We start from the raw sequence: 55,847 nt of genomic DNA, 5'->3' as shown, positions 1-55,847 counted from the left end.
TGTTTGTAGGTGAGCTCGCCTTTTTCAATCTGCTCGACCAGTGCCAGTTTAAAAGTCAGCGAGTAATCGCGCTGTGTCCGTTTCACACCTTGTCCCATCGGGTTCTCCATTTATTGGGGGGAAAGGTGTAAACCATATTCAGGACGGGACACACTCTGCAAAAAAGCCTTCACTCCCGTGAAGGCTTTTCGTTATGTCGTCTTCTGATAACAAAGGTGACAGTGAGAAGATCACCATACTCAAGACATGGATGACGACACGCTCTGCCGCCTTACCACATCATGGGGGCAATCAGTCCTTTTTCGCCTTGTTGGCGAAGAAGATATCGGCCTGAATATCCTGGGTGCGTACAGTGAAGATCTGGTTGGTGAGATCTTCGGTCAGCGTTTCCGCCTCCTTCATCACCCGCAGATTGAAGTCGTTGAGCATGCTGTTGGCGGCGGCCTTGTCGGTTTTGACCGTTTTCAGGTAGCTGGCTTCCATCTCTTTCTGCTCTTTGGCGATCTTCGCCTCCCAGCTCTGGTACGCCTGCTTCACTATGGGGGCCAATTTGGGGTAATCGGTCATCACCAGGGTCTGCAGTTTGCGATATTTCCAGTAGATGGAGTCGCTGTCGGCCTTGTCACTGCCCATGGCATAGTGCGCCGGATAGGCTTCCAGACCGCTGTAGTAGGGAACGAAGGCGGTCAAGTCCGCCATGCCGAGGCCCACATAGGTCACCTCCCCCACCTCACGCGGCATCCAGGGGCGTACCTGCATCACGTGGGACTCGTAGGTGCGGAACACACTGACAGGGCGCCACGGCTCCTGACCGTTCAACCCCTTGCTGTAGGGATCGTGCTCGGTGCCGTCATAGTGATTGCGCAGCACCGCCTTGACCTCCTCCAGCGTCATCTTCTTCTCGGGGGCGAGGGTGACCGGGAACTGACGACCGGCATCCACCGCCTGCTTGAGCGAGGGGTTGAACATCTGCTGGATGGTCCAGACCCGCGGATCGTTATAGGTGCGGTCCCGCTCGTCATCACGGGTATAGGCTTTCGAGAAGTTGAACGCCCCATCCTTTTGCGGATGGTAGAGCCCCTTCTCGGTGGCAAATTCGATCAGATTTTTCGATCCCATCATATCGGCACTGGCGGGATCGTACTGCTGCAGGCGGCCCTGATTGCCGGTGGCAAAGTAGTGATTTTTCGGCAGACGCTGCGCCATCCAGTGATGGCCGGTGGCAGTCTCCAGATACCAGAGCTCGTTATCATCCACCACGGCGACACCAAATCCCTCTCCCGCGCCTATGGTCTCGATGATGTTGCCAAGCAACGAGATCGCCTCGCGGGCCGATGTGGACCGGGAGAGCAACACATCGGGAATGTCATCCTCGGTGATCCCCTTATCTTCCACATAGGGGTCAAAGGCGAGCGCTTCGGGTGAGGCAAAAATGGACTCGGTGCCGCTCACCCCGACTCCCTTCTCGTTGAACCCGGTGGCGCCATGCAGCTGGGTCTTCCAGTTCGGTACCGTGGTATAGCGCAGGGAGTTTTTCGGCAAGGGGTAGCTGAAATCATTGGCGCCATTGTGAGCCTTGGAGCTGTGCATACCGCTCTGCCCCTGCTTGGCCGGATGGATCACGAAATGCTGGGCTTTCAGGGCATCGCTGTCGGCGCTGCGGGCCACCATCATGGAGCCATCGGCGCTGGCTTCACTACCGACCAGCAAGGTGGTACAGGCGAACGCCGACGAGAAGAGAGCAAGGTTGATGGAGAGTGCGACGACGCACTTTTTGAAGGAATGCATGAGATCTCCTTGTTGCACAGAGTGGTTGCAAATAAGCGGTGGCGCGCCAGTCAACCTGCCGCTGTCACAAGGGATCTGCGCGGTGACACGGGCCGGACAGTGCGGGCCATCAAACCGTAAACACGAAAAAGAGCAGTGCGAATAAACCGTGGAAACCAGGGAGGTAGCCAAGGCCCCCTGATAGGCGATCTGTGCGCATTTCTGCTTTCCACTGTTCCGCTGGCGTGGCGATACTAGGCCCAATCAACTGACTTGAGTGTGACTAACAGCCCAAAACACCAACAAAAAAGACTCAATCGATGCAAAATGTTGATAAGTGTGACAAGTACAGGATCCTTGGCGACATTCAGCCGTCAACACGAGGCACGCAAGGCGCATACAGAAGGGAAATAAAGAGATGAGGAGATATAACGCGCGGGATGGCGTGCTGACGCCATCCCGCGATTCAAGTCAGTAGGTCACTGCGCGTCCGGCTGGTTGGCTGGTGCCGCCTTGATAAAGGCTTGCAACTGTTCGCAGTTGGCGACGATGCGGCGGATAGTGGGGTAATCGTCCAGGGTCATGTCGTAGCGGCGGGCGTTGTAGACCTGGGGCACCAGCATGCAGTCGGCCAGGGTCACTTCGTTGCCGACGCAGTAGACACCGGCGGTGGTCATCAACAGCTGTTCGAGGGCGGTGAAGGTCTCGTCAATCCAGTGGCGATACCAGCGGGCCTCCTGCTCGTTGTTGGCCCTGAAGTGCTCTTCCAGATAATTGAGCACCCGCAGATTGTTGAGCGGGTGAATATCACAGGCGATCATGTTGACGATCTGGCGCACTCGGGCCCGCGCGTCGGGGGAAGAGGGCATCAGTGAGTAGGCGGGATAGGTCTCGTCGAGGTACTCCATGATGGCGACCGACTGACCGATCTGCACATCGCCATCCACCAGAAACGGCACCAGCCCTTGCGGATTGATCCGGCGATAGGCCTTCTCGCTCTGCTCGCCTTGCCGCAAATTGATGGGGTGCTGCTCATAGGCGAGCCCCTTGAGCTGCAACACGATCCGCACCCGAAAACTTGCCGACGAACGCCAATAGCCAAACAACTGCAACATAATCTGTCCCTGCATCTTATCTGGGCCCGAAGCCCGGCAGGTGCTCGCCACCTGCCTCCTTGTATATCCGGCACCGGTTGAGGCTCGTCGTGATCCGGACATATCCCGAATATCCTTGCCGCCAACCGGCGCTGGCCATCAACCTCCCTGACCGCTCGCTGGCACCACCTGTTGAGAGATAGTGCCAAACAGGTTTTGGCCAGAGCGATCCTCCATCGCGATCGACACTCTATCACCAAACTGCAAATAGGGGGTTATAGCTTGATCACAATCAAGAATTTCCAGCATGCGGCGCTCGGCGATGCAGGATGAGCCGGCGCTGCGATCGTAGTTGGAGACGGTGCCGGAGCCGATGATGCAGCCTGCCCCGAGCGGTCTGGTCTTGGCGGCGTGGGCAATCAGCTCGAAGAAGCTGAAGGTCATGTCCACCCCGGCTTCGGGCGCACCAAACAGGGCACCGTTGAGGTGGGTCAGAAGCGGCAGATGCACTTTGCCATCACGCCAGTCATCGCCCAGCTCGTCCGGGGTGATGGCCACCGGCGAGAAGGCGCTGGACGGTTTGGACTGGAAGAAGCCAAAGCCCTTGGCAAGCTCGCCCGGAATGAGGTTACGCAGGCTCACATCGTTGACCAGCATCAGCAGCTTGACGTGGCTAACGGCCCCCTGCGGGCTCACCCCCATCGGCACGTCGTCGGTGATGATGGCTACCTCCGACTCGAAATCGATCCCCCACTCCTCCGATCCCATCACGATGGGGCCACGGGGTGCCAAAAAGCTGTCGGAGCCTCCCTGATACATCAACGGATCGTGCCAGAAGCTTTCCGGCATCTCGGCGCCACGTGCCTTGCGCACCAGCTCCACATGGTTGACGTAGGCGCTGCCATCGGCCCACTGGTAGGCGCGCGGCAGCGGAGAGAGGCAAGACGCTTCATCAAAGGGGAACGCCTCTACCGCACGGCCCTCGTTAAGCAGCTGATAGACAACCTCCAGCCTGGGGGCAACCTCGGCCCACTCATCGAGGGCGGCCTGCAAAGTCGGGGCAATCTCGCTCACCCGTACTGCCCGGGCCAGATCCCGGCTCACTATCAGCAAAGCGCCATCGCGCTTGCCATTGTTCAATGTTGCCAATTTCATAAGCGATTCCTTATTTGCCGGCAGCAGCGTCCGGGCGCTGCCAGCTGGAGACATACCGGGTGTTCTCGATTCCTTCGCACAGACTGCCGACGTTCAGCGCATCGCGGGTATCGAGCATCACCGCCACCTCGTCGGTGAACTTCTTGGCATAGGCCTGCCCCGCCGCAAACGCCTTGGGATGGGGGCCGTGGGTGAAACCGGCGGGATGGAAGGTGACCATGCCCCGCTCGATATTGTCCCGGCTAAAGAAGTCCCCGGCGTGGTAAAAGAGCACCTCGTCATAATCGTCATTGCTGTGATAGAAGGGCACCTTGAGGGCGCCGGGATCGCTCTCGATGGGGCGCGGCACGAAGGTACAAATCACGAAGCGGCTCGCCACAAAGGTCGAATGAGCTGACGGCGGCAGATGGTAGCGGTGGCTCATCAGCGGGCGGATATCCCGCCAGTTGAGGCGCACCACGCACAAATCCCCGTGCCACCCTTGCGCATCCAGCGGGTTGAAGGGCCAGGTGATGACCGACACCTGATCGTGGCGCTTCACCTGCAGCGACCAGGGATTCTCATCCTGCTGGGCCAAAAAGCGTTCGTTGATGGCAGGCACATCCAGCGCCGCCGGGTCGAAGATGGCGTGATTGCCCACCAGCCCCTTGTCCGGCAGCTGGTAGCTGTCGTTGGTCGCCTCGATCATCAGGATGAACAGGGGCGCCGTCGGCTCAATGCGCCACATGGTGCCGCGGGGGATCACCACGTAGTCGCCGTCCCGCAGAGTCAGGTGGCCGTAGTCGCAGAAGAACTCACCGCCCCCCTCGTGGATAAAGAGCAGCTCGTCGCCGTCAGCGTTGCGCACCAGAAACGGCATCGCCTCGGAGAGCCGCCAGATGCGATAGCGGCAATGGGGGTTGCTAAGAATGTCGGGGGCCACCCAAGGGGAGAGCGAGCTTACCTCCTCCTGGAGGGCATTCAAGTCAAACAGCCGTGGCCGCAGCGGCCCCTCCCAACTGCTCCAGTCGGTGGGGGCATGCTTGTGGTGCATGTGGGTGGCGGGGCCGAAAAAGCCGCTGCGCCCCAGTTCGCGCTCATAGATGGCCTGTTCCGGCAGGTCGGCATGGGCCTGCCGGGAGTGGGTCCCCTCCCGATGGGGGAAGTTAATCCAGTTTCGCATCGCTCGCTCCCTCTTTGCGGGCACCCTTCTCATCCTCGCCGCCATCCAGCACGCCACGGCGGATCTGGTCCAGCTCGATCGATTCAAACAGCGCCTTGAAATTGCCCTCGCCAAACCCTTCGTTACCCTTGCGCTGGATGATCTCGAAAAAGACCGGGCCAATCACGGTGTCGGTGAAGATCTGCAGCAGGATGCCATCCTTGGTAGGGGAGCCGTCGATGAGGATGCGCAGCTCTTTGAGGGCCGCCAGATCCTCCTGATGCCCCTCGACCCGGCTGTTCACCTTCTCGTAGTAGGTATCCGGGGTCGGCATAAAGCCGGTACCGCGGCTGCGCAGGGTGCGGATGGTGTGGTAGATATCGCTGGAGGCCATAGCGATGTGCTGGATCCCCTCCCCCTTGTACTGGCGCAAGTACTCCTCAATCTGGGACTTGTCATCCGCCGACTCGTTGATGGGGATGCGGATCTTGCCGCAGGGGGCGGTCATGGCGCGTGAATGCAGCCCGGTCAGCTTGCCCTCGATATCGAAGTAGCGAATTTCGCGGAAGTTGCCGATCCGCTCATAGAAGTTGGACCAGACATCCATATTGCCGCGATGCACGTTGTGGGTCAGGTGATCGATCTCCATAAGACCGGCATCTACCTCTGCCATCCGGGACTGCCAGTCGGGGTAGAAGACAAAATCCACGTCATAGATGGAGCCCTTGTCGCCATAACGGTCGACAAAGGAGAGGGTGCTCTCGCCGATACCGTAGATGGCGGGAATATTGAGCTCCATCGGGCCAATCTTGCCGACAAAGGGCTTGGCCCCCTTGGCGATGGCGTACTGCTGGGCTTTGCCCGCATCGCTCACCCGAAATGCCATGCCGCAAACGCTCGGCCCGTGCAGGCTGGCAAACTGCTCCGCCTGGGAGTGAGGCTCGGCATTGACCACAAAATTGATATCCCCCTGCCGGTAGAGCCAGCACTGCTTGTGTTTGTGCTTGGCGACCTCGGCAAACCCGAGCGAAACAAACAGGCTCTTGAGGGCGGCAATCCCCTTGGCATCGGGGGCTGTGTATTCGACAAACTCGAAACCGTCTGTGCCTAACGGATTGATGGTATGGGTGGCGGAAGAGGTGGCATTCATCGGGCGCTCCTTGCTCTTGATTCGGTTAAAACGGATTGCGGCACCCAGCGGCGCGGCAAGTGTTAACAACTTGTTTCATTAGAAGCAGGGCGTAGCAGGAAGAGAAGAGGCGGGTTGCAGATAGTTTTTCGCAGCTGACAGCAAAGAATGTAAATGGATTGTGACATTCAAGCCGCAGCCTTGCGGATCAAACGGTAACGACCCGCAGGACTGTCAGCTTTGCCTTACAGTTGCCAGTTTTTGACCATCAGATGGGGCAAGCAGGCCCGGGCCTTTTGCAGTCGCACAGGCGTCGGATTGATCAACCACGCCTCTTTCCCCAACCCCAGCAGCGGCAGATCGTGCAGGCTGTCGCTCAAGGCCAGCTCGGCCTCGAGGGCGCAAATCTCCGGCAGCAGCTTGTGCTGACCGTGGCAATAGAAGCGCGGCATCAGGCCGCCAAAACGGTAGTGCATCTGCGAGCCAATGATCCGGTGGGGCAACTGGCCGGGCAGTTGCTGATAGAGCTGGGCTCGCACCAGCGCGCAGGGACTGGCGGAGATCACCCAGCAGCGCGCCCCCTCGCTTTGCAGCAATTCGCGAGCCTGACGATACAGCCCCGGCCTGGTGCGGCAATAGGCGCGCACCAGCTTGCGCCAGTCCAAAGGGGAAAGCCCCAACGTGATGGCCCACCAGATAAGGGAGATTCCGCGCCGCCGCTGGCTGGGTAGCAGCTGACTTGGTAACAAATAGACCAACCCACCCAGCGCAATCACTGGCAACAGCAACAGCGGCCAGATCCGGCGGCGCAGGATATAGCGCAGCAGACCGGCGTGGCTGTCGCCGGGGGCCAGGGTGTCGTCAAAGTCGGCCAGGATCCAGCGCGGTGCACGTCCGTCAGGATCACACTCTTTCGCTGAATGGATCATGGTGTCAGACGCTGGGCGCATAAGCATCAGGGCGCAAGGGCTGCGATGGCTGCCGTGAGCTCGGAGGTGACAAATTCACTCCCCACATCGGGCGGGCAGACAAAATCGAACGGCTCGCCCGCCAGCTTAAAACTCAGTCGCCAGGCGTGCAGATAGCCGCGCTCGGCTGGCGTGCCGCCATAGCGCTCATCCCCGAGAATGGGGGCGCCGATACTTTTGAGGGCAACCCGGATCTGGTGGGTTTTGCCGGTCTGGGGCTTGATGCGATAGAGCCGCAGCCCCTCGCGCACCGATAGCGAATCGAACCAGCTGATGGCGGGGTTTTCCAGCGTGCGCGCCAGCATCCAGCTGCCGCCGCGCCCCTTTTGCATATCCCCTTTCACCCAGCCCTGCTTCTTCTTGGGTTTGCGATCGGAGAGCGCCAGATACTGTTTGCTCACCTCACGGGCCGCAAAAGCCATGCTCAGCTCACGGTTCGCCTCCGTGGTGCGGGCCAGCAGCACCAGCCCGGAGGTCATCTTGTCGAGCCGGTGCACCGGATAGAGAGTCAGACCCGTATCGGCCTTCACGCGATTGACCAGGCCCGGATTGACCGCCTCCCCGTCGCCCTTCTCGTCATGCATGCCGATGCCGGGCTGCTTGTCGATAACCAGGAAAGCGGGATGCTCAAACAATATCCGGTACATAAAACCTCGGGAACTGGGGAATAAGGTATGCAGCCAACGACTGGCGGCGCTCGGGAGTGCTGCATTCTCCCTGCTCATCCGCCATTTGGCAAACCGGGCGGGCAGAGGATGAAGATAAAAAATGGCCCCGCCTGCAACAGGCGGAGCCATTTTCGCTCATCTTGGCAGCTCAACCCTTACACATTGCGCGGGCGCAGGTGAGCGTGCCAGCGCGCTTCCCACTTCTTGAACAGCCAGACGATGACAAAGGTGAGCAGCATATAGAGCAGCCCTGCGGTCAAAAACGCCTCGAACGGACTGTAGTAGCGGGAGTTGATGATCCGCGCCGCGCCGGTCAGATCGACGATGGTGATGATGCCCGCCACCGCTGAGCCTTGCAGCATGAAAATCACCTCGTTGCTGTAAGCCGGCAGTGCCCGACGAAACGAGTTGGGCAAAATGATCCGGGTCAGGGTCTGCCAGCGGGTCATGCCAAAGGCGTTGGCGGCCTCAATCTGGCCGCGCGGCATATTGTGTACCGCCCCGCGCACGATCTCGGCGGTATAGGCGGCGGTATTGAGGGTGAAGGCCAGCAGGGCGCAGAACCAGGCTTCGGAGAAGAGCGACCAGGCGGCACTGTTCTTCAGCCACTCCCACTGGGCGGCGCCATAGTAGATGATAAAGAGCTGTACCAGCAGCGGGGTGCCGCGAAAGAAGTAGATATAGGCCCAGATCGGCCCCTTGATCAGCCAGTTGCGGCTGTTGCGCAGAATGCCCATGGGCACCGCCAGCATCAACCCAAGGATCAGAGAGAGGGCCACCAGCCAGACGGTGGTATAGAGCCCCTCCCAGTAGGTGGGCCACTCTTTGAGAATGATTGAGAAATCCATGGCTTACCTCGTCTTCATCGTGATGTAGTGACGCTCGGCACTGGCACCGCGACGCTCACAGTAAACGGATGACTGCATTGAGTACGACATGGCTTACCTCGTCTTGATGGCATAGTGACGCTCGGCCCACTTGAGCGCCGAGGTGGAGACTGCAGTGAAGATCAGGAAGATCAGCGCCACCGCCATGTAGAAGGTGAAGGGTTGCTGGGTCGAGCCCGCCGCCAGCGAGGCTTTGCGCACCATGTCATCAAGGCCGATGATGGAGACCAGCGCGGTGGTTTTCAGCAGCACCAGCCAGTTGTTGCCAAACCCGGGCAGCGCGTGGCGCATCATCTGGGGGAAGAGGATCCGCACAAACACCTGGGTTGCCCGCATGCCAAAGGCCCGTGCTGCCTCCAGTTCGCCTTTGTCCACTGCCAGAATGGCGCCGCGAAAGGTCTCGGTCATGTAGGCGCCGAAGATAAAGCCGATGGTCGCGACACCGGCCACAAAGGGGCTGATGTCGATATAGTCCGGCAGCAGGGAGACCCACTCCTGATTGGGATTACTCTCCAGTAACCAGCTGTTGTAAGTCTCGTTGACCCAGGTGCAGATACCGTTGATCAGCACCTGGCCGCCAAAGAAGAGCAGCATCATCAGTACCAGATCGGGGATGCCGCGAATGATGGTGGTGTAGCCGGTGGCGATGGCCCGGGCCCACTTGTAGGGAGAGAGTTTGGCCAGCGCCCCCAGCATCCCCAGCAGCAACGCCAGCAGCAGGGAGGCCAGCGCCACTTCCAGGGTGACCCAGGCGCCCTCCAGCAGCGAGGCTTCGTATCCTTTCAAATCAAACATATGCAGCTCCATCGCCACTGAATCTTCACGCACCTGCTAACCAGAAGGCTCCATAGCAGTCCGAATGAAATATGTGCAGCTCCATTGCAATCAATGCGGGCCCGTAAACTCCCTCAGGGAGGTGACGGGCCCGATGACTACTGACGGGATCAACCTGTCGTTACTTGCCGTAGACGTCTTTGGACTTACTCGCCGTAAACGTCTCTTTGTTTTACTCTCCGTAAACGTCGAACTCGAAGTACTTGTCGTTGATTTCCTTGTACTTGCCGTTGGCACGCAGCGCCAGAATGGCGGCGTTGAATTTCTCTTTCAGATCCTTGTCAGCCTTGCGCACCGCAATACCGGCACCCTCGCCAAACCACTTGGGATCGGTCAGTTTCGGGCCGACGAATTCGAAGGCATCACCGCCCTCTTTCTTCAGCAGACCGTCGGTGATGGCGGCAGAGTCGGCCAGCACATAGTCCACACGACCGGATTTCAGATCGAGATAGGCTTCATCGGCGGTGCCGTAACGCTTGATGGTGGCGTTGGGGAAGTTGTCGGTAATAAAGGTATCCATGGAGGTCGCACGCTGCACCGCGACGGACTTGCCTTCCATAAAGGCTTTGTCGAGCTGCACGTCAGTGCCCTTCTTGGCGGCGAAGCGGGCCGGAATGTGCTGGTACTTCTGGGTGAAGTCCACCTTCTTCTTGCGCTCTTCTGTGATGTCCATGGTGGCGATGATGGCGTCAAACTTGCGTGACAGCAGCGCCGGAATGATGCCGTCCCAGTCCTGCTTGACCAGGGTGCACTTCACTTTCATCTCTTCGCACAGGGCGTTGGCGATGTCGATATCAAAGCCTTTCACCTCGCCACTGGGCTCGGTCCAGGAGAAGGGGGGATAGGCACCCTCAACCCCGATCCGGACCTCTTTCCACTCCTTGGCCATCAGGCTACCGGACGCGAGGGCAGTAACTACGGCTGTCGCCAGCATCAGCTTGTTCATGTATCTCTCCTTGATAAAACAGTTGATTGGGTAACCAGGCATCCCGCCATCAGTAGATGGAGGAGATGAATTGCTTGAACCGCTCGGATTTGGGATGGGCGAAAATCTCCTTGGGGTTGCCCTCCTCTTCCACCCGCCCCTGATGCAGAAACATCACCTTGTTCGATACATCCCGGGCAAACGACATCTCGTGGGTCACCACCAGCATGGTGCGCCCCTCTTCGGCCAGCTCGCGCATCAGGCCGAGCACCTCCCCCACCAGCTCGGGATCCAGCGCCGAGGTGGGTTCGTCAAACAGCATCACCTCGGGCTCTACCGCCAGCGCACGGGCAATGGCGGCCCGCTGCTGCTGACCACCGGAGAGGTGGCCGGGATAGTAGTCACGCCGCTCCCAGAGCCCAACCCGGTTGAGCAGTTGCTCTGCCTTGGCCAGTGCTTCGGCGCGAGGTACCTTGAGCACCTGGATTGGCACTTCGATGATGTTCTGCATGATGGTCATGTGTGACCAGAGATTGAAACTTTGAAACACCATGGCCAGTCGGCTGCGGATCCGCTCCACCTGACGCATATCCTCGGGCAACCGCTCGCCGGCGCGGCTGGTTTTCATCCGGATCAGCTCGCCATGGAGCGAGACGGTGCCGGATGAGGGGGTTTCGAGCAGATTGATACAGCGAAGAAAGGTCGACTTCCCCGAGCCGGAGGAGCCGATAAGGGAGATCACATCCCCCTTGTGGGCGGTCATGTCGATGCCCTTGAGCACTTCGTGGGTGCCAAAATATTTGTGCAGATCACGTACTTCCAGTGCGGCAACGTCGCTCATCCATTACAACCTTGTCTGTCCCTAGACGCCGCAGGGGGCGTGACTCAACCATCGTCCATTTAACAAAAAGTTAACCGATGGCAACCTTCAGCGAAAATATCACCCGGATAGTGAAAAAACAATACAGAACGAGGGTCTTCAGGGGATTCGCTCTATTTTTATTCGCTCTTTGCGTATTTTTCAGCACTTTGTTTGCATAAACAGCCGTTTCAATGGCTATTCCGATAACGCCTTTTTATACCCCAATCATATCAGTGGCAAGAGAAAAGCGTGATGTGTGCCAAACCGGCACCAAAATGGCTTTATGCACCCCCTTGCCGAGCGAAATATCGGCCCCCCGATCGGATCGACTTGATTTCATTGGTGCACTCGGGCTCGCACAGAACCTTATCAAATAGAGAGGTTGTGGCAAAAAAGTAACAACCCGCCCCCAAGAGGGCTGTTTTTGGCCATGAAAGCGAGAGATATGTGACACAGAGCCAATAAGTAATGATAAGGTGGTGTTTTTATCAGTTTTTGTGATCGAGGCCTCGATGCTGCTCAATGTGTTGCTGATCCTGTTGCCACTGGCAATCGGCTATCTGATTCCCCTCTCCTCTGCCCGGCTGATCAAGCTGGTCAACCAGAGTCTGGGCAAGATGGTCTACCTCATTCTGTTTCTGATGGGGCTCGGGCTTGCCTATGTGGAGAACCTGGGCAGCAATCTGGCGGTGATCTTCAAGGTCGCAGGGGTGATGCTGACCGCGATCACGCTCTGCAACCTGCTGGCCCTCTGGTGGCTCGACAAGCGCACACCGCCGACCCATGAGGCGAGCGATGCGAAGATGCCGGGCAAGCTGCACCTGTTGTGGGAATCCCTGCAGCTCTGCTTTGTGGTGCTCGGCGGTGTGCTGCTGGGTCTACTGGTGGATCTGCGCGCCCTGCCCATCGACAAGTGGAGCGAGTGGGCCCTGATGCTGCTGCTGTTTCTCATCGGGGTGCAGATGCGCAACTCCGGCATGCGGCTGCGCCAGATCCTGCTCAACCCCTGGGGGATGAAAATCGCCGCCACCGTCATCCTCAGCAGCTGGCTGGGCAGCCTGCTGGCGGCCCAATTGCTGGGGATGCCCTTTGCCCATGGTCTGGCGATGAGCTCGAGCTTCGGCTGGTATTCGCTCTCCGGCATTCTGGTGGCCGACAAACTGGGGCCGGTGCTCGGTTCTGCTGCCTTTATCAACGATCTTGGGCGCGAGCTTATCGCCATTCTGATCATCCCGGTCCTGATGCGACGCCACCCTTCGGCGGCCATCGGTTACGGCGGCGCCACGGCGCTGGACTTCACCCTGCCGGTTATCCAGAAATCAGGGGGCATTCAGGTGGTGCCGGTGGCCATTGTCTCCGGCTTTATCCTGAGCCTGCTCGGCCCCATCCTGATCCTCGGGTTTCTGGCGCTCTAAGCCTGATTCCCACATTGCAGATAAAAAAGCCCGACCTTGTTGTCGGGCTTTTGCTGTTTGGAGCAACCACGCACTCGCACTGGCTGCGATATTGCCCGCAGCCTTATTCGCGCCATTGGCCGCCACTCATCACCCGTTCGATAGCAAACGTCCGGTCGTGCACCAGCAGCAGATCCGCATCCTGCCCGACCCCGATAAGCCCCTTGCTGCCGAGCCCCAGCGCCTGTGCCGGATTGCTCGTCACCGCGGCCAATGCCTTCTCCAGCGAGACACCGAGCCGGGTCGCGCGCACGCACTGCTGCCACAGGCTGGCAATCTGGCCGCAGCGCATCTCGATTAGCCGCCCTTCGCCATCAAAGCGCGGCAGGCTGGCGTTGGCATCCGAGCTGAAGGTGATGCGCTCGGCAGGCACATTGGCGTCCAGCAGCTCGACGAGCGCATCGGCGGCAAGCCGCTCGCCATCCTCCAGCAGATCGGGAAAGCTCGAGGTGGTGAGGTCGACCCAACCTCCTGCCTTGCCCCACTCGATGGCCTCGGCAAAGAGCCAGGGGTTGCGGTTGCAGTGAGTAGGATAGAGCTGGCGCAGCGGAATATCGGTCTCATCGCGCAGGGCCCGCAGGGGCGCCAATGCCCCCTTGCCATCCCCGACATGGAAGAAGCTGACCCCGCTCTTGCCCGCAAGCAGCCCGGCCACTCGCGCCTCGCTGGCAAGCCTGGCCAGCTCATCGTGGGTCGGCGCACTGGATCTGTGGTCACTGATGGCCACCTCCCCCACCCCCAATACCTCGGGGATCAGGATGATGTCCGACTCCACCGTGCCGGTCAGGGTCTTGACCGGCAGATGGTAAGAGCCGGTATACATAAAGGCGCTCACCCCGGCGGCGCGAAACTCGCGCACCTTGCCGAGCACCTGCGCGGGAGTGCGGGTCAGGCTGTCAGTGCCAAGCGCCGCCACCAGGGTAGTGACACCGGCCTTGAGCGCCTCGCTCGCCGACAGTTCTGGAGTACGAAAAGCAAAGCCCCCCTCACCGCCGCCGCCGGTGATATGGGCCAGCGGATCCACCAGCCCGGGTACCAGATAGCGGCCACGACCATCGACCCGATGCAGCGGCCAGTTTGCAGGCACCGTCAACCCCTCGCCCATCCAGGCGATACGGCCATCAGCCACCAGCAGATCCTGCTGGCCAAGGTGGGAGGGGCTGAAGATCTCGGCTCCCTCGATCAGGGTCAACATGGCGATCCTCCTTGCACGATTGTCGCTTGCCCAATGAAAAGAGAGGGAGCAAGCTCCCTCCCCCCGTCAACCACCATATATATCGTACTTGAAGTACTTCTGGTTGATCTGCTGATAGGTGCCATTGGCACGCAGGGCCTTAATCGCCTCGTCCAGCTTGCCCTTGAGCTCCTTATCGCTCTTGCGCACGGCGATCCCCATACCATCACCAAACCACTGGCGATCGGTCAGGGCGGGTCCCACATAATCGAACTTGTCGCCCCCCTCTTTGCCAAGCAGCCCCTGCTCAATGGCAGAGGCATCGGCCAGCAGGGCCAGCACCCGACCCGCTTTCAGATCGAGATAGGCCTCATCGGCATTGCCGTAGCGGACTATGGTGACATTCGAGCCAAAATTGTCGGTCAGGTACTTGTCGTGGGTGGTGGCACGCTGCACCCCGATGCGCTTGCCCGCCATGCCTTCCGGGGTCAGCGTCAGCTCGGTCCCCTTGGCCGCCACAAAGCGATTGGGAATATGGGCATATTTCTCGGTGAAATCGACCTTCTGGCGCCGCTCGTCGGTGATCGACATGGCAGCGATGATGGCGTCGTATTTGCGCGACAGCAGGGCCGGGATCATGCCGTCCCAATCCTGCGCCACCAACTCGCACTTGACCGCCATCTGCTGACACAGGGCGTTGGCGAGATCGATATCAAACCCCTTGATCTCGCCCGACGCATCGGTCCAGGAGAAGGGCGGGTAGGCCCCCTCCACCCCGAAGCGCACGGTTTTCCACTCCTTGGCCATGGCGGGGGTGGCCAGCAGGCTGGCAACAAACAGGGCTGAGAGGGTCAGTCTGATCTTCATCATGTGTACTCCATTACATAAAAAGCGCACAAGCGCGGACAAGGCACCGCAGGCGAATGCATGCGATGACCAAAAGCGGCAAAATCTGGATGAGCGAGATCACGCCCAATCGGGCGTCAGTGAACTGCTCCAGGGGTTCGATCTATTCGTCGAACCACTCGGAGAGATAGAAAGGCTTGAAGTAGAAGGCCAGAAAAAAGCCTCTGGCTTTGCGCATCATGGTGGTTTGTCGCGTCCTGTGACAAAGATGGCAATCACCTTAGCACGCCCGAATTTTGCCCGGCAAGAGGCAGCCGCCGGGCAGTAGCAAAATCCCGATCATGGTCAAGGCGGGCGGGATCCGTTAGGCTCGAAGCACCTTGCCATCCCATAACAGACCCACAGCGACCGATGAATTTTCTGGCCCATCTCCATCTGGCTGCCCACACCCGAAGCTCCCTCACCGGCAACCTGCTCGGTGATTTTGTCAAAGGCACGCTGCCCACGGGGCTTGCCGCCCACTTCGATGAGGGGATCTGGCTGCACCGCAAAATTGACGCTTTCACCGACAGCCACCCCGAGCACAAGGCGACCGTCGCCAGTTTCGAGGCCCCCTGGCGCCGCTTTGGCGGCATAGTGGTGGATATGATCTACGACCATTGGCTGAGCCTGCACTGGGAGCTGTTCAGTACCGAGCCCCTACCCCGCTTCCTGCAACGCAGTTATGAGCAGCTATTGGCGGATCACCCACGCCTGCAGGATGGACTGCCGTTTCCCCTCAAGCGGATGGCCGAGCAGAACTGGATCGCCTCCTACCGCCACAGGGAGGGGCTGGGGCAAGCGCTGAATGGCATAGGTCGCCGACTGCGCCGCCCGGTACAACTGGGAGAGGCGCTACTGACCCTCGATGAGTCGCAGTGGCAAACATGCGAGGCGGGATTTCTGCGCTTCTATCCCGCGCTGATGGACTTTAGCCAGCTGCAGCTGGCCCAATATCGGGCAGCCCAAGGGCACACTGATCCCTCTGGATAGAGCTGCTTCCCCATAAAAAACGCCCCTTGCGGGGCGTTTGTCATCAGTTGGCTTCGTCTTTCTTTTTGCGAATGCTTAAGCCCAGCTCCCGACCACGCAGTCGGGCGTAATAGATGGTGCCGACAAAAGCGAGAGTGGTGAAGACCAGCTCCACCACCGCCAGCCACCGCTCCCCCTCATCCGTGGTGATCAGGGTGAGGGCGTGGAGGAAATAGGGCATCAACACGAAGTTGCCCCAGGCGTGGGTGTAGGGGTTGCCCTGCACTATCCCCTTGAGAGGGAAGAGCAGCGGCACCGTCCAGATCACCGGCAGCAGCCAGGGGTTGAGGTCCGGATGGGGTGATAGCCACAGATGCCAGAGGATGACCCAGCCCAGCAGACCGAAGAAGCCGACCAGAGTCAGCCAACGTGCGAAGCGGGTGCTCACTTGAGGATCTCCAGCACCTGCTCCGGCGGGCGACCAATGCGGGCCTGACCATTCTTGATGACAATTGGGCGCTCGATCAGCTTGGGATGCTGGTGCATGGCGCGAATAAGGGCGTCGCCGTTCACTTCGCTGAGGCCCAGCTCCTTGTAGAGATCCTCCTTGGTGCGCATCAGCTGGCGGGGATCGTTAAAGCCGAGCAGAGAGAGCAGGTTGCGGATCTCATCTTCGCTCGGGGCCTGCTCCAGATAGAGCACCACATCAGGGGCGATCCCGTGCTGTTCCAGCAGGGCCAGGGTTTCGCGACTCTTGGAGCAGCGCGGATTGTGGTAGATTTGGGTCTCGCTCATGGTAACTCCCTGATTAATCGCAAGATGGGATTAGAAACGGCGCTATTGTAGGGGAAAGTGATGGTCAGGGTAAGCGGCAGTGGAAAGGAATTGAAACGAATTTGTTGGCTGATTGTGGCTGGCCTGCTGGGCGCCTGCACGCCCGCCCCCGAATTTACCGATGCAACAGGGCAGTCGGTCAGCCTGCGCCACTTTGCCGGCAAGCCGCTGCTGGTCAACTACTTCGCCCCCTGGTGCGCCCCCTGCCTGCGGGAGATGCCGCGCCTCAACGCGCTGGCGGCAGAAGGCCAGATCACAGTGGTGGCCATCAACTACGACCCGACCACGCCAGCAGAGCTGGACAAGCTGGCTGCGCAGTATCACATCAAGGTGCCGCTCCTTATTGCCAATGAAGATGCCAGCCTCCCCTTCCCTCACCCAAGCGGCCTGCCCACCAGCTATCTGCTTGATAGCGAGGGCAAGCTCAAGAAGACGCTGGTCGGCGAGCTCGACCAGCAGCAGATCGAGATGCTCAAGGCGACCGCCAGCCGCATGCGTCACTAGCCCATCGCTGCAATCACCGTCATGTACATCACGCCACCGCCATAAACAACAAGGGCGCACCATAGTGCGCCCTTATTTGCTTGGCCAATGCCAGTTTCGTTAGCCCTTGAGGCTGTCGAGATCCTTCTTGGCCCGCTCCAGCTCGGTGATGCGCGCCTCCAGACGAGCCAGAGTCATCCGGTCGCTGGTGGTACCGCGCGCCACGATCAGTTCGTCGATGGCTGCCTGATAATCCCCGCGCAGCGAGAGCATCTCGGCCCGCGCCATATGCAGCTCGGTCATTCTGCCTGCCTTGCGATAGGCATCAGCCAGCAGGTTCCAGGCCAGATTGTTCTCCTCATGGGCACGGGCATAGGGGTCAAGGATAGCGATGGATTTCTTGTAGTTGCCGCTCTCGAGGTAGGCGTTGCCGAGATTGACCACCACCACTTCGTTGTCCGGCATCCGGCTGCGGAACTTCTCGAGGCGCGCAATGGCCTGGGCACTGCGCCCCTTGGCCAGATCGATGTCAGTCTGGGCATCGACGATAAAGAGATCTTCCGGATGACGGGCCGCCAGCTCCTGCATCAGGGTATCAGCCTCGTCGGTGCGCTTGAGCTGGATCAGCGCCAGCGCCTTGCCATAGATGGCGGCATCCTTGAGCGGGTAATCCCCCTTCTGGATCCGGGTATCGAAGTAGCTCAGCAGCCCCTGCGGGGTATCTGTACCAAAACGCACCTGAATCCGCACCTTGGCCAGCCAGAAGTCGAGGCTGGGCGGCAAGTCGCGGCGGCCATAGCTGCCCGCCCGAGCGCGGGCCTCGCTGATCCGGGTCTCCGGCAGCGGGTGAGTGAGCAGCATTTCAGGCGGCTTGCTGGCGTAACGGTATTCGGCAGCCAGTTTCTGGAAGAAGTTGGCCATCCCCATGGGGTCGAAACCGGCATCATAGAGGGTCTTCATGCCGATGCGATCCGCTTCATATTCGTTGTCGCGGGTGTAGTTGATGGCCGACTGCATGGAGAGGCCCAGCGTAGTCTGCAGCGCGGCGATACCGGCAGTCGGGTTGATCACCGCCAGCGCGATGGAGCCCACCAGACCGGCCAGGGTCACTGCAGAGCTGCTCGCCTGCGCCTCCATGTAACGGGCGATATGGCGCTGGGTCACATGGGTGATTTCGTGGGCCAGTACCGAGGCCAGCTCGCTCTCGCTGTCGGCGTAGAGGAAGAGGCCGGTGTGCACCTTGACTCGCCCGCCGAGGAAAGCGGCCGCGTTGATGCTGGGATCATTGATGAGGAAGAAGGTAAACGGGAAACGCACCCCATCGGCGTTGGTCAGCAGTCGCTGACCCAGATCGTCAATGTACTGGCTCAGCACCGGATCATCGATGATCGGCAAACCCGCACGAGCAAAGCGCATAAAAGCGTTGCCGTAACGCACTTCCTGCTCGATGGGCAGGGCCGCCACCCCGGCCGTGCCGATGTCGGGAAGCTGATTGTTGGCCTCGGCATGAAACGTGGCGCCCATCAGGGAAGCCAGCAGGGGAAGCGATGCCATCAGGGGGGAAAAGCGTGCCACGTTATCTCTATCTCCATCAGAAAGGGCCTCGGCAGAATACCCTTGCCCATCAAGGGCTACAAGCGTTGTTTCACGCTCTTATCACGGCCATAATAGTGGCCACCTGCCTGATGGAGCCCCCATGGAAGTTCTCGACCTGACCCCCTGGCGTTGCCCCGAGCCGCTGATCCGGCTCAAGCTCTGGTTAAGGGAGGCCAAAAGCGGTCAAACCGTCACCATCCGGCTGGCCGATGCGGGCTCCCGGCAGGATATTCCGGCCTATCTGCACCGTCAGGGCCACCATGTCGAGATGCAGCAAGAACCGGACAATACCCTCTCTTTGCAGTTGGTTGTCGGGGCGAAACAGTCATCTTGAGCCCCAGTGATGTAAGGATGCCGTCATGTTAGAAGTATTGAAGCACTGGTATCAGACCCGTTTTTCCGATCCCGATGCCGTTACCCTGTTCCTGTTGCTGGTGTTCTGCTTTGCCATCATCTGGCTGTTTGGCGATCTGCTGGCCCCCCTGCTGGTGGCACTGGTAATGGCCTACCTGCTGGAGTGGCCGGTCGCCCGGCTGCAAAAAGCGGGGCTGTCGCGCACCCTGGCCACCAGCATCATCCTGATCCTCTTTATTGCGGTGGCTGTGGCCTCCTTGCTGGGTCTTATCCCGACGCTGGTGAGTCAGGGGATCAATCTGGCCAAAGAGGCGCCCGCCATGCTGACCCACGCTCAGGATTATGTGCGCACCCTGCCCGACCGCTACCCCGAGCTCATCGACGTCAGTCTGGTGGAGACCGTCATCGATAATATTCGCCAGCGTATCCTCAGTGGCGGCGAGCATCTGGTGAGCGCCTCCCTCAGCTCGCTGGTCAACGTGGTTGCCATCATGATCTACCTCATTCTGGTACCGCTGATGGTCTTCTTTATGCTCAAAGACAAGCGGGTACTGATGGGCAGCCTGCGCCGCTTTCTGCCGCGCAACCGCACCCTGGTCAACCGGGTGTGGGTGGAGATGAACAACCAGATCATCAACTACATCCGCGGCAAGGTGATCGAGATCCTGATCGTCGGGATTGCCACTTATATCCCCTTTGCGCTGATGGGATTGCGCTACTCTGTGCTGCTGGCGGTCGCGGTCGGCTTCTCGGTACTGATCCCCTATATCGGCGCCGCCGTGGTGACTGTGCCGGTCGCCATGGTGGCCCTGTTCCAGTGGGGGCTCACCCCCGAGTTCGCCTGGCTGATGGTGGCCTATCTGGTCATTCAGGCCCTCGATGGCAACCTGCTGGTACCTGTGCTCTTCTCGGAAGCGGTCAACCTCCATCCGGTGGCCATCATCATCGCCGTACTGGTGTTTGGCGGCTTGTGGGGATTCTGGGGAGTCTTCTTCGCCATTCCCCTCGCCACCCTGGTCAAGGCGGTGCTCAATGCCTGGCCAAAACGCGAAGAGATGCCCAGTGCCGCAAAATAACCTGCTTCCCCTGCAATCGTGACAACGGAGTGTCCATGACCTTTTTTCGTCAAATCAGAGCGGCAGGGCTGACGGCCCTGCTCCTCGCTGCAGCCCTCCCAGCGCGTGCCGATATCGATCTTGGCGCCATGGATCTGCTCACCAGCGACAGCCCCACCAGCCCGGTGCCACAGGGCTTTGTCGCCGGAGCGGCGCTCATCGGGGGACAGGCCCGCTATGAGGCGCAGGATAATGCCACCTACGCCATCCCGGGCTTTATCTACTTCGGCAAGCAATTCATGTTTCTCGGCGATCGGGCGCGCTACTACTTCCACAAAGATGAGAACGTGGCCCTCTATGGCTATGGCCGGGTGCGGTTTGGCAATCTGGATCCCGAGGATGCTCCGGCCTTTACTGGCATGGAACAGCGCAAATGGCAGCTGGAAGGCGGGATAGGTGGCAACATCATCACTCCCTACGCCCTGCTGACCGTGCGGGCCAACAGCGATATCACCGGCCGCAGCAAGGGTCAGGAGCTGCTGCTGTGGGCCGACTTCCCCATCCAGCGCGACAACCTGCTCATCATGCCGGGGATGGGGGTGATGCTGCGCAGCGACAAGATGGCCAACTACTACTTCGGCGGCATCTCCGAGAGCGAGGCCACCGCCCAGCGGCCAGCCTGGGATACGGGGTCAACCCTCTCCCCGATGGCGGCCCTCATCACCAGCTACCGCTTCAGCCCCAACTGGATTGGCATGTTTGCCATGAACTACGAATGGTATGATCGGGACATCAAAAACAGCCCCATCGTCCAGCACGATGGCGAGCTCTATGCGGGTTTTGCGCTGGGCTATATCTGGTAACAGTTATGAGTCTTGAACCGTGAGACACGACCAAACAAAAGGGAGCCCTCGGCTCCCTTTTTCACGACCATCAGGCTGGTAGCACAGCCTGCTCAAGCTGCCTATTCAGGCTTACAGCGTCGCCAGAAAATCGGCCAGCTGCTGATTGACGAAGGACGGATTTTCCAGCGATGAGATGTGGCCAGCCATCGGGATCTCCCTGAACGGGCAACCCAGCACCTCGGCCATCAGATAGCCCTCCAGCACCGGACGGGCCTTGTCTTCGCAGCCGGTCATCACCAGTGCGGGAGTGGTGATCTCCTCCAGCCACTCGATACGATCTTCGCGGGTCACAAAGCTGCGGCCCACCGCCACCATGGCGGCAATCTTCTCGTTTGGCCAGGCGGCCAGACGCGCCTTGAAATCGGCCAGCAAGTCGGCATCGGGCTGGTTCGCAAAGAAGATAGGCGCCACCTGTTCGATGATGGGCGCCGGCACGGTGCCGAGCTGCTCGATCATCGCCAGCATGCCGAGGTAGCGCTCGCAGGTGATCTGCGGTTCCAGGCCGACAAAACTGTCCATCAGCACCAGACCCTTAAGGCGGTTTGGCACCATACGCGCCAGCTCAACACCCCACATGCCGCCGATGGAGAGGCCCACCAGTACGAACTCGTCAACCCCGAGGGCATCGAGCAGAGCCAGGTGATCCCGCGCCAGAGTCGCCAGGGTGCAGCCACCTTCGGGGAGCAGGTCGGAATCACCGTGGCCCCACAGCTCGGGGACGATGCAGCGATAGCTGCCCTTGAGCGCCTCGATTTGCGGCGCCCACATGGCGCTATCCCACAGATAGCTGTGACCAAACAGCAGTACCGGCCCTTGCCCTTCGTCCAGATAGGCCATCCGGCGGCCCGCTATCTCCATAAAATGCTTCATGTTATCTCCTGTTGCCAGCGATGGGCGGGCAGTGTATCACGTCCCCCTTGGCAGGTGACGCCTCCCTGGTGCAAGCTGACAGTGACTCAAAGACGTCACCCATGAAAGGATGCCAAAAGGAGAAGCCCATGGCGAAGGAGAAGAGCAAGAAGCGGCCACGTCTGGACAAGAAGTGCTACGAGCACCACCTTGCCCATCTGCAGGAGGAGCTGGTCAAGCTGCAGGAGTGGGTCAAGCAGGAGGGATTGAAGTTAGTGGTACTGTTCGAGGGACGGGACGCCGCCGGTAAAGGGGGCGTCATCAAGGCGATCACCGAACCGCTCAACCCCCGGGTCTGCCGGGTCACGGCGCTGCCCGCCCCCTCCGATCGGGAGCGCTCCCAGTGGTACTTTCAGCGTTATGTGGCCCACCTGCCCGCCGCTGGCGAAATGGTGCTGTTTGACCGCTCCTGGTACAACCGGGCCGGAGTCGAGCGGGTGATGGGATTTTGCAGCGATGCCGAGTATCGCGAGTTTCTGCGCGCCTGCCCCGAGTTTGAGCGGATGCTGATCCGCTCCGGCATCACCTTGATCAAATACTGGTTCTCGGTCAGCGATGAGGAGCAGGAGAAGCGCTTCAAGGAGCGGATCAACACCCCCATCAAGCGCTGGAAATTCAGCCCGATGGATTTGCAGTCCCGCTCGCGCTGGGTGGAGTACTCCCGCGCCAAGGATGACATGTTCACCTACACCGACACCGAGGATTGCCCCTGGTTCGTGGTGGAGGCAGATGACAAACGCCGTGCCCGCCTCAACTGCATCGCCCATCTGCTGAGCAAGGTGCCCTACGAGGCGATCCACTACGAGCCTATCAAGCTCCCCCCCATCAAGACCGAAGGGTATGAGCGCCCGCCGCTGGCCAGCCAGACCTTTGTGCCCGATATTACCGCCGAACTCGAGGCTTGAACCGGGTTACCTTGCCTACCTGCATGTTCAAATCGCAGGCAATAAAAAGCCGGTCTGACGACCGGCAAAAAGGCATTGATTATAAGAAAGGAAAACCAGCACAACAAAAAATCAGGTACGGATATATTTGGCGGTCCGTGGGAACGCCTGCTCCTTGGCATCGAACAGGTAGCAGGCTTCGGCCGGGATACCCACGCTGTAGGTCTGACCGGTCGCCACATCCACATCCGAGGTAGCCTTGACGGTAAAGTCGTGACCATCCACATCCATATAAACGAAGGACTCGGCGCCCAGGTGCTCGGCCACCTGCACGATCCCGCTCACCTTGCTGTGCGCATGGGGGTGATCCAGCGGCATCAGGTGCTCGGGGCGAATGCCCAGCTCCACCTTGTCACCCACAGCGCCACTGCGGGCATCGACCCGGGCACGCACGGTATCGCCAGAGGTCAACTTGACCAGGCACTCCTGCTCGCCAATCTCCAGCAACTCGCCCGCCAGGAAGTTCATCTTGGGAGAGCCGATAAAGCCCGCCACGAACTTGTTGTCCGGGTTGTGGTAGAGATCCAGCGGTGAACCGAACTGTTCCAGGTTGGTGGCAGCTTCGGCCTTGAGCGGGCTCAGCACCACAATCTTGTCGGCCAGAGTCATCGCTTCCACCTGATCGTGGGTCACGTAGATGATGGTGGAGTTAAGCTCTTTGTGCAGCTTGGCGATCTCGATCCGCATCTTGACCCGCAGCGCGGCATCCAGGTTGGAGAGCGGCTCGTCAAACAGGAACACCTGTGGCTGCTGCACGATGGAGCGACCGATGGCGACCCGCTGACGCTGACCACCGGAGAGCGCCTTGGGCTTTCTGTCCAGCAGCGGCTCGAGACCCAGGATCTCGGCGGCGCGCATCACCCGCTTGCGGATGTTCTCCTTGTCCATCTTCTTGAGCTTCAGACCAAAGGCCATGTTCTCGTAGATGTTCATGTGGGGATAGAGGGCGTAGGACTGGAACACCATGCCGACGTTGCGCTCTACCGGCGGCACGTCGTTCATGTAGCGACCGCCGATGGTCAGCTCACCGCTGGTGATGTCTTCCAGACCCGCGATCATCCGCAGCAGGGTGGATTTACCGCAGCCTGACGGGCCGACGAAGACAATGAACTCCCCTTCCTTGATGGAGAGGTTGATGTTGCGCAGGGTGTCCTTGTGAACAGCCGGATCGTAATTTTTGCGAACGTTGTTGAGTACTACTTCAGCCATGACGAGCTCCGCTCTTGAATCTTTGCAAATCGTGATAGCGGGGGGAGTGAGCTCCCCCGGCCATAAACTTAACCTTTCACACCACCAGCAGTCAGACCGCCAACCAACCAGCGCTGTGCCAACAGGAAGACCACTGTGATGGGGAAACCGGAGAGCACTGCGGCCGCCGCGAAATCACCCCACAGATAGTTCTGCGGATAGAGGTACTGCTGAGCCCCGACCGCCAGGGTCAGATTGTTCACATCCTGCAGCAGGATGGAGGCCATGGGCACCTCGGTAATGGAACCGATAAAGGCCAGAATAAACACTACCGCCAGGATGGGCACCGACAGAGGCAACAGGATCAGACGGAATGCCTGCCACGGGGTCGCCCCGTCGATGGCCGCCGCCTCCTCCAGAGAGGAGTCGATGGTCTCGAAGTAGCCCTTGATGGTCCAGACGTGCAGGGCGATACCACCCATGTACGCCAGGATCAGGCCACCGTGGGTGTTGAGACCGAGCCAGGGGATGTAGTCACCAATCTTGTTAAAGAGCGCGTAGATGGCTACCAGTGCCAGCACCGCCGGGAACATCTGGAAAATCAGCATGCCCTGCAGGATGGTGGACTTGCCACGAAAACGCAGGCGGGCAAAGGCGTAAGCACAGGTGGTGGAGAGCGTCACGATCATCAGGGCAGTGATGCCGGCGATCTTGATGGAGTTCCACAACCAGGTCAGCACCGGGAACGGCGGCGGAGTGATGCTGCCGTCGGCGTTGGTGATGGACATGCCCAGCGCCAGCTTCCAGTGATCCAGCGTCGGATTGGAGGGGATGATCTCCCCTACCGCGAAGTTACCGTTACGGAACGAGATGGCGATAACCATGATCAACGGGAAGATGATCAGCGCCAGGAAGCCCCACATGACCAGGTGGGTTGCCCACACCCGGTATTTGACTGATTTGGGTTGTACGATTGCCATGTTGAAGCCTCCTTACAGCTGCTTGTCGGCTTTGGACAATTTCAGGTTGAGCAGCGCCAGCGCACCCACGATGAGGAAGATAGCTGTGGCGATGGCACTGGCCAGACCGTAGTCCTGACCACCCGATCCCTGGAACGCAATCCGGTAGGTATAACTCACCAGCAAGTCGGTGGTACCGGCCGGGGTGCTGGCGCCGATGATGTCGGGCGCACCGTTGGTCAACAACTGGATAAGCACGAAGTTGTTGAAGTTGAAGGCGAACGAGGCAATCAACAGCGGTGTCAGCGGCTTCATCAGCAGCGGCACGGTGATCTTGAAGAAGTTCTGTACCGGGCCGGCACCGTCCATGGCGGACGCTTCATAGAGATCTTCCGGAATGGCTTTGAGCAGGCCCATGCAGAGGATCATCATGTAGGGGTAGCCGAGCCAGGTGTTGACAATCAGGATCATCACCTTGGCCAGGAAGGGGTTGGTATACCAGTCCGGCTTGATGCCAAACGCCGCTTCCAGGAACATGTTGATCTCACCGAAGTTCTGGTTGAACAACCCCTTGAACACCAGGATGGAGATAAACGCCGGAATCGCGTAGGGCAGGATCAACATGACCCGATAGAAACCGCGCCCCTTGAGCTCTTCCCACTGCACCAGACAGGCCAGCACCATGCCGATAGCCAAGGTGAAAGCGACGGAGCAGGTTGAGAAGATCACGGTCCAGATGAAGATCTGCAGGAAGGGTGACTGGATGCCCGGATCGGTGACGATGCGCGCGAAGTTCTTCCAACCGACGCTCACCACAAAGCCCGGAGCAATACCCTTGCCGACAAACTGACCCTGTTCGTCGATGTACTGATAGAAGCCGGTCTCGCCATTGGGCAGCATCAGCTCGCCATTCTGGGTATCACGCAGCAGGTTGCTGTCTTTGATCACCACGCCGGACTTGAGCACGGCACCATCCATCAGACGGGTGTAGTGCTGCTTCTGGGCGGCAAACTTGCGCAGACTGCTCAGGGTCAGGTGGGTACCGCCATCCGGCAGCACCAGGTCAAGGTCACTCAGGTGAGTACGATGCTCAACAATGGCGCGGATCGGTGCGGCCTTGCTGGCCGCTTCGCCAGTGAAGGGCTGCAGCTCGACCACTTGCTGGGTGTTCTGCACACGGCCCTCGCGGGACGCCAGCTCACGGGCCTTGTTGGTCATCAGGGAAACAGGTTGGCTGATAAAGGATTGATCATCCTGTGTCAGCAGCAGCTGGAACTGGCCGTTGTCGCCACCCAGCAGGGTAAAATCGAATTCACCGCCCGCCACCTTGTAGGTTTTCTTCAGGTGGTAGTCCCGCGCCTGCTCCACGGAGAGCAAGTTGGACCCCGAATAGTTGGTGAAGGCAATGCCAATGGTGTAGGCAAGAGGGAAGATGATAAACACAACCATGCCCGCAACACCCGGAAAGATGTAGCGATGGGCATAGGTCTTCTTGTTCATGAAGACATACAGACCGACGGAAACCACCACCAGATCCAGCAGCGCGAATACCCACTCGCCACTGGCGTACATCATCACGGCTGCGTAGCCGTTGAGGATGGCAACCAGGGCCGCTATGGTCCACTTAAGCCAGGTGTGCTTATCCTTCGGACCGGCATAGGACTCAACAGAAGGTACTACTTCCATGCCAATTAACCTTTATAACGCCAAGAGAGATTTGAGAGAGTGGGAGGCCATGACGGCCTCCCGGGTAGTGCGTGCTTACTGAACGATACGCTTGGCAGCGGTATCCAGTGCTTCGTCAACACCCTGACGACCGGAGGTCACGTTCTTGAGGGCAGTTTCGAAGGAAGACCAGAAACGGCTCATCTCGGGAACGGATGGCATCGGCTCGCCAGCCTGGGCGTTCAGCATGGTGGCCTTGATGTGCGGATCGGATTCCAGGGTCTTCTGGAAGGATTTCAGCGCAACGGCACCCAGCGGCTTGTCGGCGTTGACCGGCGCCAGACCGGCATCGGTCAGCAGGTAGTTTTCCAGGAACTCGATAGCCAGATCCTTGTTCGGGCTGGCGGCGTTGATGGTGGCACCCAGTACGCCAACGAAGGCTTTGGCCGGCTTGCCGTTCAGGGTCGGCAGCGGCGCTACGCCGTACTTGATGCCGCTCTTGTCCAGGTTGCTCCAGGCCCAGGGACCATTGATCATCATGGCCACTTCGCCCTTGTTGAACTTGGCGTCCATCACACCGTAGTCGATGCCTTTTTCCAGGTGACCGGACTTGATCATCTCGGAGATGTAGCCCACGCCCATCTTGGCACCTGCGTTGTTCACGCCGGTATCTTTGACGTCATAACCGGTAGCGGTTTTCTTGAAGGCGTAACCACCGTTGGCAGCCACCAGCGGATAGCTGAAATACGGGGTGTCATAAGCCCACATGATGGCGCGCTTGCCGTTTTTCTTCAGAGTCTCGTCAATCTTGGCGATCTCTTCGAAGGTTTTCGGCGGCTCGGGCAGCAGGTCCTTGTTATAAATCAGGCTGACTGCTTCCATGGCAACCGGGTAGCCATAGGTTTTGCCATCAACAGTCATGGCATCCCATGCCAGCTGTTCAAATTTGCCTTTGGTGGCAGCGTTCGGCGTTACCGGAACCAGCAAACCGGCTTTGACCCACTCACCGTAACGGTCGTGAGCCCAGAAGAAGATGTCCGGGCCGTTGCCAGTGGCGGCGGCTTGCTGGAATTTCACTTCAACCTGATCCGGGTGAGCCACAGTAACCTTGATGCCGGTTTCTGCTTCAAACTTCTTACCCACTTCAGCCAGACCGTTGTATCCCTTGTCACCGTTGATCCAGATGGTCAGCTGGCCTTCATCGATGGCAGCAGTAGCAGAGCAAGCGACGCCAAGAGTGGCCAGACCGATCAGGGATGACAGCAATTTCTTTTTCATGAGCCTTTCCTTGTATTAGTTCCGCGCTGTAAGAGCATTGTGTGCGAGATGAATATTATCCCAAGCGGCAAACGGCTCACATGACGCAACTCGCATTTTTGAAATGCAATTACGTATTTCCTTCCAGAAAGTTTTGAAAACATTTTCTTATTTCAGGGGGTTAGCGCCATTTATTGGCATATTTCTCGCCAACACAAGAAATTAAATTACTAAATAGAAATAAAAAGACATGAATGAAAGGGTTTTCACCTCATTGAAAACCCTTTCACATGGATAATTCTGTTTAATTTGTTAACAAAGCACCGAGTTGCTTTCGCTACCCCCTGCCCCATTAAATAAAAAGACACCGCAGCGAACTGCGGTGTCTTTTTGCCAAAAATGAAGGCCGGATCACATTATGACTGGCGCAGCAGCTGATCCTTGAGATTGGGCGGCACCCCCTTGATGGTCAGGGTATCGGTCTGCGGGTCATAAAACACCCGGCTGTTCAACAGTTTCTGCTCAAAGCTCAAAGTCAGGCCGCCGCCGGAGCCGACAAACTTGGTCAAGCCACGCAGGGTAGAGCGATCAGCCGGGAAACGCTCTTCCAGCTCATACTCCTGACCGATAAAGCTGTAAAAATCGAGATCGCCATCGCCGGGCAATTCCGCTGACAGCTCCTTGATTTCGATCTCTTCACCGGCGCTCGCCTGCTCGGTGCAATATTTGAAGACCTGCTTTTTATAGTCATTGCGCTCGGTCGGTTCGAGCTGGCGACTGTCGCAATAATCTTCTACCGCCTGCAGCAAGCCTTTATTTTGCACCTTGGCATCCATCCCCTCGCGGGCCCCCAGCAGATCCATAAAGAAGTCGCCCAGTTTGCGGCCAATGCGCCCCTTGCTGAAGGTGATATAGCGGCGCGAATCAGGTTGGGTTTTCCATTCGGTCAAATCGATGCGGGCCACCAGATTGAGTTTGCCGATATCCAGATACTGGATATGGCGCAATTCCAGCGCTTCGCTGACGGTGACGCTCTCCTTGCCTTCCAGCAGAGCGATCATCAGGTAATCAACCCCCACATAGTTGTACTTGGCAAACAGCAGTACCCCCTGCTCGTCGAGGGCATGTTCCACCAGTTGCCTGACCAGCAGCTGGGTCATCTCCACCGAGAAGGGGACAAATTCGAGCTGCTCGTCGAGCAGTTTTTCCAGCGCAATGCGAAACAGGGGAGAAGGCTGTTTGGGGGCCTCTTCACCGTCCGCCAGCTCGGCGACAGCGGCCTCGGGGTCGGCAAAAAAGCCAAAGCCCTTGCCCCCCTTGCCATTGTAAATGCGGTGCAGCTCCGCCATCAGCCCCTGTACTGCCTCGTCAGCAGGCAGAAGCTGGCTGCGGGTATCGGCGTGAGGTTGACCATCGCCGCCCTGGCGCAAGGAGTGAAGAATGATCTTGTCGATATCGAGACTCATGTCACAAAGCCATAGTGTTAGCCGAAAGGGTGAAGTATTATAAGGCGCTTTGAACCGAGATGAACTGAAGATTATGCCTATCGTATCAAAGTACAATAACGAGCAATTTGACGCCCTGATGAACGACCTGATCACCGCGCTGGAAAAGCATAAAGCGCCGGTGGATCTCAGCCTTATGGTGCTTGGCAATCTGACCACCAATATCATCAACGGTATGGCACCGGCCCAGCGCCAGGCCATCACTGAAAAGTTTGTCCAGGCCCTGACCGCATCGGTCGATAATCGCCACGACGCACACTGAGTCCCCGACTCTGTTGATTTGACGTTTCTCAACGCAGATGGATCACTATGGTCGAAACCGGTAACCCCTATCGTGATAATGTCTCTCGCCTGATCACCTGGGGGCATTGGTTCTCCTTCTTCAACATTATTCTGGCCATGCTCATCGCCACCCGTTATCTGGGTGCCATCAGCTGGCCATCGACCACGCTTGGCGTGATCTATCTCGTTGTAAGCTGGATTGGCCACTTCTCGTTTCTGAGTTTTGTCACCTACCTGTTGACGATCTTCCCGCTCAGCTTCGTGCTGCCCAAAGAGAAACCGCTGCGGTTCATCTCGGCCATCATCGCCACCCTGGCGCTGGTGCTGCTGCTAATCGACACCCAGGTATTCCGGCTGTTCAAGTTCCACCTCAACAGTCAGGTATGGCAGTTGCTGCTGGATCAGGCGCAAACCGAAGAGGGCTCAATCTGGAGCATCATCTTCGTTGCCGTGCCCACCATCTTCCTGCTGCAACTGCTGCTGTCGGCCTATGTCTGGCGCAAGATCAACAAGCGCAAGCGCCGCCAGTACGGCAATCAGGTGGGACTGGCCCTGCTGATCTGCTTTATTCTGACCCACGTGGTCAACAGCTGGGCCGATGCGACCCTCTATCAGCCGATCACCATGCAGAGAGCCAACTTCCCCCTCTCCTACCCTATGACGGCCCGCTCCTTCCTGGCCAAACATGGCTGGCTGGATCTGGATCAGTACGAGAAGCAGGCTGCTTCCCAGGGGGATAACAGCGACAGCCGGATGCACTATCCGCTGCGCCCGCTCAACGTCAACGCCCCCCTGACTCACAACAATCTGCTGATTGTGGTGGTCGATTCGCTGCGCTTTGACATGCTCAACAACATCAACATGCCCAATCTGCAGCGCTATGCGGATCAGCATCTGACGTTCCGCAATCACCTGAGTGGCGGCAACGACGACCTGATGGGCATGTTCAGCCTCTTCTACGGGTTGCCCGGTCACTACTACAAGGACATCAGCAGCGACAAGCGTCCGCCGGTGCTGTTCGACGAGATGCTGCGCCAGGATTACCAGTTCGGGCTGTTCGGCGCGATGGAAGATGCCCAGAAGTATCGCAAGAGCATCCTCGCCGGTCTACGCAAACAGGTGTTTGTCTCCGAACAGAGTGACGATGGCAAGCTGCTGACCGACTGGCAACAGTGGCTGGAGAAGCGCTCTCCCGAGCGTCCCTGGTTCTCGCTGGTCTATCTCTCGAGCCCCGGCGACTACCAATTGCCCGCCACCATGAAGGGGCCGTTCCAACCGGAGCTCGCCAACTTCAATCCGGCGACCGCCTATCGGGCGGAGAACCTGCAAAAACTGGAAAACCGCTACAAGAACTCGGTCTTCTATACCGACCAGTTGCTTGAGCAGATGCTGACCAAATTGCAGTCGCAGGGGATGGACAGCAACACCATCGTCGTCATCACCTCCAACCACGGTCAGGAGTTCAACGACACCCGCAGCAACAGCTGGGGCGCAGGCAGCAACTACTCACCCTATCAGGTGCAGGTACCGCTGGTACTGGCCTGGCCGGGGCGCGGCAGTGACGTTCGGGAACAACCGAGCAGCCATTTCGATCTGGCGCCGACCCTGATGCAGGGGATGCTGGGCGTGCGCAATCCGGCGCGCGATTACAGCGTTGGCCGCTCGCTGTTTGATACCAGCCCGCGCAACTGGCTGCTGGCCGGGGATCAGAACGACTTCGCCATCTATGAAGGGGACACCATCACCCACTTCAACAAGCAGGGTGACTTCGAACTGCTGGAGCGCAACAGCTATCGCCCGATCAAGCACGGCACCCCGGATATGGGCGCCATGATCCAGGTGATGAACGAGCTGAACCGCTTCTATCGCAACCAGTGAAGCGCCCGTTAATGGCTTGATACCATAAAAAACGCCCCGAATTCGGGGCGTTTTTCGTTGTATAGCCGGGCCACGTTCACGACAGTTAGCCGCCCCACCCTTGCGGGTACTTGTAGCCGACGAAACGCTTGGCTGCATAGGCTTTGAAAGCCGCCGAGTTGTAGGCCGCCGCCACATCTTTGGCAAACGGCTGATCCGCATCTACGCTTTTCACCACCACCCAGTTGATAAAATCGTAGCTGCGCTCCAGAAACAGTCCTTCACTGAACGGGATTCCGCTGGAGGCTGCAAAATTACCGTTGATCACCGAGAAGTCCACATCCTCCCGCGAGCGGGGCAGTTGCGCCGCCTCCAGCAACACCAGCTTGAGATTGTGCGGATTGTTCACCACATCAAACTCGCTCGCCTTGAGCGGGTTTATCCCCTCCTTGAGAGTGAGCCAACCAAGATCCTGCAGCATCAACAGCGCCCGCGCCTGATTGGTGGGATCGTTGGGGATGGCCACCGTGCTCCCCTCTTTCACCTTGTCGAGTGCCGCCAGCTTGCCGGAATAGAGTCCCATCGGGCCGGTTGGCACCTGGGTAATGGGCGCCAGCGACAAGCCGCGATCTTTGGCAAAACTCTCCAGATAGGGTTTGTGCTGGAAGCAGTTCACATCCAGTGATCCGTCAGCCAGAGCAATATTGGGCGTCACATAGTCGGTGAACTCCACCAGCTTGACCTTGTACCCCTTGGCCTCCAGCTGCGGCTTGATGGAATCGGTCACCATGTCGGCAAAATCCCCCACCGTGGTACCAATCACGATCTCCTGTTTGGTCGGCAAGGACGCATCGGCGGCAACCGCGGAAAAAGAGAGGCTCCCGACCGCTATCGCGGCAATAAAGGTGCTGGCGCCAGCAGTGGCGCGCAAGGAAGCAGTCAAAGGAGAAGATAAGAAGGAACGAAACGGCATAGGGACTCCCTGTCAGGTACGCATCAAGCTATGGGACTGCGGCGGGGTGGCTCTCAGAGATTAAGCCCCTCAAACCGCAGAAATCTAGCCATCCAAACGGCTATTTTATTTACCATAACAGAGCCATCCACTGCCGCCAAGCAATAAACCGCTGGTTCCACCTCATCACCCTTGCTGTCCCCCCCGAATGCATAGCTGTACTCACGTTGGCACACACAACCATGCCGCTCACGTTCAAGAGCGCACGAGCTCCCCTCGGGATTGCCCCGAATCGAGATGGCTGCGGCGAAGGAGAGTCGCGAGAGGAGTGAATTACAGACAAAAAGATCAGTAGCGAACGGTGAGAACCATTCTCAATAAAACACATAACCAGCGTCATTGGAATACCTACCACAAACCAGATCGGATTTCTTTGAACCTCATTGCGTTTTTTGAAAATGGCTCTTTTTGAACCCCTTTCACCCGTGTATAGATTTCCGTCGCACTCAGGATGAGTGCGATCCAAGATGGAGTTAAAAAAATAATGAAGCAAACATCGTTAGCACTGGCGATCACAGCACTGCTGTCGACCCTGCCTAGTGCGCTCGTTCAGGCAAATGAAGGTTGTGCGCCGCTCACCGGCAAGGAGAGCGGCATGGATATCGGACGCAGCAGCACCGAGCGCTGCCTGCCAGGTGCCAATCCCCTGCAGGATCAGCAGTGGTATCTGCTCAACAGCGGCCAGGATGGATTCAGCGCCCGTGGCGGTATAGCGGGCAATGATCTCAACCTCTGGTGGGCTCATCGCACCGGTGTGCTGGGCCAGGGAGTCAATGTGGCCGTGGTGGATGATGGTCTGGCCATCGCTCACCCGGATCTGGCGGAAAACGTGCGTCTGGGTTCGAAAAACGTGGTAACCGGCAGCGATGACCCGACCCCGACTGATGCGGATACGGCCCACGGCACCTCGGTCTCCGGCATCATTGCGGCGGTAGACAACGCCATCGGTACCAAGGGGATTGCCCCGCGAGCCCAGTTGCAGGGGTTCAACCTGCTGGATGACAACAGCCAGCAGTTGCAGAAAGATTGGCTCTACGCCCTTGGCGACAGCGATGCCAGCCGCGATAACCGAGTGTTCAACCAGAGCTACGGCATGAGTGTGGTGGATCCCCGCTCTGCCAACTCTCTGGATCAATCCCAGCTTGATCGCCTGTTTGAACAGCAGACCCTCAAGGCGCAGGGCGCGGCCTATATCAAGGCCGCCGGCAACGGCTTCAACAAGATAGCGGCGGGCGGCTATGTGCTTAACCGCACCGGCAATGGTCCCAAATTGCCGTTTGAAAACAGCAACCTCGATCCCTCCAACAGCAACTTCTGGAACCTGGTGGTGAGCGCGCTCAACGCCGATGGCGTCAGATCCTCCTACTCCAGCGTCGGCAGCAACATCTTCCTGAGCGCGACCGGCGGCGAATACGGCACCGACTCTCCGGCGATGGTGACCACGGATCTGCCCGGCTGCGACATGGGTTACAACCGCACCGACGATCCCAGCACCAACCGGCTGCACGGCAACCCGCAGCTGGATGCAAGTTGCGACTACAACGGCGTCATGAACGGCACCTCCTCCGCCACCCCCAGCACCTCCGGCGCCATGGCGCTGCTGATGTCCGCCTACCCGGATCTGTCGGTGCGGGACCAACGGGATCTGCTGGCACGCAGTGCTACCCGGGTTGATGCTGCGCATCCTCCGGTCATGGTGAGCTACACCAGCAGCACCGGAAAACGCCGTGAGGTCAAGGGACTGGAAGGGTGGGAGCGCAATGCCGCCGGCATGTGGTTCAGCCCGACTTACGGTTTTGGTCTGATTGACGTCAACAAGGCCCTTGAGCTGGCAGCCAATCACCAGCCCCTCCCCCCGCTGGTACAGCTGCCATGGCAGAAGATCAATGTCACCGGCAGTGCCGCCGCTATCCCGGATGTGGGCAACAGCCCGACCAGCTCGACAACCCGCATTGCCACACCATTGACGGTAGAAGCGGTTCAGGTGATGGTGAGTCTGGATCATCAGCGCCTGCCCGATCTGCTGATCGAACTGGTTTCCCCCGCCGGCACCCGCAGCATACTGCTGAACCCGCTCAACAGCCTGGTTGGCCAGTCGCTCGATCTGCAAAAACTGGGTTATGTGCGTACCAAGGGCTTGCGTGACATGCGCCTGCTCTCCCACAAGTTTTATGGTGAACCGGCGCAAGGCACATGGCGACTGGAGGTAACCGACGTTGCCAACGGTACCCGTCAGGTCTCTCTGCTCAATCGCGAGACCCGTGAGCACACCACCCTGACCGAGCGCAACAACCGCCAGCCAGGCAAGCTGATCGAGTGGTCCTTGCGGATCCTGGGTCACGACGCCAACCACAGCTAACAAGCGAGGAGTTTTATCATGAACAAACCGGTTACCTTACTGCTGGCCAGCCTGTTGGCCCCCCTCGCCCTTAATGCTGTGGCGGCAGAAGCCGTGACTCTGGAGGGCAAGCAGTACCGCACTATAGAGGTAAATGGCCAGACTTACCTCATCCCCGACCATGGCAGCAAGTCGCGAACCACCCGCAGTCTCGATGGCAAGGAACCGCTGCAGACCCTGCACCGTGGCGATGTGCTGATGCAGGGGGCCGCCAGCCCCGAGCTCACCGTCAGCGGCACCCTGCTGGTGGAAGCCGATGACAACCAGGCCAGCGCGCTGGCCAGCCGGCACGGCCTGCGCTTCAAGCAGAGCAGCGGCGGCATCGCCCTACTGGAAGCCAAGCCGGGCACCGATCTGAACGCCGTCGCCACGGCGCTCAAGCAGGAGGGGGTCAAGGTGCAGATTGAACTCGCCGGGGCCCTCAAACAGCCCAAGTGAGCCGTCCCGGGCCATTGCCCGGGCATATCAGCTGATCTTCGAGGGGGCCGCCGGCCCCCTCGCGTGTTGATCGCAGCCATCCTCATTGGCCGTCAGGCCATCCGTTTTCCCTCCTTCTCCCCTGCCCTTTCCCCTCTTGCCACCCCCACCTTTGCTTTGGCACCGCCTTTCGATGCGACCTTGCTCACAACTCGGCCCCCTTGCTCCCGCCGGCACATTTCTCGCTCCCCCGGGGCAAGGCAGCCATCGCCCGGCTTGTTAACCTGCCTGCAGCCAAACGCCGGCCCACCGGCCCGTTCGGCCTTCCTTGCGATATCCAATGGCAGCCGCCAGCAGAGCGGCCCAGCCCGGGCGGATGCCTTGCGCCCGGTGTCGATATCTCCTTTGTATTTTTATTCAGACAGTTACGAGGACGTCTTCATGCCTATCACCACAAAATTGAAAGCGGTTTCACTGGGTGTCAGCCTGGCGCTGGCCGGCCTGCTGGTCGGTTGCAACCAGAATGACTCGGATCCCCTGGTCAAGGACGATGCCTATTACCGCGGCCAGGCCGAGGCCATGGTGGCCAAGCTGACCCTGAGCGAGAAGCTGGACCTGCTCTCCGGCCCCGGTTACGGCAGTGCCAACGGCGCCATCAACGTCAAACAGGACGTGCCCGGCGTGGCGGGTTACATCAACGGCGTACTGCGCAGCGCGGACGGCATCGACATTCCGGCCCTCAAACTGGCGGACGGGCCGGCCGGGGTGCGGATCAACGCCAACCGCGACGGTGACAGCGCCAGCTACTATGCCACCGCCTGGCCCATCGGCTCTCTGCTCGCCTCCAGCTGGGACGTCAAGCTGGTCAAGGCCGTCGGCGAGGCCATGGGGGACGAGGTGCGCCAGTACGGGGTCGACATCCTGCTGGCTCCGGGCATGAACATCCAGCGCAACCCGCTCAATGGCCGCAACTTCGAGTACTACTCGGAAGATCCCCTGCTGACCGGCAAAATCGGCGCAGCCATGGTCAACGGGGTGGAGAGCAACGGGGTGGGCACCACCATCAAGCACTACTTCGGCAACAACTCCGAGACCAACCGCAACCAGATCAACGACATCGGTGAACCGAGAACCTTCCGCGAGATCTACCTGCGCGGCTTCCAGATAGCGGTAGACGAGGCCCAGCCCTGGGCGGTGATGACCTCCTACAACAAGGTCAACGGCACCTATGTCAACGAGCGCAAGGATGCGGTGACCGACCTTCTGCGCGGCGAGTGGAAGTTTGACGGCCTGGTGATGTCCGACTGGTTTGCCGGCGACGTGGCCAACAACGCCTACAAGCAGGTGCTGGCGGGACAAGATTTGATCGAGCCGGGCAACGTCAAGGAGCAGTTGCAGCAATCCATCGCGCACGGCGATCTCGACGAGGCCAAGGTGAACGAGGCCGCCATCCACATCCTGACCCAGGTGATGAAGAGCCCCTCTTACAGCCAGTTGGCCATCAGCAACAGCCCGGATCTGACCGCCCATGCCAAACTGGCCCGTCAGGCCGGCGCCGAGAGCATGGTGCTGCTGCGCAACGAGGCCGCGGCCCTGCCGCTGGCGGCAAGCAGCACCCTGGCCAGCTTCGGCATCAATCAGATCAACACCTACAAGGGCGGCACCGGCAGCGGGGATGTGAACGCCGCCAGCACCACCACCATCGCGCAGGGACTGGCAGCACGCTTCCCGGTCAACGAGGCGTTGCAGAGCTACTACCGCGATTTTTACGAGAACAACAAGGTCTATCACGAGGGGCAATTTGGCGCCAAGGGCTACTACACCTGCGCCGAGGCGCCAATCAGCGGCGAGCTGGCGGCGCTGATCGCCAATGCGGCTGCCACCCAGCAAGCCGCCGTCATCAGTATCGGCCGCCAGGCCGGGGAAGGAGCGGATCGCAGCAGCGGCAAGGGGGACTATCTGCTCGGCGATGACGAGCGCGCCCTCATCGACGCGGTGAGCAACGCCTTCCACGCCCAGGGCAAGAAGGTGGTAGTGGTGCTTAACGTCAACGGCGTCATCGACACCGCCCAGTGGAGCGACAAGGTGGATGGCATCCTGCTGGCCTACATGGCTGGCCAGGAGACCGGTCACGCGGTGGCGGACGTGCTCTCCGGCGCGGTCAACCCGAGCGGCAAACTGGCCCAGAGCTTCCCGCACAGCTACGCCAGCGTTCCCTCCGCCGGCACCTTCCCGGGCGAAGACACCAACGGGGACGGCGAACCGGACGATCTCTACTACAACGAAGGGATCTACGTGGGCTATCGCTACTACAGCACCTTCGAGCAGGCGGTCTCCTACCCGTTCGGCTTCGGCCTCTCCTACACCAGCTTCAGCTACACCAGCCCAACCATCGCCAACAATACCCTGACCGATGGTGCAACCGGCAGCCTGGTGCTGACCGCCACCATCACCAATACCGGCGCCATGGCAGGCAAGGAGGCGGCCCAGGTCTATGTGACCGCCCCCGAGGTCAAGCTGAAGAAACCGCTCATCGAGCTCAAGGCCTTTGCCAAGACGGCGCAGCTGGCACCGGGGGCCAGCGAACAGCTGAGCTTCACCATTCCGGCCAGCATCCTCGCCAGCTTCGATGAGGCCAGCAACCAGTGGATCGTGGAGCCGGGCCGCTACAGCGCCTACATCAGCCCCTCATCGGATGTCTCCGCCAGCACGCCGGTCAGCTTCACGGTGAGCAAGGAGATCGTGGTGAGCAACACCACGCCGGGGGCACTGGCACTGCCGACCGGGGTGGATCCCGCCAGCGTCACCACCATCACCCGCTAACAAAGGCAGGCAAGGCCGGGCCCCCAGCCCGGCCTTGCCCGACAATAGCCCAGCAATGACCCGACCACGGGACCGGCCTTGCGCCGGTCCCGTTTTTATTGGCGGGAGTTGCGATAGGCCAGCGGCGTCATCCGGGTGTTGGCCTTGAAGAAGCGGTTGAAGGCGCTCTGGGACGAGAAGCCGACCCGATCGCTGATGTTCTGTAGCGGTTGATCACCCTCCCCCAGCAAGCGGCAGGCTTCGCTCACCCTCGCCTCCCTGAGCAGGGTGGAGAAGCTGCGTCCCTCCCCCTGCAATTTGCGATTCAGGGTCCAGCGGCTGACATTCATGGCCGTGCACACCTCCTTGAGCAGGCTCTCGTCGCTCTCCAGCCCCCCTTCCCGGATCTTGTGGCGGATCCGCTCCCCCACCAGACAGGCAAAGGGGGCCCGCTCGGCGATGTCGGCACAGATCTGCGCCAGCTGAGCCAATTGCAGATGACCCAGCGGCTCGTTGTAGCACTGGCTGGGACAGTCGAGTTGGGCGTTGTCGATGGTCAGGGTGTTTTCCTCCTGCTCCCAGCGGCAGCGGGTGGCGAAGAACTGGTCCAGCAACTGATGGCGCGGTGGCGGCCGCCCCGTGAAGCCCACCGAGACCCGGGGATCCGCCAGATAGACTCGCAAAATTCGGTAGAGCATGATGAAGTTGGGGATAGCCTGACTCGCCCCCAGGCTGGCGGGCCCCTGATTGACATACAGGTATTGGCTGGCCTGCGCCCCCCGCAGCACCCGCAGCTCGTCACAACTGCCGATGATGGGGCGATAGGCCAGCAGCACCTCAAGCGCAGCCCGCGGCGAGGGCTGATTCAGGCACAGGCTGATAAGGGGTGGATAGTGCTGGTAGAGCTGCCCGATGTCGTAGGAGAGAATGGTTTCGTGAAAACTGGCCAGATAGGGCTGCATCAGTTGCAGCATCCGGTAGTGGCTGTGGGCCGGCAACCGTCCCTGTTCCCGCTCGATGTCGAACGACGTGAGACCGCCCGCCATTAGAATGGCATCGGGATCGCCCCCCTGCTGCTGGCAGGCTCCCAGCATTCGTCTGATCACCTGGTTTGATACGCTCTGTGACATCCGTCGTCCAGGCCTCCGTGCTGACAGGAAATTGCTCGTGATCTCCACTTTATCGACTACTGATCCACCTCCCATCGAACAGGGTTAGGAGACCAAGGACCATTATGGGGCGGTCACAGGACGAGCAGATGTAACGGAGTGTAAAAGCACGGGCCAGCACGCATATTTACTCCCTATCGTCAGCCTCACCCATTATGAGAGAGGCAGTCCGGCAGGAATCGGACAAGAGCAGCGATAGTCAACCAGTCGCCCACCGCGATAGGGAAGAGAATCACCCATATCAGGAGGCATACGACGAGCCGACCGGGTTTCACACGGAGTCGGCCCCATCCATCTGTTGAGCTGCATGGATCAGATGTGCCCGTTCATTATTCAGAGGCGGGCGGCAGAGTTGGAAAAACTGGTAGGGTTGTGTGGATTAGCGACACGAAGCTCACTGTGACATGGAGCCAAGCCACGGGAGTGGGTGTGAAAAAGCAGATAAAAACAATGCCAGTCAGGCTTTACTGACTGGCATTAGCCTCATACCGAGGTTTTTTATCACCGGGTAATCGCCATCTCCATTCAGGAGGGCTGTTCGCCTTTGCTCTGGGCACCCGGCGGCAAGGGTTTGCGCGCCATCAACTCCAGTTCGAGCAGAGCATAGCGGTGCTCGATGAAGTCATAGACGTTGTTGGAGAGCGCCAGCTTGAAGTAGCTGATGGCTTCCTTGCGGTTGCCTTTGCCCAACTCGAACTTGCCCAGATAGAAATAGGTTTCACACAGGCGCTCGGCCAGCTCCCGGTTATCCTTCACCCCTTTCACCACGTTGCCCATCAGCTGGGACGCGTTGATCTCACCGGTGTAGAGACGCACCAGATCCCAGTTCCATGCATCGTCATCGTACTTGTTGAGGCGCTCGCGCATCCGGCTCATGGCCGCAGCGGGATTGAGCTTCTGCTCGGCCAGATAGAGCCAGATCACCCGATAAGGGTCTTCCGGCTGCGCTTCGTAGAAACGCTTCATATCGGCCGCTGCCAGCTCGGGACGATTACCGTAATAGAGGGCAATACCGCGGTTAAGGTAGGCATAGTCATAATCGGGTGCCAGCTCGAGGGCTGAGTCGAATGCCTCATAGGCTTCGTCGTAGTTCTGCTGCTGTACCAGATAGACACCGATGAAGTTATAGGCTTCAGCGAAATCCGGTTTCTCCCGCAGGGCCCGGTTGAAATCGAGCCGCGCGAGGGAACGCAAGCCGACGCGATCAAACACCACGGCACGTTCATAGAACAACTCGGCCCGTTGCTCCGTGGTCAACTCCATTTCACTCAGCATCTGCCCGAGTCGGGCGAGCGCCAACTCGCTTTGGTAGGAGACCTGCAGGGGGGTCGCCAATACCAGTGAAGCAGGCTGCGCCTTGGGAACCTTAGGGGTGTTGACATGACTGCTACTGCTGCAACCCCACATGGGTAGCAGCAACAGGATACCAAGGAGGTATCCAATCCCTTTCCTGACGTTCAATGAACACTCCGACGCTTACGCTTGACCCCGCATATGGTAAAGGTCAGCCGCCACTTTGTCATGTAGCTGAGCCCCTCTCCATCAAATAAATCAGGATTCGACAGGGTATCCGGCCTCCAGCCAGCCGCGAAAACCGCCGTCAACACTGATTACGTTGCGATAACCCATCTGTTGCAAATTGTCGGCCGCCAGTACGGAGCGAAAACCGCCACCACAATAGAGATAGAGCGTGGTCTCGGGATCCGGGAACAGGGTCTCGATATCCCGCTCAATCACTCCACGACCCAGATATTGGGCTCCGGGCAGATGGCCTTTGGCCCACTCGCTCTCTTCCCGCACGTCGATCAGGTGAAACATGCGCCCTTCGTCCTGCCAGCGCTTGATCTGGTGAACATCGGTTTCGGTGATGCGGGAGCGGATCCCGTCAACCAGCGCCAAAAAACGGGGATTGTGTTGCATGGCAAGCTCCTTTTGTTGAAATCATCTGCGTCAGCAAACGACACGCAGAGATAAGAAAAGAGCGCCATGAGGCGCTCTTCACTGTTACGGCAGGATCTCCTGTTGGTCCGCACCCTCTTTCTCTACCTGGGTGGGCAGCATGTGCTCGCGCTTGACGCCGAGGAACATGGCAAACGCACTCGCCACATAGATGGAGGAGTAGGTACCGAAGGCCACACCGATCACCATGGCCACGGCAAAACCGTGGATCAGCGCGCCGCCCTTGAGCAGGAGCGCCAGCACCACCACGAAGGTGAGCCCGGAGGTGATGATGGTACGGCTCAGGGTCTCGGTCATGGAGAGATCGAGAATGTAGTCGGTATCCCCTTTGCGCACCTTGCGGAAGTTCTCCCGCAAGCGGTCGAACACCACTATGGTATCGTTCAGGGAGTAACCCACCAGGGTCATCAATGCCGCCAGCACGGTCAGGTCGAACTCGTACTGGAAGTAGGCAAAGACGCCCAGGGTGATCACCACGTCATGCACCAGCGAGAGGATGCCGCCCATGGCCAGACGCCATTCAAAGCGCACCGCCACGTAGATCAGGATACAGATGATGGAGGCCAGCATCGCCAGCGCCCCGTCAGTAGCCAGCTCGTCACCGACTGAAGGGCCGACGAATTCGACGCGTTTGAGTACAGCGCCCTCATCGAGCAGCTTGGCCGCTGCCAGCACCTCGTTACCCTGCTGCTCGACCTTGACCCCCTCTTTCGGGGTCAGACGGAACAGTACGTCACGGCTGGAGCCAAAGTGTTGCAGGGTGGCCCCTTCAATCTTCTGCTCTTCCAGAACGTCGTGGATCTTGTCCAGGCTCACCGACTGCTGGAATCCCACCTCGATGGTGGTACCACCGGTAAAGTCCAGACCCCAGTTCAGCCCCCGATCAAACAGGAAGAACAGGGCTACCACCATCAGCACGGAAGAGAAAACCACACCCGGCTTGGCATAGCGCATAAACGGGATCGGTTTTTCAAAATGTAGAATCTGAAACATTTCTCTATCCTCAGATGGGCAGCTTGTCGATACGCCGTCCACCCCAAGCCAGGTTGATAATGGCACGGGAAACTGTGATGGCAGTAAACATGGAGGCGGTCAGACCAATGCCCAGCGTCAGGGCAAAGCCCTTAATGGCGCCAGTACCGATACCGAACAGGATCACGCAGGTGATCAGCGAGGTCACGTTGGAGTCGGCGATGGTGGAGAATGCCCGATCAAAGCCCAGATGGATGGCTTGCTGAACACCACGACCGTTGCGGATCTCTTCACGAATACGCTCGTAGATCAGCACGTTGGCATCCACCGCCATACCCAGCGTCAGGACGATACCGGCGATACCCGGCAATGTCATGGTGGCCCCAGGGATCATCGACATGATGCCGACAATCAACACCAGGTTCATACAGAGCGCCAGGTTGGCAACCCAGCCGAACGCGCGGTAGTAGATCCCCATGAACAGCACGATCACCAGCATGGCCCAGCCGATGGCTTCCATACCGCTGTCGATGTTCTGTTGACCCAGGCTCGGGCCAATGGTGCGCTCTTCCACGATCTGGATCGGGGCGATCAAGGCACCGGCACGCAGCAGCAGCGCCAGGTTGTGGGCTTCGTTGGCATTGTCGATACCTGTGATACGGAACTGGCTGCCAAGACGCGACTGGATGGTGGCGACGTTGATCACCTCCTCCTGCTTGCGGAACTTGCGCTTGCCATCCGGACCCGGTTGACCGACCGGCTTGTACTCGATGAAGACGGTCGCCATCCCTTTACCGACGTTGTCCTTGGTAAAGTTGGCCATCTTGTTGCCACCCTGGCCATCCAGCTTGATGTTGACCTGGGGACGGCTGTACTCGTCGAAACCGGACTGGGCACCCACGATGTGGTCACCGGTCAGGATCACCCGCTTTTGCAGCACCACGGGACGACCATTGCGATCGTTGTAGACCTTGGAGCTGGGCGGGACACGGCCATCGGCCGCAGCCTGGATGTCGGCAGTCTCATCGACCATGTGGAATTCCAGGGTCGCGGTTGCACCCAGGATCTCCTTGGCGCGGGCGGTATCCTGAATACCGGGCAGTTCAACGACAATGCGCTCGGCGCCTTGCTGTTGTACCAGCGGCTCGGCCACGCCCAGTTCGTTGACCCGGTTACGGATGATGGTGATGTTCTGCTCGAGGGCGTACTTCTTCACTTCCTTGATCTTGGCTTCGCTCAGACCAGCCAGCAGGATGAACTCATCCCCTTTCTGCTCGGTAGTGAAAGTCAAATCAGGGTTCTGACGACGCAGATGAGAAACGGCACGTTCCTGATCGGCTTCGTCACGGAAGATCACCTGCACCTGATCACCGACCCGGCGCACACCGGAGTAACGGATCTTCTGGGTGCGCAGCTCGGAGCGGAAATCCTGCACCATCTGCTCTTGCTGCTTGGTCAGTGCTTCGGCCATGTCCACTTCCATCAGGAAGTGCACACCACCGCGCAGATCAAGACCCAGCTTCAGAGGCGCCGCACCGATGGCTTCGAGCCAGGCGGGAGTGGAAGGTGCCAGGTTGAGTGCGGTAATGAAGTTATCGCCCAGCTTGTTGGCAACGATATCGCGCGCCTTCAGCTGGTCTTCGGTGTTCTTGAAACGGATCAGGATAAAACCGTGCTCGAATGCAGCATGTTTGACCGGGATCTTGGCCGCATCAAGGGTCTCTTTCACCAGATCAAGAGTATCTAGCTTGACTTCGGCACCACGGCTGGCAGAAACCTGCAAAGCCGGATCTTCGCCGTAAAGATTGGGGGCTGCATATAGAAAACCGATGGCGATCACCAGGATCACCATCAGGTATTTCCACAGCGGATAGCGATTCAACACGCTGTGCTCCTTGGGAGATTAAAGGGACTGGATAGAACCCTTGGGCAGAACGGCAGAGACGAAGTCCTTTTTGATGGTGACTTGAGTCTGGTCGTTCAGGGCGATCACCAGGTAATCGCTGTCTGCAGCCACTTTGGCAATTTTGCCAACCAGGCCACCGGAAGTGAGCACTTCATCACCCTTTGACAAGGAGCTCATCAGATTGCGGTGATCCTTGGCACGTTTGGCCTGGGGACGATAGATCATGAAGTAGAAGATCAGGCCGAATACGGCCAGCATGATGATCATTTCCATACCACCACCCTGTGCACCCGGTGCTGCGCCTTCTGCATACGCCTTGGAGATAATGCTCATTTAACAACCTCTTATTGATGTAGATTTAAAAAAACAAAATTATATGTTGTTGTTATTTAACGTCATTTTCAGCTAACGGAGGCACAGGCTTCCCTTGCCGACGGTAAAACTCTGTTACAAAGTCGTCTAATTTACCCTGCTCGATCGCGTCCCGCAAACCCTGCATCACACGTTGGTAATAACGCAGGTTATGAATCGTATTCAGACGGGCACCGAGGATCTCGTTGCACTTGTCCAGATGGTGCAGGTAGCTGCGGCTGTAGTTCTTGCAGGTGTAGCAATCGCACCCGGCATCCAGGGTGCTGGTGTCGTTGCGGTGCTGGGCGTTGCGGATCTTCACTACGCCATCGGTGGTGAACAGGTGGCCGTTGCGGGCGTTGCGAGTCGGCATGACGCAGTCGAACATGTCGATACCACGGCGCACCCCTTCCACCAGATCTTCCGGCTTGCCGACACCCATCAGGTAGCGCGGCTTGTCGGCCGGAATTTTCGGGCAGACGTGCTCGAGGATGCGGTGCATGTCCTCTTTGGGTTCACCTACGGCCAGACCACCGACCGCATAACCGTCGAAACCGATCTCCAGCAGCCCCTTGAGGGAGACATCCCGCAAATCTTCGTAGACCGAGCCCTGAATGATGCCGAACAGGGCGTTCTTGTTGCCCAGCGCATCAAACTTGTCGCGGGAGCGCTTGCCCCAGCGCAGGGACATCTCCATGGACTTGCGCGCTTCTTCATAAGTGGCCGGGTACGGGGTGCACTCGTCGAAGATCATCACGATGTCGGAGCCCAGATCGTACTGGATCTCCATGGACTTCTCGGGGTCGAGGAAGATCTTCTCGCCATTGATGGGGTGACGGAAGTGGACGCCCGCTTCGGTGATCTTGCGAATATGGCCCAGGCTGAACACCTGGAAACCACCGGAGTCGGTCAGGATCGGGCCCTGCCAGTTCATGAAATCGTGCAGATCGCCGTGGGCACGCATCACTTCCTGACCCGGGCGCAGCCAAAGGTGGAAGGTGTTACCCAGCAGGATCTGGGCACCGGTTTCACGTACCTCTTCCGGAGTCATCCCCTTGACGGTGCCGTACGTCCCGACCGGCATAAAGGCCGGCGTTTGTACCACACCACGTTCGAAGACCAGTTGACCGCGACGGGCACGGCCGTCGGTGGTTTTCAGTTCAAATTTCATTGCTACCTCGGCTGCGTCAGATAAACAGTCTGACAATAGGAGGGCCGCTCACGGCCCGGTAAATAAGCTGAAGCTTATGCTTCAACCTGGCGACGGGTGACGAACATGGCGTCCCCGTAGCTGAAGAAACGGTACTGCCCGGCCACAGCTGCCTGATAGGCCGCCATCACGTTGTCATAACCGGCGAAGGCGCTGACCAGCATGATCAGGGTCGACTCCGGCAGATGGAAGTTGGTGACCATGGCATCGACAATCTGGAACTGGTAGCCAGGGAAGATGAAGATATCGGTGTCACTAAAGAAGGGCGCCAGCGGTTTGCCCTGCGCCAGGGTGACCTTGGCCGCGCTCTCCAGCGAACGCACCGACGTGGTGCCAACGGCAATCACCCGACCACCGCGCGCACGGGTGGCCGCGATGCCATCTACCACCTCTTGCGGCACTTCCGCATATTCGGAGTGCATATGGTGATCTTCAATCTTCTCTACCCGCACCGGCTGGAAGGTGCCCGCTCCTACATGCAGGGTGACGAAGGCCGTTTCAACCCCTTTGGCCCGAATTTTCTCAAGCAGCGGTTCATCAAAGTGCAGACCGGCGGTCGGCGCGGCAACGGCGCCCGGCTTTTGATTGTAAACGGTCTGGTAGCGCTCCTTGTCGGCATCCTCGTCGGGACGGTCGATATAGGGGGGCAGCGGCATGTGGCCAATGGCCTCCAAAATCTCCAGCACCGGACGCGGGTCGAGGAAGTGGATCTCGAAAAGGGCGTCGTGGCGGGCACGCATCTCTGCCTCCACACCACCATCCATGATCATCCGGGTGCCGGGCTTGGGCGCCTTGGAGGCCCGGACATGGGCCAGCACGCTGTGCTCGTCCAGAATGCGCTCGACCAGTATCTCCAGCTTGCCGCCGCTGGCCTTCTGGCCAAACATGCGCGCCGGAATGACACGGGTGTTATTGAATACCAGCAGGTCACCCGGATTGAGCTGATCCAGCACATCCACAAATTGACCGTGGCGCAGGGCGCCAGTCTGACCATCGAGCTGCAACAGGCGGCTGGCAGTACGCTCTGCCATCGGATAGCGGGCAATCAGCTCGTCTGGCAGATCAAAATGAAAATCGGATACTTGCATCTTTCACCTCGGGGGGAATCGGCGGCTAGTCTAGTTATCCCCATCTTCCAAGGCAACCCAAAAGACCAAAAACCCAAGAGAGACAAGGGGTAGCGAGCAATATTGAGACACACATCCGGTTAATGATTCTTTAATGTTCTGTATTGACCCTGATCATGTTTTGCCAATGGGCGCTGGGCTAGGGTGAAAGCAGATACACAAGGAGGCCCACCATGATGACCCTATCCGAAATCATGACCGAAAACCCCTTCACTCTGGGTCCGTCAAACAGTGTCAAACAGGCGATGGACCTGATGCAGCAGGAGCGAATCCGCCACATTCCCATCGTCGACGAGCAGCATCACCTGCTGGGGTTGGTAACTCTCACCGATATCCTGGCCACCCGGGAATCCAAGCTGCTGCTCATCAGCCCGGAGCGGGAAGCCGAATTTACCGACAGCGTGCAACTCGACGAGATCATGACACGGCAAGTGGCGAGCGTAGATCCTCACGCCGGCATCAAGGAGGCAGCACTTTACCTGCAGCGCCACAGATATGGCTGCCTGCCGGTACTCAAAGGACGCAAGCTAATCGGCATTGTCACCGAGTCGGACTTTATTGCCGTGGCCATCAACCTGCTGGAATTGATGGAAGAGCAGGAACCACCTACCGACTTTTGATAGATAAAGCTGTAATTAAATTACAATAAAAGCGTTTTCAGCCGTCTAAATAAGCTGAAATGATGAAACACTTTCATTTTGATTGAAAAATTACAACAAACACTTGCCTTGTGATCTGCGTCACACTATTATCCCTCCCATGCAATAGTTGCCGAGGGGGAGACGAGGGATTGTGCACCCATTATCTTCCTCTCATATGTCTGCAAGTTTGCACACCCCGTAGTTAGTCTTTGCTGTAAAGCATTTGTTTATATAGCCATTCCTTGTTTGATGACCCGGCCCTGTCGTTGCGATAGCGCCGGGATTTTTTTATCCGCGTTTTCTGCTCTCCCCCTTGTCAGCACATCCCCCATCGCTGCAAGCAGCTGCCTCAACCTCCTGCGCCACCTGCTTGCACCACCGTTTATCTCATCGCGTCATCGTGGCTCTGCACATCCCTTCTTATGCCTTGAAAAGGCGATGTAGCGCACAGATATTGAACCACGACAAGGAGTTATCTCAGTAGGCCAGAGATATTCATGTTAGGTACAGCCATAGTGAGCTATCTAATAAGTAGATTTAAGCGATTCAAAATTGCGGCTTTTATCGATTAGCGGAAGCCCCTATGATGAATCCATCGAAAGTTAAGCGCCTCGTCTGGCAAAACTCTTCAACACCAGACCGGCATATGTACATCACCAAGGAGCAATTACATGTCTACCTACATCAACACTGAAATCAAGCCGTTCAATGCTACCGCCTACCACAATGGCAAATTCGTTCAGGTGTCTGACGCTGACCTGAAAGGCAAGTGGTCCGTGGTCTTCTTCTACCCGGCTGACTTCACCTTCGTTTGCCCGACCGAGCTGGGCGACCTGGCTGACAACTACGCTGAATTCCAGAAACTGGGCGTCGAGATCTACTCTGTCTCTACCGACACCCACTTCACTCACAAAGCATGGCACGACACCTCTGACACCATTCAGAAGATCCAGTACCCGATGATTGGTGACCCGACTGGTACCATCACCCGCAACTTCGGCGTGATGATCGAAGAAGCTGGCTTGGCTGACCGCGGTACCTTCGTAATTGACCCGCAGGGCATCATCCAGATCGTCGAGATCAACGCTGGCGGCATCGGCCGTGATGCACTGGAACTGCTGCGCAAAGTCAAAGCGGCCCAGTACGTTGCCTCCCACCCGGGTGAAGTGTGCCCGGCTAAATGGAAAGAAGGCGAAGCCACTCTGGCCCCGTCCCTGGACCTGGTAGGCAAGATCTAAGCCTCCCGCTTCCAAGACCGGCCCGCATAAGGGCCGGTCTGCTTTCCGGCATTGCCAAATAGGCCTGAAAGCAGACCGACTCACATTTAATGCCAACTCGCCATTACAAGAAGGAATTCGACCATGTTGGATACCAACCTCAAACAACAGCTGAACACCTATCTGCAGTACATCGTCAATCCCATCGAGATCAGCGTGTCCGGCAACGACAGCGACAAATCTGCAGAGCTGCTGGCACTGGCCAGCGAGATCGCCGAGATGTCCTCCAAGATCACCCAGACCTCTGGCACTGCCGCTCGCAAGCCTTCCATGAGTGTCGCGCCGCAGGGCCAAGCCCCGCGCGTTCACTTTGCCGGTATCCCCATGGGTCATGAATTTACCTCTCTGGTGCTCGCCCTGCTGCAAAGCGGCGGCCACCCCTCCAAGGCCGATGCGGCCGTGCAGGAGCAGATCCGCAATCTCAAGGGTGAGTATCACTTCGAGACCTATATCTCCCTCTCCTGCCACAACTGCCCGGACGTAGTACAGGCCCTCAACCTGATGGCGACCCTGAACCCCGGCATCACTCACACCATGATCGACGGCGCCCTGTTCCAGGAAGAAGTTGCCGAGCGTCAAATCATGGCGGTACCGAATGTTTACCTGAACGGGCAACCGTTCAGCCAAGGGCGGATCTCGCTGGAAGAAATCGTCGCCAAACTCGACACCGGTGCCGCCGAGCGCAAGGCTGCCGAGCTGAATGAGAAAGATCCCTACGACGTACTGGTGGTGGGCGGTGGCCCGGCTGGCGCCGCAGCGGCCATCTATGCCGCCCGTAAAGGCATTCGCACCGCCATCGTTGCCGAGCGTTTCGGTGGTCAGGTGATGGACACCGTCGGTATCGAGAACTTTATCTCCGTGCCCTACACCGAAGGCCCCAAGCTGGCCGCCAGCCTGGAGCAGCACGTCAAAGAGTACGGCGTTGAAGTGATCACCGAGCAGCGCGCCGCCGCCATCAGCAAAGATGGATATGTGAACGTGGATCTCGCCTCTGGCGCCACCTTGAAGAGCCGCGCCGTGATCCTGGCTACCGGTGCCCGCTGGCGTGATCTGAACGTACCAGGCGAGCTCGAGTACCGCACCAAGGGTGTGGCCTACTGCCCGCACTGCGATGGTCCCTTCTTCAAGGGCAAGCGAGTAGCTGTAATCGGTGGCGGTAACTCCGGCATCGAGGCAGCGATCGACTTGGCTGGCATCGTCGAGCATGTGACTGTGGTGGAGTTCGCCGACACCCTGCGAGCCGATGAAGTGCTGCAGAAGAAGGCTCGCTCCATGGGCAATATCGACATCATCATGAGCGCCCGCACCACCGAAGTGATCGGTGATGGCAGCAAGGTGGTGGGCATGGATTACGAGGATCGCACCACCGGTGAGATCAAGCATCTGGCGGTGGCGGGGATCTTCGTCCAGATTGGCCTGGTACCGAACACCGAGTTCCTGAAAGGGAGCGAGATTGCCCTGACCCGCTTTGGCGAGATCGAGATCGATACCAAAGGGGCGACCTCCCTGCCCGGCGTCTACGCCGCAGGGGATGCCACCACGGTACCGTTCAAGCAGATCATCATCTCCATGGGTGCTGGCGCCACCGCCGCACTGGGTGCGTTTGATTACCTCATCCGCAACCCGGCTCCTGAAGCGACCCAGGCTGATGCTGTGACCGCCTGATAAACCCAGCGCAACAAAAAGCCGACGCTCGATTAAGTACACACGAGCGTCGGCTTTTTTATATCTGCATCGATGCGCAATAAAAACCCCGCAGCAAATAGCGGGGTTGTTCATGACTGGACTTCAACGACGGGTATCACTCCAGCAAGAAAACAGCCTCGATATTATCACTTACCGTGATCTGCTGTTGTTGATAGCTGTTGTCCGCCATATCCGGCGCGGGAGCAGCCATCGCCATGGCCTGCACCACCTTCAGGTTGCGGCTGTAGGCGGTAATGGGCGAAGCATTGCGGTACTCCACACTGTAGACCTTGCCAAGCTTCATCCCGAACGCCTTGGCCAGAGATTCAGCCTTGGTTTTGGCATCCTCAACGGCATTCAAACGGGCCTGCTCCTTGATGACCTGCGGCGACTTCAACCCGTACTCAATCTGGGATACGGACTCCAGCCCAGCTTTGAGGGCGGTATCCATCAGGGGGCTCAATTTATCCAGTTGATAGAGTTTGACCGCCAATTGCCGCTGGGCACGGTATCCCAGCAATACCGGCTTTTTGTTCTCGCCATACTGATATTCCGGAGAGACCATCAGGTTGCCAGCCTCAACATCGCTGCGCTTGATCCCCAGCCCTTCCAGTTGGCTGAAAAAGGCTGCGACCTTGGTATCGACCTGCTGCTTGGCCTTGAGGCCCTGCTTATCCAGTGCACTCACCGCCACATTGAGGGTGAGCATATCGGGTTCGGTCTTCTGCTCGGCATAACCACTCACCACCAGATGGGGCGCTTGCGGCACTTCAATCGCCAGCAGCGGAGCACTGACAACCAGAGCAGAAAGAGTAAGAAGGGGACGCCACATAGAAAAAAACCTCAATCGGAAAGATTGAGGTCATTATGCCCGTGCAGTTACGGGATTCATATATCATGCGAGGGGGGGAACTGATCCAGTATCTGATTGGTCAGATCGAGACTGATGGTGACCACGCTGCAGACATCTGGGCTCTGCTCTACCTTATCTTGTGACGATGTCGCACCGCAGACCTGCACCTCATCATCGAAATGGAACGAGTCCCACGACAGAACATGTCCTTGCACCGCCTGTCCGAGATCGGTGCCACCAATTGCCTCCTCCATCGCAGACCAAGGGATGGTATCAGACGGCCCAAGCAAATTTTGCAACAACGGAGGGTGAAAACTGACCAGTGGATACTCCTGCTGACCCTGCTCATGGCCAACCAGAATCATGTTATGGGCAGACTCGGTATCCAAAACAGGCACATAGGTGATAGAGGCTGCAGCAAAGTCAACATAGAGCGAGCCCGCGACATCACCGGCCTCATTCTCTATCTCCATCCCATCCAGCCGATCACCGGCGATCGAGGCCTGATAGCCAAACTGACCTGCGCAGGTAATGTTGCCCTGTCCATCCCAGCTATAACGGATGCCATCAATGTCGACCCAGTTGAATGACTGCATGATTACCCTCTCTTCTACGGCCGCTATCTTATCCATCCACCTAAAGAAAAAACAGGGGCCAGGCAAGCCCGGCCCCGAGAGAGGGTTACGGATCAACCTTCAAGTTACCGTCATCCAGCAAGTGCTTGATGATCTCCTGATTGGAGCCCAGTGAGGCGAGGTCGAGTGAGTTCTGGAACTGGATGGTCAGTTCCGGGCTCCCACCGGCCCCGGCAGGATCTATCGTCAACGTCTTGGTCGTCGTGTTGAACTGCAGATAGTTGTCCAGCACGGCTGCCAGATCCTCGTTGTTCCCCACTGCAGGTACGCCGACCAGCAGATCCGAGAGATCCAGTACATCTCCACCATTGTTGGTATCACCTAAAGTGAAATCAGTAATGGTATCGATACTGCCGTCCGCATCCCCCGCCAGCCACTTGAAGGTGTCACTCTCCCCACCACCGGTCATGGTATCGCTGCCAAGGCCGCCGATCAGAATGTCCTTACCAAGGTCGCCCGTGAGTATATCGCTACCAGAACCACCATCCAGATAATCATCACCGACACCTCCAACAAGGGTGTCGTTCCCTTCCTGGCCAAAAAGGATATCGTTGCCACTGCCACCATATAGGGTGTCATTACCACCACTGCGGCTACTCTCCCCACTCAGCTCAGTAATATGGGTCCGGATGTAATCCACCGTCTGTTCACGTGTCCACCCATGACTGGACTCCAGCGTTTCAAATACCAGCCAACCAGAACCTTGGGGCAGATCCAGTCCCAACTCGCTGGCCAGCGTATCGGTATTGAGTACATCGCCAAACAGGATGTCATTGCCAACACCACCATCGGCCACGTCATTGCCGGCCCCCAGCAACACAGTAATCTGATCCCCCTCGGTCAGGGCTGCCGTCAACTGCTCGGCACTGGTCACAATCTGGGCATCGCCGATCGGGGCATTGAAACCCTGCTCGATCCGGATATTGTCTATCCGTACCTCAGCATTCCGGTCATTGGAGCTGTCGAGCAGTTCGAACACAAACCCGTATTGCCCGACAGGCAGTCCATCGGTTGTGATAGTGCTGTAAGCCGTCAAAACAGATGAACTAACGCCAGTAATGGTGCCCGTTTGCACTGGATTGAGCATATCCCAGACGCCACCCTCGAGTTTCACCAACTTCCAGGTGAAGCTGTCGCTGCTATTAACACCATTCAAGGCATACTGGAACTGCAGACTTGCTCCGGCTTGTGCCGCAGAAACCTGGATGGCATTGGCCACGGCGAGCGCCAATATTGTCCTGTCAGAATCAGAACCGGTTCGATCATCCCGGATCCGCAAGCTTCCATTTGTAACAGTATGCGATCCCTGAGCATCACCACTGAGCACCCATCCCGAGGCGGCATTTATGCCGCTACCACTACCAAATGTGGCCAAGTCAAGGAAGCTGCCTGCCGAGTAAAACTGATCTGCCGTTTCAGTCGTGTTATCAAAGAACTTCAACAAATCCTTGTTAACATCATTGGTCACCCCGATTGCATTGACCTGGCTGATGGCACTGAGTGAAACAAAAGCATCCACCGACTCCTTGATCACCTCAAATGTGGTGCTGTTGCCTGGTCCGGCGACCTGATTGCTGTCATTGAGGTAGTAAGTCGGGTTACCATCCGTGACAAAGAATGTCAGGTTCTGGTAACCGGGAGCAGCCTTGCTACCATCATTGAACCACTGCACGGCCTGATTGAACGCGGCTTCATAGTTGGTGCCACCATTGGCAACCAGTGCATCAATGGCATTGGTCAGGTTGCTCACATTACTGGCATCAAGCCCTACTATTGTCACACTCTCGCTGGCATTCGCCGCAAAACCAATCAAGGTGACATTGATCTCACCATCATGATCTTTCAACTGGTTGGCCAAATGGGTCAGGGAGGCCTTGAGCATATTCAGTCGTGCTCCAGCCATACTTCCAGACACATCGACCACCAGGGCAATATTGTAATTCTCACCCGGGATGAAATTAGTACTGGTGCCGCCGATGTCCCCCACCACAATATCGTGACCAGCACCGCCTGCAACCAGACCATCCACACTACCGTTGGAGTTGGGCACCTTGTGATCATCATCCGTGCCGGGGGTCCCGGTAGTGTCGGGGGTATCCGAGGTGTTGCTGCCCACAACCAGAATATTGGACGCGACGGGAGGCTCATTGCTCTTGACCGATACAGTAAAGTTGGCGCTGGCTTTATCTCCATCGGCATCAGTCAAGGTAGCACTGAAATCAAGGTCAATATCAGGAGGCGTGATCTTGTCGATCACTCCGAAATTCTCGATCCTCACCGAGTCATTGCCATTCAGCACAAAGCGGACATAAAGCTGGCTGAACTCCCCATCGGGTTCTATGCTGGCCAACTGCATCGACCCTTTGAGTCCTGACAGAACAAGCTCTCCGGAATCGACGACGGTCACGCCATCGGCAGCATAAGCCACCCACTGTATGGTGCTGGTATTGGTGTTGCCAACCCCGTAGACGTTGAAAGAGAGCCCATCAACGGCTGCAGTCGTGGATACCTTGAACCCTTCGTTATTGTCTAGGTTGCCGTTCTTAATCCCGAAACCATTGTTGTTCGGGTTGAGATTATCTGCATCACTCCCCGGCAGATCCTGAGGATTATTGACGCTGCCATTGAACAGCAGACCATCGAACAGTACACCAATCCCGCCAGCAGTAACTCCGATCGTCTCAACAGGCCCGCCAGCACCGAACTGTGCCCCGATCGAGAAAGTCTGGGTTGGCTGGGGAGTAACCAGTTCAAAGCTGTAAGTATTGTCGTCATTGAGTGTCAATGTATAGAACACTTTAGGTGGCTGCCCACTACCATCAATGGTTGCTACCAGAGTCTTGCCATCAGTCGACAAGGTTTCTGTGATCCCTGCCAAATCAGGCCATCCAGTCAGTTTCAGTCCACCAGTACCCAGAGAGCCATCAGCACCAAAAGAGACGCCAAACAATCCACCGGTAGTGATGTCGGCTACATTCATCACTTCCAGACTTTCGATGCCTGTGATCACGGGCATATCGTCTTCAATAACAACACTGACCTGCTTGGTATCACTCAAGTCACCATCACTGGCTGACAGGTTGAAGGTAAATGTCTTCAGTCCTTCCTTATTGTCTCCAAATTCATGATCGATGGGCCCCAGCAAGGTGACGGTATATTTACCAACCGGATCTACAGATACTTGTATGACTGGGATCCCTCCCGCTGAACCCACCAGTGTCGCAGACCCTATACCACTCCACACAACTGGTACCCCTCCAGAGCTCAGGCCAGATGGAGCAGAAAGAGTGAACGTAAAGGTATTGCTGTCGATATCTGTCACACTTGCCGTCGCATGGGTCGAGGTGCTGTCGGTAATATCGCCGGGATTGGGTGAATTGTCTGGATTGGATCCCGGCAATCCCTCCTCGGATATGCGCAGATCCGAGACAGTCAGCATGGGAGCATCGTTAGTTGCAGTGACGGTCACGGTGAAGGGCTTGTTGTCTGCCCCGCCCTCGTCCGTGGTCCCCGCCACATTGCCATTCACGACCCCGCTCCAGTCCGCCGGCAAGCTAAAGCCCGGCACTCCCGCTGTGCTCGCACCGCTCCAGCTGTAGCTGCCCGCCACCGCGCCAGCCACCCAGCCTGCCCCCATCAACGCACCCGCCGGCACACCGCTCAGGGTCACCGTCACGCCGGTCACCTGCTCCGAACCATCCGCGTCGGTCGCAGTAACACCCAG

The 55,847-nt window shown here is 58.4% G+C and carries 50 protein-coding genes; 16 read left to right on the top strand and 34 right to left on the bottom strand.

The window, feature by feature from the left end; translation table 11 throughout:
- Window positions 1–291: 291 nt before the first annotated feature.
- The 11 genes from G5179_RS18855 to G5179_RS18805 form a co-directional block, all read right to left on the bottom strand.
- The gene (locus G5179_RS18855; RefSeq protein ID WP_421258902.1) at window positions 292–1,788 is read right to left on the bottom strand and encodes a C69 family dipeptidase; all 1,497 of its coding nucleotides are present in this window, start codon (window positions 1,786–1,788) and stop codon (window positions 292–294) included.
- A 458-nt stretch (window positions 1,789–2,246) separates the two neighbouring features.
- Window positions 2,247–2,882, bottom strand: coding sequence for a maleylacetoacetate isomerase (gene maiA, locus G5179_RS18850; RefSeq protein ID WP_005361400.1), 636 nt, complete (start codon window positions 2,880–2,882; stop codon window positions 2,247–2,249).
- A 138-nt stretch (window positions 2,883–3,020) separates the two neighbouring features.
- A complete protein-coding gene (locus G5179_RS18845) occupies window positions 3,021–4,016 on the bottom strand; it encodes a fumarylacetoacetate hydrolase family protein (RefSeq protein WP_421258901.1) in 996 nt (331 codons plus the stop codon).
- 10 nt (window positions 4,017–4,026) lie between these two features.
- The gene (locus tag G5179_RS18840) at window positions 4,027–5,178 is read right to left on the bottom strand and encodes a homogentisate 1,2-dioxygenase (RefSeq protein WP_075112729.1); all 1,152 of its coding nucleotides are present in this window, start codon (window positions 5,176–5,178) and stop codon (window positions 4,027–4,029) included.
- A complete protein-coding gene (gene hppD / locus G5179_RS18835) occupies window positions 5,162–6,307 on the bottom strand; it encodes a 4-hydroxyphenylpyruvate dioxygenase (RefSeq protein WP_213386343.1) in 1,146 nt (381 codons plus the stop codon). Before hppD ends, G5179_RS18840 begins: the two co-directional genes overlap by 17 nt.
- Window positions 6,308–6,531: 224 nt before the next feature.
- On the bottom strand, window positions 6,532–7,215 hold the full coding sequence (locus G5179_RS18830; protein WP_421258900.1) for an HAD family hydrolase: 684 nt from the start codon (window positions 7,213–7,215) through the stop codon (window positions 6,532–6,534).
- A gap of 26 nt (window positions 7,216–7,241) precedes the next feature.
- Window positions 7,242–7,901, bottom strand: a complete 660-nt coding sequence (locus tag G5179_RS18825) for a TIGR01621 family pseudouridine synthase (RefSeq protein WP_227342469.1) — start codon at window positions 7,899–7,901, stop codon at window positions 7,242–7,244.
- Between the two features lie 176 nt (window positions 7,902–8,077).
- The gene (locus G5179_RS18820) at window positions 8,078–8,770 is read right to left on the bottom strand and encodes an ABC transporter permease (protein ID WP_005337302.1); all 693 of its coding nucleotides are present in this window, start codon (window positions 8,768–8,770) and stop codon (window positions 8,078–8,080) included.
- A gap of 93 nt (window positions 8,771–8,863) precedes the next feature.
- Window positions 8,864–9,604 (bottom strand): ABC transporter permease, encoded by a 741-nt coding sequence (locus G5179_RS18815; protein WP_005352911.1) that lies wholly within the window; start codon window positions 9,602–9,604, stop codon window positions 8,864–8,866.
- Between the two features lie 211 nt (window positions 9,605–9,815).
- A complete protein-coding gene (locus G5179_RS18810) occupies window positions 9,816–10,589 on the bottom strand; it encodes an ABC transporter substrate-binding protein (protein WP_005337307.1) in 774 nt (257 codons plus the stop codon).
- A 49-nt stretch (window positions 10,590–10,638) separates the two neighbouring features.
- Window positions 10,639–11,409, bottom strand: coding sequence for an ABC transporter ATP-binding protein (locus G5179_RS18805; protein ID WP_005337310.1), 771 nt, complete (start codon window positions 11,407–11,409; stop codon window positions 10,639–10,641).
- Between the two features lie 533 nt (window positions 11,410–11,942).
- On the opposite strand from G5179_RS18805, the gene G5179_RS18800 reads away from it, so the two are divergent.
- Entirely contained in the window at window positions 11,943–12,845 is a 903-nt protein-coding gene (locus tag G5179_RS18800) for a lysine exporter LysO family protein (protein ID WP_151286308.1), read from the top strand.
- 103 nt (window positions 12,846–12,948) lie between these two features.
- Here the strand turns inward: G5179_RS18800 and iadA are convergent, their stop codons facing one another.
- Both iadA and G5179_RS18790 read right to left on the bottom strand, forming a co-directional pair.
- The gene (gene iadA / locus G5179_RS18795; RefSeq protein ID WP_421258899.1) at window positions 12,949–14,079 is read right to left on the bottom strand and encodes a beta-aspartyl-peptidase; all 1,131 of its coding nucleotides are present in this window, start codon (window positions 14,077–14,079) and stop codon (window positions 12,949–12,951) included.
- Between the two features lie 66 nt (window positions 14,080–14,145).
- The gene (locus G5179_RS18790; protein ID WP_019445361.1) at window positions 14,146–14,928 is read right to left on the bottom strand and encodes an ABC transporter substrate-binding protein; all 783 of its coding nucleotides are present in this window, start codon (window positions 14,926–14,928) and stop codon (window positions 14,146–14,148) included.
- Between G5179_RS18790 and G5179_RS18785 the strand changes: the two genes are divergently transcribed.
- Window positions 14,927–15,232 (top strand): hypothetical protein, encoded by a 306-nt coding sequence (locus tag G5179_RS18785; RefSeq protein ID WP_421258898.1) that lies wholly within the window; start codon window positions 14,927–14,929, stop codon window positions 15,230–15,232. The genes G5179_RS18790 and G5179_RS18785 overlap by 2 nt on opposite strands.
- Before the next feature lie 83 nt (window positions 15,233–15,315).
- Complete coding sequence (locus tag G5179_RS18780) at window positions 15,316–15,936, top strand: ACP phosphodiesterase (RefSeq protein ID WP_421258897.1); 621 nt, start codon at window positions 15,316–15,318, stop codon at window positions 15,934–15,936.
- A gap of 43 nt (window positions 15,937–15,979) precedes the next feature.
- Here the strand turns inward: G5179_RS18780 and G5179_RS18775 are convergent, their stop codons facing one another.
- Together G5179_RS18775 and arsC are read right to left on the bottom strand one after the other, a co-directional pair.
- Window positions 15,980–16,363, bottom strand: a complete 384-nt coding sequence (locus G5179_RS18775; protein WP_005333836.1) for a DUF2069 domain-containing protein — start codon at window positions 16,361–16,363, stop codon at window positions 15,980–15,982.
- A complete protein-coding gene (gene arsC, locus G5179_RS18770) occupies window positions 16,360–16,710 on the bottom strand; it encodes an arsenate reductase (glutaredoxin) (RefSeq protein ID WP_139444290.1) in 351 nt (116 codons plus the stop codon). Before arsC ends, G5179_RS18775 begins: the two co-directional genes overlap by 4 nt.
- A gap of 60 nt (window positions 16,711–16,770) precedes the next feature.
- Between arsC and G5179_RS18765 the strand changes: the two genes are divergently transcribed.
- A complete protein-coding gene (locus G5179_RS18765; RefSeq protein ID WP_421258896.1) occupies window positions 16,771–17,253 on the top strand; it encodes a TlpA family protein disulfide reductase in 483 nt (160 codons plus the stop codon).
- A gap of 99 nt (window positions 17,254–17,352) precedes the next feature.
- Here G5179_RS18765 and G5179_RS18760 read toward each other — a convergent pair whose 3' ends face one another.
- Complete coding sequence (locus tag G5179_RS18760) at window positions 17,353–18,807, bottom strand: M48 family metalloprotease (protein ID WP_367948260.1); 1,455 nt, start codon at window positions 18,805–18,807, stop codon at window positions 17,353–17,355.
- Window positions 18,808–18,928: 121 nt separating this feature from the next.
- Here G5179_RS18760 and G5179_RS18755 point away from each other — a divergent pair, with 121 nt between their 5' ends.
- Genes G5179_RS18755 through G5179_RS18745 form a run of 3 tightly spaced genes read left to right on the top strand, consistent with a single transcriptional unit; the run spans window position 18,929 to window position 21,100 of the window.
- On the top strand, window positions 18,929–19,162 hold the full coding sequence (locus G5179_RS18755) for a sulfurtransferase TusA family protein (protein ID WP_421258895.1): 234 nt from the start codon (window positions 18,929–18,931) through the stop codon (window positions 19,160–19,162).
- Between the two features lie 25 nt (window positions 19,163–19,187).
- Window positions 19,188–20,258 (top strand): AI-2E family transporter, encoded by a 1,071-nt coding sequence (locus G5179_RS18750; RefSeq protein ID WP_421231715.1) that lies wholly within the window; start codon window positions 19,188–19,190, stop codon window positions 20,256–20,258.
- Between the two features lie 35 nt (window positions 20,259–20,293).
- On the top strand, window positions 20,294–21,100 hold the full coding sequence (locus tag G5179_RS18745) for a MipA/OmpV family protein (protein ID WP_421258894.1): 807 nt from the start codon (window positions 20,294–20,296) through the stop codon (window positions 21,098–21,100).
- Window positions 21,101–21,211: 111 nt separating this feature from the next.
- Here the strand turns inward: G5179_RS18745 and G5179_RS18740 are convergent, their stop codons facing one another.
- On the bottom strand, window positions 21,212–22,012 hold the full coding sequence (locus tag G5179_RS18740) for an alpha/beta fold hydrolase (protein WP_421258893.1): 801 nt from the start codon (window positions 22,010–22,012) through the stop codon (window positions 21,212–21,214).
- Window positions 22,013–22,140: 128 nt separating this feature from the next.
- Between G5179_RS18740 and ppk2 the strand changes: the two genes are divergently transcribed.
- The gene (ppk2, locus tag G5179_RS18735; RefSeq protein WP_421258892.1) at window positions 22,141–22,956 is read left to right on the top strand and encodes a polyphosphate kinase 2; all 816 of its coding nucleotides are present in this window, start codon (window positions 22,141–22,143) and stop codon (window positions 22,954–22,956) included.
- Window positions 22,957–23,067: 111 nt separating this feature from the next.
- Here ppk2 and G5179_RS18730 read toward each other — a convergent pair whose 3' ends face one another.
- From G5179_RS18730 to yejK, 5 genes are all read right to left on the bottom strand, one after another.
- A complete protein-coding gene (locus tag G5179_RS18730; RefSeq protein WP_421258891.1) occupies window positions 23,068–24,204 on the bottom strand; it encodes an ABC transporter ATP-binding protein in 1,137 nt (378 codons plus the stop codon).
- A gap of 68 nt (window positions 24,205–24,272) precedes the next feature.
- Window positions 24,273–25,163: a maltose ABC transporter permease MalG gene (gene malG / locus G5179_RS18725; RefSeq protein ID WP_005333868.1), complete on the bottom strand. Its 891-nt coding sequence runs from the start codon at window positions 25,161–25,163 to the stop codon at window positions 24,273–24,275.
- 12 nt (window positions 25,164–25,175) lie between these two features.
- A complete protein-coding gene (malF, locus tag G5179_RS18720) occupies window positions 25,176–26,828 on the bottom strand; it encodes a maltose ABC transporter permease MalF (protein ID WP_005333870.1) in 1,653 nt (550 codons plus the stop codon).
- A 75-nt stretch (window positions 26,829–26,903) separates the two neighbouring features.
- Complete coding sequence (gene malE / locus G5179_RS18715) at window positions 26,904–28,085, bottom strand: maltose/maltodextrin ABC transporter substrate-binding protein MalE (RefSeq protein ID WP_005333871.1); 1,182 nt, start codon at window positions 28,083–28,085, stop codon at window positions 26,904–26,906.
- Between the two features lie 395 nt (window positions 28,086–28,480).
- Window positions 28,481–29,530 carry a nucleoid-associated protein YejK gene (gene yejK, locus G5179_RS18710; RefSeq protein ID WP_227342459.1) on the bottom strand — a complete coding sequence of 350 codons (1,050 nt, stop codon included), beginning with the start codon at window positions 29,528–29,530 and terminating at the stop codon, window positions 28,481–28,483.
- Between the two features lie 73 nt (window positions 29,531–29,603).
- On the opposite strand from yejK, the gene G5179_RS18705 reads away from it, so the two are divergent.
- Together G5179_RS18705 and G5179_RS18700 are read left to right on the top strand one after the other, a co-directional pair.
- A complete protein-coding gene (locus G5179_RS18705) occupies window positions 29,604–29,831 on the top strand; it encodes a YejL family protein (protein WP_005333874.1) in 228 nt (75 codons plus the stop codon).
- 47 nt (window positions 29,832–29,878) lie between these two features.
- Window positions 29,879–31,729, top strand: coding sequence for a DUF3413 domain-containing protein (locus tag G5179_RS18700; RefSeq protein WP_139460789.1), 1,851 nt, complete (start codon window positions 29,879–29,881; stop codon window positions 31,727–31,729).
- An 85-nt stretch (window positions 31,730–31,814) separates the two neighbouring features.
- Here G5179_RS18700 and G5179_RS18695 read toward each other — a convergent pair whose 3' ends face one another.
- Window positions 31,815–32,681, bottom strand: a complete 867-nt coding sequence (locus tag G5179_RS18695) for a MetQ/NlpA family ABC transporter substrate-binding protein (protein WP_421258890.1) — start codon at window positions 32,679–32,681, stop codon at window positions 31,815–31,817.
- A 523-nt stretch (window positions 32,682–33,204) separates the two neighbouring features.
- Between G5179_RS18695 and G5179_RS18690 the strand changes: the two genes are divergently transcribed.
- From G5179_RS18690 to G5179_RS18680, 3 genes are all read left to right on the top strand, one after another.
- Complete coding sequence (locus G5179_RS18690) at window positions 33,205–35,079, top strand: S8 family serine peptidase (RefSeq protein ID WP_421258889.1); 1,875 nt, start codon at window positions 33,205–33,207, stop codon at window positions 35,077–35,079.
- Between the two features lie 15 nt (window positions 35,080–35,094).
- Window positions 35,095–35,556: a serine protease chaperone gene (locus G5179_RS18685; protein WP_216980322.1), complete on the top strand. Its 462-nt coding sequence runs from the start codon at window positions 35,095–35,097 to the stop codon at window positions 35,554–35,556.
- Between the two features lie 420 nt (window positions 35,557–35,976).
- Window positions 35,977–38,358, top strand: coding sequence for a beta-glucosidase (locus G5179_RS18680; protein ID WP_421258888.1), 2,382 nt, complete (start codon window positions 35,977–35,979; stop codon window positions 38,356–38,358).
- A gap of 95 nt (window positions 38,359–38,453) precedes the next feature.
- Here G5179_RS18680 and G5179_RS18675 read toward each other — a convergent pair whose 3' ends face one another.
- The 8 genes from G5179_RS18675 to queA all read right to left on the bottom strand — a co-directional run bounded on the left by G5179_RS18675 (window position 38,454) and on the right by queA (window position 46,992).
- A complete protein-coding gene (locus G5179_RS18675; protein ID WP_421221667.1) occupies window positions 38,454–39,431 on the bottom strand; it encodes a helix-turn-helix domain-containing protein in 978 nt (325 codons plus the stop codon).
- A gap of 600 nt (window positions 39,432–40,031) precedes the next feature.
- Window positions 40,032–40,967 (bottom strand): lipoprotein NlpI, encoded by a 936-nt coding sequence (nlpI, locus tag G5179_RS18670; protein ID WP_005344691.1) that lies wholly within the window; start codon window positions 40,965–40,967, stop codon window positions 40,032–40,034.
- Between the two features lie 90 nt (window positions 40,968–41,057).
- Window positions 41,058–41,426 carry a rhodanese-like domain-containing protein gene (locus G5179_RS18665; protein ID WP_421255183.1) on the bottom strand — a complete coding sequence of 123 codons (369 nt, stop codon included), beginning with the start codon at window positions 41,424–41,426 and terminating at the stop codon, window positions 41,058–41,060.
- A gap of 84 nt (window positions 41,427–41,510) precedes the next feature.
- A complete protein-coding gene (secF, locus tag G5179_RS18660) occupies window positions 41,511–42,458 on the bottom strand; it encodes a protein translocase subunit SecF (protein WP_005344682.1) in 948 nt (315 codons plus the stop codon).
- A gap of 10 nt (window positions 42,459–42,468) precedes the next feature.
- Entirely contained in the window at window positions 42,469–44,322 is a 1,854-nt protein-coding gene (secD, locus tag G5179_RS18655; RefSeq protein ID WP_421258887.1) for a protein translocase subunit SecD, read from the bottom strand.
- An 18-nt stretch (window positions 44,323–44,340) separates the two neighbouring features.
- Entirely contained in the window at window positions 44,341–44,676 is a 336-nt protein-coding gene (gene yajC, locus G5179_RS18650) for a preprotein translocase subunit YajC (RefSeq protein ID WP_005337327.1), read from the bottom strand.
- A gap of 52 nt (window positions 44,677–44,728) precedes the next feature.
- A complete protein-coding gene (gene tgt / locus G5179_RS18645; RefSeq protein WP_421258886.1) occupies window positions 44,729–45,865 on the bottom strand; it encodes a tRNA guanosine(34) transglycosylase Tgt in 1,137 nt (378 codons plus the stop codon).
- A 74-nt stretch (window positions 45,866–45,939) separates the two neighbouring features.
- Window positions 45,940–46,992, bottom strand: coding sequence for a tRNA preQ1(34) S-adenosylmethionine ribosyltransferase-isomerase QueA (gene queA / locus G5179_RS18640; RefSeq protein ID WP_421258885.1), 1,053 nt, complete (start codon window positions 46,990–46,992; stop codon window positions 45,940–45,942).
- Between the two features lie 212 nt (window positions 46,993–47,204).
- Here queA and G5179_RS18635 point away from each other — a divergent pair, with 212 nt between their 5' ends.
- The 3 genes from G5179_RS18635 (at window position 47,205) to ahpF (ending at window position 50,614) form a co-directional block, all read left to right on the top strand.
- The gene (locus G5179_RS18635) at window positions 47,205–47,651 is read left to right on the top strand and encodes a CBS domain-containing protein (protein WP_421258884.1); all 447 of its coding nucleotides are present in this window, start codon (window positions 47,205–47,207) and stop codon (window positions 47,649–47,651) included.
- 692 nt (window positions 47,652–48,343) lie between these two features.
- Entirely contained in the window at window positions 48,344–48,910 is a 567-nt protein-coding gene (ahpC, locus tag G5179_RS18630; protein ID WP_005337335.1) for an alkyl hydroperoxide reductase subunit C, read from the top strand.
- Between the two features lie 123 nt (window positions 48,911–49,033).
- On the top strand, window positions 49,034–50,614 hold the full coding sequence (gene ahpF, locus G5179_RS18625) for an alkyl hydroperoxide reductase subunit F (protein ID WP_421258883.1): 1,581 nt from the start codon (window positions 49,034–49,036) through the stop codon (window positions 50,612–50,614).
- Between the two features lie 136 nt (window positions 50,615–50,750).
- Here the strand turns inward: ahpF and G5179_RS18620 are convergent, their stop codons facing one another.
- The 3 genes from G5179_RS18620 to G5179_RS18610 form a co-directional block, all read right to left on the bottom strand.
- On the bottom strand, window positions 50,751–51,467 hold the full coding sequence (locus G5179_RS18620; protein WP_021229694.1) for an SIMPL domain-containing protein: 717 nt from the start codon (window positions 51,465–51,467) through the stop codon (window positions 50,751–50,753).
- 56 nt (window positions 51,468–51,523) lie between these two features.
- On the bottom strand, window positions 51,524–52,084 hold the full coding sequence (locus tag G5179_RS18615; RefSeq protein WP_042056172.1) for a hypothetical protein: 561 nt from the start codon (window positions 52,082–52,084) through the stop codon (window positions 51,524–51,526).
- 85 nt (window positions 52,085–52,169) lie between these two features.
- Complete coding sequence (locus tag G5179_RS18610; RefSeq protein ID WP_421258882.1) at window positions 52,170–55,799, bottom strand: VWA domain-containing protein; 3,630 nt, start codon at window positions 55,797–55,799, stop codon at window positions 52,170–52,172.
- Window positions 55,800–55,847: the final 48 nt, after the last annotated feature.

Source organism: Aeromonas sp. 600886 (genome assembly GCF_049174935.1).
GTDB lineage: Bacteria > Pseudomonadota > Gammaproteobacteria > Enterobacterales > Aeromonadaceae > Aeromonas > Aeromonas veronii_A.
This window is presented reverse-complemented; position numbering and strand designations above follow the sequence as displayed.

Coding starts and splice junctions, on each gene's coding strand:
- G5179_RS18855 (WP_421258902.1), bottom strand. CDS start 1,788: ATGCATTCCTTCAAAAAGTGCGTCGTCGCACTCTCCATCAACCTTGCT.
- maiA (WP_005361400.1), bottom strand. CDS start 2,882: ATGTTGCAGTTGTTTGGCTATTGGCGTTCGTCGGCAAGTTTTCGGGTG.
- G5179_RS18845 (WP_421258901.1), bottom strand. CDS start 4,016: ATGAAATTGGCAACATTGAACAATGGCAAGCGCGATGGCGCTTTGCTG.
- G5179_RS18840 (WP_075112729.1), bottom strand. CDS start 5,178: ATGCGAAACTGGATTAACTTCCCCCATCGGGAGGGGACCCACTCCCGG.
- hppD (WP_213386343.1), bottom strand. CDS start 6,307: ATGAATGCCACCTCTTCCGCCACCCATACCATCAATCCGTTAGGCACA.
- G5179_RS18830 (WP_421258900.1), bottom strand. CDS start 7,215: ATGATCCATTCAGCGAAAGAGTGTGATCCTGACGGACGTGCACCGCGC.
- G5179_RS18825 (WP_227342469.1), bottom strand. CDS start 7,901: ATGTACCGGATATTGTTTGAGCATCCCGCTTTCCTGGTTATCGACAAG.
- G5179_RS18820 (WP_005337302.1), bottom strand. CDS start 8,770: ATGGATTTCTCAATCATTCTCAAAGAGTGGCCCACCTACTGGGAGGGG.
- G5179_RS18815 (WP_005352911.1), bottom strand. CDS start 9,604: ATGTTTGATTTGAAAGGATACGAAGCCTCGCTGCTGGAGGGCGCCTGG.
- G5179_RS18810 (WP_005337307.1), bottom strand. CDS start 10,589: ATGAACAAGCTGATGCTGGCGACAGCCGTAGTTACTGCCCTCGCGTCC.
- G5179_RS18805 (WP_005337310.1), bottom strand. CDS start 11,409: ATGAGCGACGTTGCCGCACTGGAAGTACGTGATCTGCACAAATATTTT.
- G5179_RS18800 (WP_151286308.1), top strand. CDS start 11,943: ATGCTGCTCAATGTGTTGCTGATCCTGTTGCCACTGGCAATCGGCTAT.
- iadA (WP_421258899.1), bottom strand. CDS start 14,079: ATGTTGACCCTGATCGAGGGAGCCGAGATCTTCAGCCCCTCCCACCTT.
- G5179_RS18785 (WP_421258898.1), top strand. CDS start 14,927: ATGTGTACTCCATTACATAAAAAGCGCACAAGCGCGGACAAGGCACCG.
- G5179_RS18790 (WP_019445361.1), bottom strand. CDS start 14,928: ATGATGAAGATCAGACTGACCCTCTCAGCCCTGTTTGTTGCCAGCCTG.
- G5179_RS18780 (WP_421258897.1), top strand. CDS start 15,316: ATGAATTTTCTGGCCCATCTCCATCTGGCTGCCCACACCCGAAGCTCC.
- arsC (WP_139444290.1), bottom strand. CDS start 16,710: ATGAGCGAGACCCAAATCTACCACAATCCGCGCTGCTCCAAGAGTCGC.
- G5179_RS18765 (WP_421258896.1), top strand. CDS start 16,771: ATGGTCAGGGTAAGCGGCAGTGGAAAGGAATTGAAACGAATTTGTTGG.
- G5179_RS18755 (WP_421258895.1), top strand. CDS start 18,929: ATGGAAGTTCTCGACCTGACCCCCTGGCGTTGCCCCGAGCCGCTGATC.
- G5179_RS18750 (WP_421231715.1), top strand. CDS start 19,188: ATGTTAGAAGTATTGAAGCACTGGTATCAGACCCGTTTTTCCGATCCC.
- G5179_RS18745 (WP_421258894.1), top strand. CDS start 20,294: ATGACCTTTTTTCGTCAAATCAGAGCGGCAGGGCTGACGGCCCTGCTC.
- G5179_RS18740 (WP_421258893.1), bottom strand. CDS start 22,012: ATGAAGCATTTTATGGAGATAGCGGGCCGCCGGATGGCCTATCTGGAC.
- ppk2 (WP_421258892.1), top strand. CDS start 22,141: ATGGCGAAGGAGAAGAGCAAGAAGCGGCCACGTCTGGACAAGAAGTGC.
- G5179_RS18730 (WP_421258891.1), bottom strand. CDS start 24,204: ATGGCTGAAGTAGTACTCAACAACGTTCGCAAAAATTACGATCCGGCT.
- malG (WP_005333868.1), bottom strand. CDS start 25,163: ATGGCAATCGTACAACCCAAATCAGTCAAATACCGGGTGTGGGCAACC.
- malF (WP_005333870.1), bottom strand. CDS start 26,828: ATGGAAGTAGTACCTTCTGTTGAGTCCTATGCCGGTCCGAAGGATAAG.
- malE (WP_005333871.1), bottom strand. CDS start 28,085: ATGAAAAAGAAATTGCTGTCATCCCTGATCGGTCTGGCCACTCTTGGC.
- yejK (WP_227342459.1), bottom strand. CDS start 29,530: ATGAGTCTCGATATCGACAAGATCATTCTTCACTCCTTGCGCCAGGGC.
- G5179_RS18705 (WP_005333874.1), top strand. CDS start 29,604: ATGCCTATCGTATCAAAGTACAATAACGAGCAATTTGACGCCCTGATG.
- G5179_RS18700 (WP_139460789.1), top strand. CDS start 29,879: ATGGTCGAAACCGGTAACCCCTATCGTGATAATGTCTCTCGCCTGATC.
- G5179_RS18695 (WP_421258890.1), bottom strand. CDS start 32,681: ATGCCGTTTCGTTCCTTCTTATCTTCTCCTTTGACTGCTTCCTTGCGC.
- G5179_RS18690 (WP_421258889.1), top strand. CDS start 33,205: ATGAAGCAAACATCGTTAGCACTGGCGATCACAGCACTGCTGTCGACC.
- G5179_RS18680 (WP_421258888.1), top strand. CDS start 35,977: ATGCCTATCACCACAAAATTGAAAGCGGTTTCACTGGGTGTCAGCCTG.
- G5179_RS18675 (WP_421221667.1), bottom strand. CDS start 39,431: ATGCTGGGAGCCTGCCAGCAGCAGGGGGGCGATCCCGATGCCATTCTA.
- G5179_RS18665 (WP_421255183.1), bottom strand. CDS start 41,426: ATGCAACACAATCCCCGTTTTTTGGCGCTGGTTGACGGGATCCGCTCC.
- secF (WP_005344682.1), bottom strand. CDS start 42,458: ATGTTTCAGATTCTACATTTTGAAAAACCGATCCCGTTTATGCGCTAT.
- yajC (WP_005337327.1), bottom strand. CDS start 44,676: ATGAGCATTATCTCCAAGGCGTATGCAGAAGGCGCAGCACCGGGTGCA.
- tgt (WP_421258886.1), bottom strand. CDS start 45,865: ATGAAATTTGAACTGAAAACCACCGACGGCCGTGCCCGTCGCGGTCAA.
- queA (WP_421258885.1), bottom strand. CDS start 46,992: ATGCAAGTATCCGATTTTCATTTTGATCTGCCAGACGAGCTGATTGCC.
- G5179_RS18635 (WP_421258884.1), top strand. CDS start 47,205: ATGATGACCCTATCCGAAATCATGACCGAAAACCCCTTCACTCTGGGT.
- ahpC (WP_005337335.1), top strand. CDS start 48,344: ATGTCTACCTACATCAACACTGAAATCAAGCCGTTCAATGCTACCGCC.
- ahpF (WP_421258883.1), top strand. CDS start 49,034: ATGTTGGATACCAACCTCAAACAACAGCTGAACACCTATCTGCAGTAC.
- G5179_RS18620 (WP_021229694.1), bottom strand. CDS start 51,467: ATGTGGCGTCCCCTTCTTACTCTTTCTGCTCTGGTTGTCAGTGCTCCG.
- G5179_RS18615 (WP_042056172.1), bottom strand. CDS start 52,084: ATGCAGTCATTCAACTGGGTCGACATTGATGGCATCCGTTATAGCTGG.